This is a genomic window from Bifidobacterium asteroides (assembly GCF_030758775.1).
Lineage (GTDB): Bacteria > Actinomycetota > Actinomycetes > Actinomycetales > Bifidobacteriaceae > Bombiscardovia > Bombiscardovia kimbladii.
In genome coordinates, this window is record NZ_CP132384.1 from 1,495,308 (window position 1) to 1,552,978 (window position 57,671).

General features: G+C 59.9%; 49 protein-coding genes and 1 pseudogene (2 of these 50 cut by a window edge). 7 read left to right on the top strand and 43 right to left on the bottom strand.

Annotation, left to right across the window (positions count from 1 at the left end; all coding sequences use genetic code 11):
* The 3 genes from RAM15_RS06005 to RAM15_RS06015 all read right to left on the bottom strand — a co-directional run.
* A protein-coding gene (locus RAM15_RS06005; protein ID WP_306221188.1) for a TRM11 family SAM-dependent methyltransferase crosses the window boundary here: on the bottom strand, positions 1-71 show its 5' portion. 673 nt of this gene lie to the left of the window's left edge; 71 of the gene's 744 nt are visible here — the first part of the coding sequence; it begins with the start codon at positions 69-71; its stop codon lies beyond the left edge, outside the window.
* A 90-nt stretch (positions 72-161) separates the two neighbouring features.
* Positions 162-908: an HAD family hydrolase gene (locus RAM15_RS06010; RefSeq protein WP_306221189.1), complete on the bottom strand. Its 747-nt coding sequence runs from the start codon at positions 906-908 to the stop codon at positions 162-164.
* A 50-nt stretch (positions 909-958) separates the two neighbouring features.
* Positions 959-1,237 carry a helix-turn-helix domain-containing protein gene (locus RAM15_RS06015; protein WP_081709198.1) on the bottom strand — a complete coding sequence of 93 codons (279 nt, stop codon included), beginning with the start codon at positions 1,235-1,237 and terminating at the stop codon, positions 959-961.
* A gap of 235 nt (positions 1,238-1,472) precedes the next feature.
* Here RAM15_RS06015 and RAM15_RS06020 point away from each other — a divergent pair, with 235 nt between their 5' ends.
* Positions 1,473-3,392 (top strand): alpha/beta hydrolase, encoded by a 1,920-nt coding sequence (locus tag RAM15_RS06020; protein ID WP_306221190.1) that lies wholly within the window; start codon positions 1,473-1,475, stop codon positions 3,390-3,392.
* Between the two features lie 94 nt (positions 3,393-3,486).
* Here the strand turns inward: RAM15_RS06020 and dnaG are convergent, their stop codons facing one another.
* From dnaG to RAM15_RS06065, 9 genes are all read right to left on the bottom strand, one after another.
* On the bottom strand, positions 3,487-5,577 hold the full coding sequence (gene dnaG, locus RAM15_RS06025) for a DNA primase (RefSeq protein WP_306221192.1): 2,091 nt from the start codon (positions 5,575-5,577) through the stop codon (positions 3,487-3,489).
* A gap of 57 nt (positions 5,578-5,634) precedes the next feature.
* On the bottom strand, positions 5,635-6,918 hold the full coding sequence (locus RAM15_RS06030; RefSeq protein ID WP_306221194.1) for a deoxyguanosinetriphosphate triphosphohydrolase: 1,284 nt from the start codon (positions 6,916-6,918) through the stop codon (positions 5,635-5,637).
* A gap of 18 nt (positions 6,919-6,936) precedes the next feature.
* Entirely contained in the window at positions 6,937-7,395 is a 459-nt protein-coding gene (locus RAM15_RS06035) for an Ohr family peroxiredoxin (RefSeq protein ID WP_024626651.1), read from the bottom strand.
* A 70-nt stretch (positions 7,396-7,465) separates the two neighbouring features.
* On the bottom strand, positions 7,466-8,824 hold the full coding sequence (alr, locus tag RAM15_RS06040) for an alanine racemase (protein WP_306221195.1): 1,359 nt from the start codon (positions 8,822-8,824) through the stop codon (positions 7,466-7,468).
* A 42-nt stretch (positions 8,825-8,866) separates the two neighbouring features.
* Entirely contained in the window at positions 8,867-9,517 is a 651-nt protein-coding gene (locus RAM15_RS06045) for an N-acetyltransferase (protein ID WP_372338649.1), read from the bottom strand.
* A 171-nt stretch (positions 9,518-9,688) separates the two neighbouring features.
* Positions 9,689-11,692, bottom strand: a complete 2,004-nt coding sequence (locus RAM15_RS06050) for a glycoside hydrolase family 127 protein (protein WP_306221196.1) — start codon at positions 11,690-11,692, stop codon at positions 9,689-9,691.
* 37 nt (positions 11,693-11,729) lie between these two features.
* The gene (locus tag RAM15_RS06055; protein ID WP_198182744.1) at positions 11,730-12,548 is read right to left on the bottom strand and encodes a carbohydrate ABC transporter permease; all 819 of its coding nucleotides are present in this window, start codon (positions 12,546-12,548) and stop codon (positions 11,730-11,732) included.
* 8 nt (positions 12,549-12,556) lie between these two features.
* A complete protein-coding gene (locus tag RAM15_RS06060) occupies positions 12,557-13,477 on the bottom strand; it encodes a carbohydrate ABC transporter permease (RefSeq protein ID WP_372338650.1) in 921 nt (306 codons plus the stop codon).
* A 99-nt stretch (positions 13,478-13,576) separates the two neighbouring features.
* The gene (locus RAM15_RS06065) at positions 13,577-14,899 is read right to left on the bottom strand and encodes an ABC transporter substrate-binding protein (RefSeq protein ID WP_306221197.1); all 1,323 of its coding nucleotides are present in this window, start codon (positions 14,897-14,899) and stop codon (positions 13,577-13,579) included.
* A 340-nt stretch (positions 14,900-15,239) separates the two neighbouring features.
* Between RAM15_RS06065 and RAM15_RS06070 the strand changes: the two genes are divergently transcribed.
* Positions 15,240-16,250, top strand: coding sequence for a LacI family DNA-binding transcriptional regulator (locus RAM15_RS06070; RefSeq protein ID WP_306221198.1), 1,011 nt, complete (start codon positions 15,240-15,242; stop codon positions 16,248-16,250).
* 58 nt (positions 16,251-16,308) lie between these two features.
* Here the strand turns inward: RAM15_RS06070 and RAM15_RS06075 are convergent, their stop codons facing one another.
* The 10 genes from RAM15_RS06075 to RAM15_RS06120 all read right to left on the bottom strand — a co-directional run bounded on the left by RAM15_RS06075 (position 16,309) and on the right by RAM15_RS06120 (position 26,664).
* Positions 16,309-16,791: an S-ribosylhomocysteine lyase gene (locus RAM15_RS06075; RefSeq protein WP_029678668.1), complete on the bottom strand. Its 483-nt coding sequence runs from the start codon at positions 16,789-16,791 to the stop codon at positions 16,309-16,311.
* Positions 16,792-16,854: 63 nt separating this feature from the next.
* Positions 16,855-18,873 carry a RecQ family ATP-dependent DNA helicase gene (locus RAM15_RS06080; RefSeq protein ID WP_306221199.1) on the bottom strand — a complete coding sequence of 673 codons (2,019 nt, stop codon included), beginning with the start codon at positions 18,871-18,873 and terminating at the stop codon, positions 16,855-16,857.
* Between the two features lie 90 nt (positions 18,874-18,963).
* Entirely contained in the window at positions 18,964-19,926 is a 963-nt protein-coding gene (locus RAM15_RS06085; protein WP_306221200.1) for a hypothetical protein, read from the bottom strand.
* A complete protein-coding gene (locus tag RAM15_RS06090; protein ID WP_306221201.1) occupies positions 19,923-20,783 on the bottom strand; it encodes an ATP-binding cassette domain-containing protein in 861 nt (286 codons plus the stop codon). Before RAM15_RS06090 ends, RAM15_RS06085 begins: the two co-directional genes overlap by 4 nt.
* Entirely contained in the window at positions 20,780-21,145 is a 366-nt protein-coding gene (locus RAM15_RS06095; RefSeq protein WP_306221202.1) for a GntR family transcriptional regulator, read from the bottom strand. Before RAM15_RS06095 ends, RAM15_RS06090 begins: the two co-directional genes overlap by 4 nt.
* Before the next feature lie 244 nt (positions 21,146-21,389).
* Complete coding sequence (locus RAM15_RS06100) at positions 21,390-22,238, bottom strand: ABC transporter ATP-binding protein (protein WP_306221203.1); 849 nt, start codon at positions 22,236-22,238, stop codon at positions 21,390-21,392.
* A complete protein-coding gene (locus RAM15_RS06105) occupies positions 22,225-23,019 on the bottom strand; it encodes an ABC transporter ATP-binding protein (RefSeq protein ID WP_306221204.1) in 795 nt (264 codons plus the stop codon). The genes RAM15_RS06100 and RAM15_RS06105 overlap by 14 nt, the downstream gene beginning before the upstream one ends.
* The gene (locus tag RAM15_RS06110) at positions 23,010-23,960 is read right to left on the bottom strand and encodes an ABC transporter permease (RefSeq protein ID WP_306222259.1); all 951 of its coding nucleotides are present in this window, start codon (positions 23,958-23,960) and stop codon (positions 23,010-23,012) included. Before RAM15_RS06110 ends, RAM15_RS06105 begins: the two co-directional genes overlap by 10 nt.
* A gap of 77 nt (positions 23,961-24,037) precedes the next feature.
* Positions 24,038-25,015, bottom strand: a complete 978-nt coding sequence (locus tag RAM15_RS06115; RefSeq protein WP_306221205.1) for an ABC transporter permease — start codon at positions 25,013-25,015, stop codon at positions 24,038-24,040.
* A gap of 2 nt (positions 25,016-25,017) precedes the next feature.
* The gene (locus RAM15_RS06120; protein WP_306221206.1) at positions 25,018-26,664 is read right to left on the bottom strand and encodes an ABC transporter substrate-binding protein; all 1,647 of its coding nucleotides are present in this window, start codon (positions 26,662-26,664) and stop codon (positions 25,018-25,020) included.
* 145 nt (positions 26,665-26,809) lie between these two features.
* On the opposite strand from RAM15_RS06120, the gene RAM15_RS06125 reads away from it, so the two are divergent.
* A complete protein-coding gene (locus RAM15_RS06125) occupies positions 26,810-27,607 on the top strand; it encodes a type III pantothenate kinase (RefSeq protein ID WP_045924713.1) in 798 nt (265 codons plus the stop codon).
* Here RAM15_RS06125 and RAM15_RS06130 read toward each other — a convergent pair.
* From RAM15_RS06130 to RAM15_RS06185, 12 genes and pseudogenes are all read right to left on the bottom strand, one after another.
* Complete coding sequence (locus RAM15_RS06130) at positions 27,564-29,666, bottom strand: beta-galactosidase (protein WP_306221207.1); 2,103 nt, start codon at positions 29,664-29,666, stop codon at positions 27,564-27,566. The genes RAM15_RS06125 and RAM15_RS06130 overlap by 44 nt on opposite strands.
* A gap of 155 nt (positions 29,667-29,821) precedes the next feature.
* Positions 29,822-30,529, bottom strand: a complete 708-nt coding sequence (locus RAM15_RS06135) for a pseudouridine synthase (RefSeq protein WP_306221208.1) — start codon at positions 30,527-30,529, stop codon at positions 29,822-29,824.
* A gap of 6 nt (positions 30,530-30,535) precedes the next feature.
* Positions 30,536-32,428: a glutamine--fructose-6-phosphate transaminase (isomerizing) gene (gene glmS, locus RAM15_RS06140; RefSeq protein ID WP_306222260.1), complete on the bottom strand. Its 1,893-nt coding sequence runs from the start codon at positions 32,426-32,428 to the stop codon at positions 30,536-30,538.
* A gap of 96 nt (positions 32,429-32,524) precedes the next feature.
* Positions 32,525-33,337 carry an amino acid ABC transporter ATP-binding protein gene (locus tag RAM15_RS06145; protein ID WP_306221209.1) on the bottom strand — a complete coding sequence of 271 codons (813 nt, stop codon included), beginning with the start codon at positions 33,335-33,337 and terminating at the stop codon, positions 32,525-32,527.
* A gap of 16 nt (positions 33,338-33,353) precedes the next feature.
* Positions 33,354-34,328 carry an amino acid ABC transporter permease gene (locus RAM15_RS06150; RefSeq protein WP_045924718.1) on the bottom strand — a complete coding sequence of 325 codons (975 nt, stop codon included), beginning with the start codon at positions 34,326-34,328 and terminating at the stop codon, positions 33,354-33,356.
* 109 nt (positions 34,329-34,437) lie between these two features.
* Positions 34,438-35,376: an ABC transporter substrate-binding protein gene (locus RAM15_RS06155; RefSeq protein WP_306221210.1), complete on the bottom strand. Its 939-nt coding sequence runs from the start codon at positions 35,374-35,376 to the stop codon at positions 34,438-34,440.
* A 278-nt stretch (positions 35,377-35,654) separates the two neighbouring features.
* Positions 35,655-36,131, bottom strand: coding sequence for an SsrA-binding protein SmpB (gene smpB, locus RAM15_RS06160; protein ID WP_045924720.1), 477 nt, complete (start codon positions 36,129-36,131; stop codon positions 35,655-35,657).
* 93 nt (positions 36,132-36,224) lie between these two features.
* Positions 36,225-37,613 (bottom strand): CHAP domain-containing protein, encoded by a 1,389-nt coding sequence (locus tag RAM15_RS06165; RefSeq protein WP_306221211.1) that lies wholly within the window; start codon positions 37,611-37,613, stop codon positions 36,225-36,227.
* A gap of 87 nt (positions 37,614-37,700) precedes the next feature.
* Complete coding sequence (gene ftsX, locus RAM15_RS06170; protein WP_024626676.1) at positions 37,701-38,624, bottom strand: permease-like cell division protein FtsX; 924 nt, start codon at positions 38,622-38,624, stop codon at positions 37,701-37,703.
* Positions 38,625-39,412: 788 nt separating this feature from the next.
* Positions 39,413-40,444 (bottom strand): annotated as a pseudogene (gene ftsE, locus RAM15_RS06175) (cell division ATP-binding protein FtsE); the annotation flags it as partial.
* A gap of 97 nt (positions 40,445-40,541) precedes the next feature.
* On the bottom strand, positions 40,542-41,675 hold the full coding sequence (prfB, locus tag RAM15_RS06180; protein WP_306221212.1) for a peptide chain release factor 2: 1,134 nt from the start codon (positions 41,673-41,675) through the stop codon (positions 40,542-40,544).
* A gap of 107 nt (positions 41,676-41,782) precedes the next feature.
* On the bottom strand, positions 41,783-41,914 hold the full coding sequence (locus tag RAM15_RS06185) for a hypothetical protein (protein ID WP_255297770.1): 132 nt from the start codon (positions 41,912-41,914) through the stop codon (positions 41,783-41,785).
* A 146-nt stretch (positions 41,915-42,060) separates the two neighbouring features.
* Here RAM15_RS06185 and dapD point away from each other — a divergent pair, with 146 nt between their 5' ends.
* Positions 42,061-43,020 (top strand): 2,3,4,5-tetrahydropyridine-2,6-dicarboxylate N-succinyltransferase, encoded by a 960-nt coding sequence (dapD, locus tag RAM15_RS06190; protein ID WP_306221213.1) that lies wholly within the window; start codon positions 42,061-42,063, stop codon positions 43,018-43,020.
* Between the two features lie 19 nt (positions 43,021-43,039).
* Here the strand turns inward: dapD and RAM15_RS06195 are convergent, their stop codons facing one another.
* The 3 genes from RAM15_RS06195 to RAM15_RS06205 form a co-directional block, all read right to left on the bottom strand.
* Positions 43,040-44,329 (bottom strand): citrate synthase, encoded by a 1,290-nt coding sequence (locus RAM15_RS06195; RefSeq protein ID WP_306222261.1) that lies wholly within the window; start codon positions 44,327-44,329, stop codon positions 43,040-43,042.
* A 350-nt stretch (positions 44,330-44,679) separates the two neighbouring features.
* Positions 44,680-45,456 (bottom strand): type I methionyl aminopeptidase, encoded by a 777-nt coding sequence (gene map, locus RAM15_RS06200; RefSeq protein WP_029678693.1) that lies wholly within the window; start codon positions 45,454-45,456, stop codon positions 44,680-44,682.
* Between the two features lie 103 nt (positions 45,457-45,559).
* Entirely contained in the window at positions 45,560-46,258 is a 699-nt protein-coding gene (locus tag RAM15_RS06205) for an HdeD family acid-resistance protein (RefSeq protein ID WP_306221214.1), read from the bottom strand.
* A 176-nt stretch (positions 46,259-46,434) separates the two neighbouring features.
* On the opposite strand from RAM15_RS06205, the gene RAM15_RS06210 reads away from it, so the two are divergent.
* Positions 46,435-48,528: a M13 family metallopeptidase gene (locus RAM15_RS06210; RefSeq protein ID WP_306221215.1), complete on the top strand. Its 2,094-nt coding sequence runs from the start codon at positions 46,435-46,437 to the stop codon at positions 48,526-48,528.
* 122 nt (positions 48,529-48,650) lie between these two features.
* Here the strand turns inward: RAM15_RS06210 and RAM15_RS06215 are convergent, their stop codons facing one another.
* Entirely contained in the window at positions 48,651-49,160 is a 510-nt protein-coding gene (locus RAM15_RS06215; protein WP_306221216.1) for a single-stranded DNA-binding protein, read from the bottom strand.
* 370 nt (positions 49,161-49,530) lie between these two features.
* On the opposite strand from RAM15_RS06215, the gene RAM15_RS06220 reads away from it, so the two are divergent.
* Positions 49,531-50,385, top strand: a complete 855-nt coding sequence (locus RAM15_RS06220) for an exodeoxyribonuclease III (protein ID WP_306221217.1) — start codon at positions 49,531-49,533, stop codon at positions 50,383-50,385.
* A 130-nt stretch (positions 50,386-50,515) separates the two neighbouring features.
* Here RAM15_RS06220 and RAM15_RS06225 read toward each other — a convergent pair whose 3' ends face one another.
* Complete coding sequence (locus tag RAM15_RS06225) at positions 50,516-52,330, bottom strand: proline--tRNA ligase (protein ID WP_306221218.1); 1,815 nt, start codon at positions 52,328-52,330, stop codon at positions 50,516-50,518.
* Positions 52,331-52,549: 219 nt separating this feature from the next.
* On the opposite strand from RAM15_RS06225, the gene RAM15_RS06230 reads away from it, so the two are divergent.
* The gene (locus RAM15_RS06230; RefSeq protein WP_306221219.1) at positions 52,550-53,020 is read left to right on the top strand and encodes a GNAT family N-acetyltransferase; all 471 of its coding nucleotides are present in this window, start codon (positions 52,550-52,552) and stop codon (positions 53,018-53,020) included.
* 45 nt (positions 53,021-53,065) lie between these two features.
* On the opposite strand, the gene RAM15_RS06235 is transcribed toward RAM15_RS06230, so the two are convergent.
* From RAM15_RS06235 to RAM15_RS06250, 4 genes are all read right to left on the bottom strand, one after another.
* Positions 53,066-54,472 carry a PIF1 family DEAD/DEAH box helicase gene (locus tag RAM15_RS06235; protein ID WP_306221220.1) on the bottom strand — a complete coding sequence of 469 codons (1,407 nt, stop codon included), beginning with the start codon at positions 54,470-54,472 and terminating at the stop codon, positions 53,066-53,068.
* A gap of 40 nt (positions 54,473-54,512) precedes the next feature.
* Positions 54,513-55,214, bottom strand: coding sequence for an oligoribonuclease (orn, locus tag RAM15_RS06240; RefSeq protein WP_306221221.1), 702 nt, complete (start codon positions 55,212-55,214; stop codon positions 54,513-54,515).
* A 194-nt stretch (positions 55,215-55,408) separates the two neighbouring features.
* On the bottom strand, positions 55,409-56,956 hold the full coding sequence (gene guaB / locus RAM15_RS06245; protein WP_198182789.1) for an IMP dehydrogenase: 1,548 nt from the start codon (positions 56,954-56,956) through the stop codon (positions 55,409-55,411).
* A 66-nt stretch (positions 56,957-57,022) separates the two neighbouring features.
* Positions 57,023-57,671: the 3' portion of an MraY family glycosyltransferase gene (locus RAM15_RS06250; protein ID WP_306221222.1), read on the bottom strand. The gene runs 542 nt beyond the window's last position; the window shows 649 of its 1,191 coding nt (coding positions 543-1,191); its start codon lies off the right edge, out of view; the stop codon is at positions 57,023-57,025.

Genomic DNA, 57,671 nt, shown 5'->3' on the forward strand with positions numbered 1-57,671 from the left:
TTAGGAAAGTCCCATACACTGGTGCGTTCAAGTTCGAAATGCTCAGGCTGCCATTTTATCTCTGCTTTCATGACCTCAGCCTAAGATCCCCTTTAATGCAGACAGAACTACGAATGCTCCCTGTGGTCAATTGCAGCCTTATCCACAACCTCAAGCACGATTTAGTCTTTAAGCCTGCGAGTTACCAAAGAGGAAAGATCATCCAAGGTGACTCCAGCATAGCTATTCATGGAAGCGAACTGGGGACCCGAAGAGGTGTCGACCGGGTTGGTGCCGGTATAGGCTACAGTGGTGGCTCCCGATGCCACAGCAGAAGTGATGCCAGTCAGGGTGTCTTCGAAAGCCAAGCAAGAGACCATTTGATCAGGACTTGTGATGCCCAGCAGACCCGCCGCATGCAGATAAGGAGCGGGATCAGGCTTTTGCGCCAGTCCGTCATCCCCACACACATAGTCGGCAAAAGCCCCGTCAGGAGCCTTGGCGACCACAGCCTGAGCCATTCGGCGTGGCGAAGTAGTGACCAGAATGGAGGGGATGCCAGCCTCAACTAGGTCTGCCAAGACGTCACGGACTCCTTCAATCCATGGCATGTGACGCTCCTCCATGGCAATCACCCCGTCAATCAGCAGATCCGGAATCTGATTCTCTGGAAGGTCAAGACCCCGCTCGCGCATCACCCTTGCTACTTTGGGCAGGGGTTTGCCCGAAACCTGCCAACCCATGTCAGTATTCCAGTCTCCCCCATGCTTGCGCGCTAGATCTACCTCCGCCTGATGCCAGTAAGGCTCTGAGTCGATCAGGGTTCCGTCCATATCCCAGAAGACAGCAAGCGGTCGACGACCTTCAACAGAACGGGCTTTGTCAGCCGAACCGGCACGACTTGCTCTCTTTTGATGCTCCTTGTTCATGCATTCACCCTATCGGCAGGGCTTGTCTTGAGAATGGCTCCACCCCCGCACTACTTAGCATGAAGATCTGGCCATGGAGCAGGCAGTAACTCATCCAGGCTCACATTAAGTACTTGAGCAACTGCCATTATGTTGATCAAACTGGGATTGGCTGGACTCCCAGGCCGTGACTGGCCATGCTCCAACTGTTGATATGCAAACCGAGAAAGGTTGGCATTATAGGCGACGAACTCTTGGCTGTAATGTAAAGCCGTTCTTCGGCGTTGTATGTTCAAGCCTAATACCACGGCGTATTCCGCCCATCCGCTCGGTACTTGAGAATGTGCCACAAGGCCAAGGTATTCATAAAAAACATGTTGTCGTGCCTTACCGGTAATACTATATCAGTAAGGCATCACCGGTTATCTAAACGGGGAACGATTACTGTGCTCTGTCTTGCACCAAAACTGGGTCTGTCGTAGTCGTTGCTGGTTTCGGCACCCATATATCCGATGAACAAAGAGGATCATCAATGAAAGAAACAATCCTGGACGACTACGCGAACATCGCAAAAAGGATGAATCCATGAGAAAAACCAACATTATTCATAATCCGGCCATCGGTCTGGTCATTTCCCTAATTCTCTGTCTGGCGTGTGGACTTATGTCCAATCTGGCTCAAACCGATGGGGGACACGTTACCAAGGAGACGCTACAGATTGAATCGCCCTCAGGCCACCGATTGAGCATGGATATGCTCCAGCCAAAATCGGCTTCTCCTAAGCACCCGGCACCTGCCATTGTCTTTGCTCACGGAGGCAACACCAACAAGGAGAAAAGCGACGATTTCCAGATTGAGTGGGCTCGCAGAGGTTTCGTCGTGGTATCTTTCGACCTTTATGGCCATGGCGAGTCCGAAATTCTCAATGACCAGGAATGGCTTGTGAACGGACGCGGATTGTATGACACGGTGGAATACCTCACCTCTCTCCCCTTTGTCGATGCTGATCGGATAGGGGTTTCAGGGCATTCAAGAGGCGGGAACACCATCCATGAATCCATCCTGATCGACAACAAGCGCCAGCATCCACTGATCAAGACCGTGCTCTATGTCAGCCGAGACCCTGTCTATAAGGACAATGAGACGGCCGCCTTCGGGTATGTTCCCGGCAAGACGAACGTCGTCGAAGCAGCCAAGAAGAACACCAACGGTAAGTATTTCAACTACTATCGCGAGCGCACGGTAGGAGTACTCGCCGGCAAATACGACGACTACTCTTTCAAGGAAAAAGATACGTCGACTGGCAAAATTAAGCCCAACCCGCAGTACCTCAAATCAAATAACGCACGGTCCTTCCTCAACTTCGGCATCACGCCCACTGACCATACACCTGCAGGGATCAGCGGCCGGTGGTACCGCAAGCAGATCAATGGCCATCAAGCCTCACACGTCATTTATATGGAGAACGGGACGCACGGAACAGTGCTCTTCCTATCCCAGCCATGCACCGATGCTGTTCAATTCATGGTTAGGGCTTTCAACATGAAAACCGACCTCGCCGACAGCAATCATATCTATCCTGTCAAAATGGTCGGAGGGCTTCTTGGACTGATCGGCCTCATGCTCTTCATGGTCTATGGAACACTCTGTCTAGTCAGAACCAGCCTCTTCAAAAAGGCCGGCTCAGAGGAACCGGCACGCATGCGTCAAGCTGATGCCTATAAGGGAGGTTCAGTATGGCTTTGGGTCTGCCTACTGTCGGCCACCGCCTTCTCAGTTGCCAGCGCCTTGACGTTGTTCGGACTGAAAGTCGACAAGCATATCGGCAACTACTTTCGGCAAGGTATGCCCTTGTTCTACGGTGTGTGGGGCTGCCTGAATGCCATATTCATGATCGCGTTGACAATTCTGTGGTACCGCTTGTATGCGCGAAAGAGGGGGACTAAAGTCTCGGATCTTGATCTGCCCATCGGTGGAGGAAGACTTTGGCAGACAATAACGCTTGCACTGACAGTCAGTCTTCTGGCTATATTGCTGATCTTCACATGCAAGTTCCTCTTCAACTCCGATTTCCGGTTCTGGTACTGGGCCGCCAGACCATTTACCGCCGACAAGATTCCTGAGATGCTCAAGCTACTGCCCTTCTTCCTTGTAGCCTATGGAACCACATCGGTCTTCATCAATAGCCTGAATTACTCCACCTCGTTCGGGAGGAACTCAACAGCCAACATAGGTCTGCTGGCATTCTTCAACATGCTGCCGGCTCTGCTTATAGCAGTGGTTGGATACGGGTATTTCTTCGTCACTGGAGTCAACGGCCTGTTCGGTAACAACACACAGATACCAGACTGGATGCTGACACCCTTGGTCCCGCTGGCTGTCATGCCTCTGGTGACCCGGGCGATCTACCGTCACACCAGAAATCCCTACCTGGGTGGCATCATTACCGCGATCATTGTTACTGTGATGACCTGCATCAACTCACAGATATCCTTCCCCGCCTAACGGGGAGACCACACCAACCCCAGGTCCTCTCCGTCCCTGTCTACAAGGAAAACTTCGACAAGGACAGGGAGGATCAACTTTTCTAACCAGCAGTTCACTCGGCGTTGCCGAAGACCTGGTTGCGCAATTCGTTGCGCTGGGTCTCGTATTGAGTGAGCTGGCCGAGAAGGTCGAACTTCTCCTGGCCGTCAGGCAACTGATTCATCTGGTGCTTGACCGAGGCAATCAGCCGCATGTAGGTGGCATCCAGCAGCCTTGCCAGCAGCTCTGAGGCATACTGACGCTCCTCTGGGCTAGGCTGCTTCAGCTGAACATCCGCGCCCTCGGAGCCTGTGCTCTGATCGTCCCCCTTGTCGCCTTTCTTGGAGCCGGGTCCTGAGCCCCTCTGCTTATCCTCCTGCTTATCCAAATTCAGCGGCAGGGGCATGACGGCCAGCTCGTTAATGGCCGACTCCAGCATGGGCCCGCCAGCCTTGGTCAGATTATGCATCCACAGTCCTTGGGGCGTCTTCCTGTCAGGCAGCCCTCCGGCGGCCTGCACCGCCCGATAGAGGGAGCGGAAAATCGGAACCTCGAAACTGTCCGGACTCAGCTGGGCGAAGGCATTCGATCCGACCGCTCTGGGAATTTGGATAAGCACGCCCATGAACTGCTGCTCGCAGATGAAGACGGCATCATCGATGTGGTGGTAGCCCTGTCGAAGGGCATCCTCACGCTGTATTCTTCGGCGTCGCATGGCATCGTCACTGCCCTGGCCCGCACGACCCTCTGATTCACCCGCACCGCGGTGAGGAGTTCGGACCGCATAGGCATCCTGGTCCTTCACATGCAGCTTGCGACGGGCCCTGTTGACCTCCTGGCGCAGCAGATCCAGATCCACGCCGATTTTTCTGGCAGTCTTGCGAGTGTAGGCCCCCACCAGGGAGCGATCTCTGATCTGGGCCAGGATTGGTGCTACGGCCTTGACCGCCCCCATCTGCCCGGTGGTGTACTGGGTATCGAACATGGCCACGGCGGTGTCGATGACGAAGTCGTATAGCGGCCGGGCATGCTCGACCAGGGAACGCACGGCCTCATCGCCATAGCGGATGCGCAGATCACATGGATCCAGATTCTCCCGAGCCACTGCCACGAAGGTCTGCGTCAGAAAGCTCCCGTCAAGGCCGAAGGCATGCAGGGCGGCCTTCTGCCCGGCGGCATCACCGTCGAAGGTGAAAACCACCCGGGAACCCTGGACCGGCCCGATCAGCTGGATGGCGCCGAGGGCGTCGTCGGAGATGAGCCGGCGGACGATCTTGGCATGATCCTCGCCGAATGCAGTGCCGCAGGTTGCTACAGCCGTATCGACACCGGCAAGGTGGCAGGCCATGACGTCGGTATAGCCCTCCACGATCACCACCTGTCGCTTTTTGACGATGGCGTCTTTGGCCAGGTCGATGCCGTAAAGCACCTGGTTCTTGCGGTAGAGCTGGGTGTCCGGCGTGTTGATGTACTTGGCGTTGATGCCGTCGTCCTCGTAGAGCTTGCGAGCGCCAAAGCCGAGGGTACGGCCCGTGGAATCCCTGATAGGCCAGGTGACCCTGCCCCGGAAGTAGTCATAGACCCCCCGTTGCCCCTGCCTGGCCAGACCGGCATCCAGCATCTCCTGCTGTGTGAAACCCTTGGTAGCCAGGTGGCGAACCAGATTGTCCCATCCGCGTGGGGCGTATCCGCAGCCGAAATGCGCACTGTCAGCCTGAGAGAAGGTTCTGCCCGCCAAGAGCTTGCGCGCTGCCAGCGCCTCCTTGCTCATGATCTGCGAGACGAAGAAACGCTGGGCCTCCTCGTTGGCCTCCAGCAACCGGGAACGTTTGGACCCCCGGCGCTTGTCCTGGCGGGAGTTTTCGTAATGCAGCTCAATCTGGTACTTGTCTGCCAGAATCTCGACGGCATCACCGAACTCGACGTTCTCCTCCTGCTCGACATAGGTGAAGACATCGCCGCCCAGGCCGCAGCCGAAGCAGTGCCAGACCCCCATGGACGGACGTACCGAAAAGGACGGGGACTTCTCATCGTGGAAGGGGCACAAGCCCATGTAAGTGCCGGAACCTGAAGGCTTCAGAGTCACGCTTTCAGAGACGATCTCATACAGATCGGCCTTGGCTCTGACCTTCTCGATGTCTTCCTTCTCGATCATTCCGGACATGACACCCAGCCTACCGGGCCAGGCCGATGTGTTGCGCCCGGCATAAATGCCGCAGGCCTAGGGGCAGACCAGGGAATGCAGGGCCAATGCCGAGCCGTCGGTCAGAGAGGCCACCTGGTCGATGGCCACCCTCAGGCGCTCCCCGTCTGAACCCGCCTGACGCCAATCCTCCAGGAAGACATCCTCCAGAGCATCCGAAGGTGCTGGCGAGTCGGCCATCATCACCTCAACCAGGTCGGTCACGATTTTCAGCTGCTCTGCATGGAAGGGCTCCTTCTCACGGGGAGCCATGACGAAGTAGACAGCAATCCCCTTCAAGGCCACAATCTCATAGGAGGTCCGGGGAGGAATGACCAGCCCCCCCGAGTACCTGGTCAACGGGCCTTGGCCATGGCGGCTTCGGGTGGCCGCTTCCACGGAGTCGGCAAAGCGCCCAATCAGATAGCTGGTGGTGTTCTTCAACGTAGCCAGGGCCCGACGTGAACCGTCGAAGCCCAACGGCAACATGCCACGGACGGTTTCCAAAGCTCGTACCAGCTGGTCAGCATCCCATCGGTCGCCATACCAGGATCGGGCAGCCCGGACCACGCCATCGATGATCCTGGGCTCAGCCAGTCGCTCAGGCACGAAGGAACCGACCACGATGGCATCCTCCACGTCATGGACGCTGTAGGCGATGTCATCAGCCAAATCCATGACCTGGCACTCCATAGGAGTGCTGGCCTGCGGCGCCCCCTGCTTAAGCCAATGAAAGACCTCTTGGTCGTCAGGGTAGACGCAGAACTTGGCCGTCCTCTCCCCCTTGGGATGAGCCGAGGCCTCGGCCAGGGTCCAGGGATATTTGACCGCAGCATCCAAGGCAGCCCTGGTCAGGTTGACCCCTGCCGAGCGTCCGTCCGGATGGAAGACCTTGGGCTCCAGCCTGGTCAGCAATCGAAGGGTCTGTGCATTACCCTCGAATCCCCCTATGTCGGAGGCCAGCGAAGACAGGGCGCGTTCGCCGTTGTGGCCGAAGGGCGGATGGCCCAGGTCATGGGCCAAGCAGGCACAATCCACCACGTCGGGGTCGCAGCCCAGCATGGTCCCGATCTGCCGACCAATCTGGGCCACCTCCAAGGTGTGGGTCAGCCGCGTACGTGCAAAGTCGTCGGTGCCGGCGACCAGGATCTGCGTCTTGGCCCCCAACCGACGCAAGGCTGAAGAATGGACAAGACGCGCCCTATCACGTTCAAAGGCGGTCCTGCTGCTGGTCTTTGGAGGCTCTGGCGCCCACCGTTCCTGATCCTGGGCGGAGTAGCCCTCGGCCAGCAGGCGGGATCCGCCCTCCTCGTCAGTGCCCATCAGGCGCGCCCGCTCCGTTCAGTCCAGATTGTCCACGACCACCACTTCAGTGGGCACATTGCCCGCCGTTGCCTTGGAATAGGGGCAGAGCTCCTGGGTGCGTTCCACCAGGCGGGTGGCCAGATCACGATCGACGCCGGGCAGGCAGACCTCAATTAGAGCCTTGATGCCGAAGGACTCGCCCTGGTCGCCAAGGGAGATATGAGTGCGCACCTTGCTCTGGGCCAACTTGGTGGCTGGCACACGCAACTCCTTGCCGGCCAGTCCCATGGCTCCCTGGAAGCAGGCTCCCCAACCGATGGCGAAGAGCTGCTCGGGGTTGGTGCCCTGGCCCTTGCCCCCCATGGCCTTGGGTGTATCCAGGTCCAGGGAGAGATCGGGCTCGTGGCTATCCGCATGGCCCTCGCGGCCTCCGGTGATGTCAGCTACGGCTGTGTATGAGATATTGCTGGGTTCATTTCCTGTATATGTAGTCATAACCTCATCTCACCACTTATATTGCCCCTTGACAAGGCCCCAAGCCCAGGTTCTACCTGTGATAGTGGTCTCAAAGAATGGATTCAGCGGCCATCAGATGCAGGTCGGCAGGGTCGATCACCTCATGCACGCCCAAGTAGAGCCGTGGAATCCGGCTGCGCAGGCAGGTGAAGATCTCATAGCTGATGGTGTCGGCGGCCCGGGCCCAGTCGTCAGCGGTTGGCTCGGCCTGATCCTCTCCGCTGCCTGGACCGAAGAGAATAACGGTATCGCCCTCGCTCACTCCCAGGTCGGAAGCCATACCCTTGAGATCAAGTACGCACTGGTCCATGCAGACCCTTCCAGCGACGCGAACCAACCTGGGTCCTTGACGAGTCATCAAACGGACGGGTCCGCCCCAGTGCTCCCGGCCCATGGCGCCCTGGCGGTCAAAGCCCGAGGCAGACCGATGGATCCCGTCGGCGTAGCCCAGGGGCATGATGGCCGTGCTGGTGGGCTTCTCCGTCAAATAGGTGCGCCCGTAGGAGATGCCATGACCGGCCGGCATATCCTTGACAGTGCCTAGCTGGGCCTGGAGGGTCATGGCCGGACGCAGACCATAATCGGCCGAAACCCCCATGGAGGGATCAGGCTCGTATCCGTACAGGCCGATGCCCGGACGGGTCAGATCGTAACGTATCCCAGGACGGGTCAGCGTGGCGGCGGTATTGGCCAAATGCCGGATTTCGGGTTTCATGCCTGCGGCCGTCATCTTGTCGGAGAACTCCTCGAAGAGCGCGATTTGCTCGTCAGTGGACGACACAAACTCGTCCACGCCAGGCATGTCGGCCACTGCCAGATGGCTGAAAAGCCCCACAGGCTCCAACAGCCCCTTGGCGGCCAGGCCGGAGAGCTCGTGCAGGGCATCCCCGAAGGCTTCAGGGGTGAAGCCGTTGCGTCCAAAGCCGGTGTCCACCTTGATATGGACGCGTGCAGGTCTGCCGGCCCGATCTGCCGCCTGGGCTGCCATGTCCATGGTCTTTAGGGAGCCGATGCCCAGATCGATGTCAGCCTGGATCAACTGATCAAAGGGGGCGCGGTCCCCATTGAACATCCAGGACAGAATCCGGCAACGGTCGGGGCCGATGCCTGCACGACGCAGACGCAGGGCCTCGCTGGACTGGGCCGTTCCCAGCCAAGTTGCCCCGCCCCCCAGTGCCGCTAGGGCGGCGGGGATGAGCCCGTGGCCGTAGGCATCGGCCTTGACCACACCCATGACTGCAGCACCGGGGTTCGTGGAATGAACCAGCTTCACCAGGGTGGCCATATTGGCCTTCAAGGTCCGCAAGTCCACGATGATCTGTCCAGGATAGGCCCGAAGAGCTTGCTCGTAATGCCGCTGGCCCTCGGGCCCGGAGAACCGCCATGCCGGTGCTGCGCTCAATGTCATGGCTCCATTGTGCGACGGCGCTGCGACGGTCGGCCTCCGCCCTCAGACGGCAACCAAGCGCCTGGCGGCCCTTTCGCGCTCAGCCAGGTCAAGGGGCCGATCGTGCCGCTGGTAAGCCACCCGCACGTTCTCGATCTCCTTGTTCTCAGGCATGATGATGTTGCCGCAGCGGGTGAAACCGTGGGTCTCCAGGATGTGCTGCATGGCATAATTCTTCAGTCCCGTATCGGCACGGATGTTCTCGTACCGGCGCATGCTCCAGTCAAGCAGGTCCCCGGCCGCATGACGCCCCAGTCCCGAGGCAGCCACCCGATGGATGGTGGTATAGGGCCGGTCGTCCAGCCAGCTGCCGTCAATGACCTTATAATCAGGTTCCGGGTCATGGAAGAGGGCAAAAACGCCGATGATGCGCTCGTGGCTGCCCTTGTGCTCGTCCAACTCAGGTTCAGGGTAGGCAGGATCGTCAGGAATCTGATCCATGCCAGCCGCATCGTCAACCAAGAGCATGGTGTGGCCCCCGGCGATGTCCTCGCGGATGCGTTCGGGCAGGGGGTACTTGTCCCCCCACTGACGGGGGTTGCCAGTCTCGGCCATCCGCTTTCTGGCGTAGGCGTAGACAGGCATGATCGCCTCAAAGTCGTCCATGGTGGCATGACGGATCCAACGTGCAGTCTCCATCGCGTACCTGCTCACTGTGGCTACCTCTTTCTCGACCGGTGCGGCAGGGACGAAACCCGCCCCCGCGATTGCCGAAGTACGAGTGTATCCATCAGGAAGCTGTCACGAAGTGAGTACGCATTGAGCGAATCGGGGAATAGTTTGGGCTATTCTGCGGCCATCACAAAAAGTCAGAACCTTTCTTTATCAGCTTCGTAGCCAGACTTTCATGCTTCCCGTCTCCCGATTGGCCCATGCGTAGTAAGGAATCAACTTCATGTTTACAGAGCGCTCATACTTATCTGACAGAGGCATGTAGAGAGGATCATCAGGGCCATCCTCGGAATCAAGCATGGCTGGTACTGTCAGCACATCAACGCCACCAAGCAGATCCTGATCGAATTCAGAAGTCACTTTCTGAGGATCGACAAGGACCCGGTACTGCCAAAGCTCCCCTGGATTATCAGTCGACTCGGCACAATAGACCAGAGGGCCTTGCATGAGCGCAACAGATCCGGCATCCGACGAAACTCGCGAGTTGGCTCTCATGAGCCTAACAGCCATATCCATTTCCAAGTGAACATGGCTCTTTTGGCCCGGAGCCAGAACCACATAAAAGAATCCGCGGTCAAGCTCCGTCGATTCTTCGAATCCGTCAAGGGTCAACTTGTAGGAATCCCCCGTCCAACTGGGCACTCTGATGCCGAAACGAACCGGTCCGGGTGCATCCGCTGACATTTCTAAGTTGTAGTCAACAAGACCACTCCATGGGAAATTCGTGGACTCCACAACTTCAAGACCATTGTCAAAGCTGGCCTGATTGGCGATGAACTGATGGCTGAGCACCGTGGAATCATCGGGCCTTGCATAAATATATTTATCCACGGAGGCGATCAGTCTAGCGATGTTGGCCGGACAGCAGGCGCAGCCAAACCAGTCCACTCTATGTGCCAGAACGTGATGACGATCCGGATTGTCTACGCCCTCGGGATCAACCTGGAGAGGATTGACATAGAAGTACTGACGCCCATCCAAACTGATGCCTGCCAAGGCGCCGTTGAAAAGCTCGCGCTCCAGTATGTCGCCATATTCACCATCTGCATCCAACGCAAGCATTCTCTCGGCCAGCATGGTAGCTCCGACCGATGCACAGGTTTCACCGTACATAGTGTCATTAGGCAGGTCGTAATCGTAGGTAAGAGACTCGCCGACATGAGTGGACCCGATATTCCCGGTGATGTACATACGCTTGTCAACCAAGTTGCGCCATAGTCGGCATACTGTGCGTTTTAAGTCTGCATCTTGGGTAATGGTGGCCAAGTGAGCCATACCCGTGCATAAATACATCAACCTCACTGCATGGCCATGGGCTGTTTGTTGCTGGCGAACTGGGCGGTCAGCCTGAAAGTACTCCAGAGGATAATCAGCCATATCGGGCGTAATTTGCTCACCTGGCGCGCTCTCTTGTTGCTTTGCGTAGAAACCTGGATCCTGCCCACGAACATCGATGAGGTAGGCAGCCAATTGCTTATACCGCTCTTCACCAGTGGCTTCAAAGAGCTTGCAGAGGGCAAGCTCGATTTCAGGATGACCGTCGGCTCCATGGATTTTCCCTTCTTCAGGTCCGATATGCGCATCAATGCAATCAGCCATCCGACGAGCTATATCCAGAGCCTGTCTGTTGCCGGTGACTTGGTAATAGGCCAGTCCTGCTTCTATGTAGTGACCCATGCTGTAGGTTTCATGGGATTGCTGCAGCTGCGTAAAAGGCCTGCGATCCGCCCAAGGACCCGTCCCAATCTGAAAAGCGGTGACCAGGTACCCGTCTGGAGCCTGAGCCCGGGAAATAATGTCCACAGTGTTATCGCAGACCTCTTGCAGATGAGGATCCGGATGGTACTTCAGCACATAGGCTGCTTCCTCCAGCCACTTGTAGACGTCAGAATCCTGAAAGACCATGCCTTTGAATTCTCCATCCTGCTCACCAGCGGCAATGCGCAGATTGCTGACGGCATGACTGAGTGGGTCGGAACCCTGATTGCCGGCTGGATCATCAGGCACATTTACATCGACTTGATCATTGAGAACCTGCCACTGATAGGGCAAAACCACACGTGCGATCTGTTCCCGCCGTCGTTTCCAAAAAGTTGATGTAATTCTGACTCGGGGTTCACTAGGCAGTGGCTTCCCGCGCAACTGTGATTTTCTCATTCGTTCTCCTTCTGTCGACGATCATCAACGCGGACCGTCAGCCCTTGACTGCGCCTGCCATGAATCCCTTGACGTAATACTTCTGAAGCGCCAGGAAGAGGATTGCTGCAGGCAGGAGCAACACAACCACACCGGCCTCTGTAGCTCCATAGTCAATGACGCCCATAGTCTGCTGACGCATGTTGACCAAGGCCAAAGGCAGGGGGGCGTGCGAGGATCCGACAAGGTAGAGGGGAATCATGAAATTATTCCATGCTTCAAGGAAGGCCAGCAGTCCCACGGTCACCATGGAAGGTTTGACCACAGGCATCAGGATCTTGACCAGCGCCTGCAGGCTGTTGCATCCGTCCACCATGGCGGCCTCCTCCATATCCTTAGGAATGGCATCAAATGCTATCCGCATAATGAAGGTGCTCATGGGAAGCTGGAAAAGAGTCAGGACAAGACCGACGCCAACAAGGGAATCGTTCAGACCGATGTCCTTGTACCAAACCATGAGCGGTATCAGCAGGGATGCATATGGCACCATGAGAATGGACAGCGTTACCATAAATCCCAGATCATGACCTGGATATTCGAATCTGGAGAAGGAGTATCCAGCCATAGTGCAGACAATTACAGAAAGCACTACCGTGACCAGGGTAATTACCACTGAATTGGCCAGGTAGGTAGGTAATCCGTCCTGGTAATGCAACAAGGTCAGATAATTGCCCGGTCCCCAACCGTCCGTCTGGGCCGATCCGGTCTGCGGACTGAAGGAGCAGATGACCACCCATATCAGAGGAGCAATGAAGACCAGAGCCAGCAGGGCCTGAAGAATCCTGCTTATACAGCGTTTCCACAAGGGCGTAGTCATGATTCCCCTTACTTGGTATTGTCGCGCAGACCGCGCATTTGAATGGAATTAATGACAACCAGGGCCAGCAGCACAATCAAAGAGAGCGCTGCAGCCATGCCCAGGTCTTTCTTGGAGTCGAAGGCAAAGTTGTAAATGAGCTCGACTACGGTCATGGTCGCGTTGTTGGGTCCACCCTTGGTCAGGATGAAGAACTGATCGAAAGCGAGAATGGACCCCGTCACGCAGTAGACCAAGCACATGATGATGGTCGGCCGCATCAAAGGAAGGGTGATTGACCTGAAAATCCGCCAAGTACCCGCCCCATCCATGCGTGCGGCTTCGTAAAGATCACCCGGGATGGATTGCAGACCTATCATCATGAGCAGCATGTAGTACCCCGAGAACCGCCAAACAATGACAATAATGGTGGCCCAAAGAGCACTCTGTCCGGTGGCCAGCACAGAACCATTGGCATCCATAAGCCCCAGATGAGCCAGGATTTTTGTGACCGGTCCCACCTGCGGCGAATACAGGGCATAGAAGAGCAATGATGCTGAAGCCAGTCCGGTGGCGCTAGGCAGCAGGAAGCAGGTCCTAAGCACGTTGTTCCATGCACTGGACTCCTGCACGAGCAAGGCCAATCCCAGTCCGAGAACCAGGAGAATAACAGTTACTATGACCGTGTACTCCAATGTGAACCCGATGGCATGGCCAAGCAGTTCATTGTGCAGAACCTTGATGAAATTCGTCGGGAAATTCCAACCCCGATTACCACCCATCAAGGTCCAGCGAGAACCCGCCATGACGATCAGCAGGACGATGGGAACGACGAAAAGAACGATAATGAACAGCCAATCCGGGAGAGCATAAATCATCCCTCGGCGCATTCTTCTTCCGCGTACCCTGCTTCGTCTTCGTGTTACTGCTTGCTCACTGCTGCCTGACATATTGCACCCCTTCGTTGGTCATACCAATCGTCGGCTATCGTCAGAAAGGTTCCTCCGCAACCCTTCTGGCGAAATCGATGGATCCGTATTTACGACCATTCACTCCTTGGACAGGACCTTGCTGACCGCCTGATTGTCGGCTTGCAAATTACCCTTGCCCCAGACGGCATTTTGAATCAGCAGCTGCCAGGGTGACCCGGCGGCATTGAATGCCTCGTTGAAGGCCGGAGACTTGGGGGTCTGACCATGACCATCGATAATGACGGAATTGATGGTCTGCACCCGCGGATCAGCATCGGTGTAAGCGGTTTTCAGGGTACGGATGTTCGAAGCGGTATCACCTTTGTCGGCAAACACCTGCTTCTGGCTATCTGCTTGCATCAGCCAGGAAAGGAAGTTCCAAGCCTGAGCGACATGCTTGCTGTCCTTGGAGATTCCCATAGCATCCCCGCCGAGGAAAGTTGCAGTCTTGCCCTCTTCAGTGCCTGGTATAGGAGCCACACCAACCTTGAAACCGCCCTTCTTCTCTGCCTCAATGACTGCGGTCACCGAGGTGTTGGGATAGGGCATCACACCGACCTTTCCATTGGCAAATGGGGCTGTCCAGGTAGCACCCGTCTCCTCCTTGGAGCCTGCTCCCAGGCCATTGGTGGTCTCAGCAAGCTGATGGTAGGCTTCCAGGGTGGCCTTCATAGAGGGGTTGTCCAGAGAGGCCTTGCTGCCGTCATCGTTCATCACTTCATGACCATCAGCCCATGAGGACGGGAAAAGATCGAACGCCAGCGCCCCGCCTGATTGGCCAGCCAGATATGATCCTGAGACCCCGTCCTTGTTCAAACCGGCGATCTTCTTGGCCTGGCTTGTAAATTCCTCTATGCTGGCTGGGCCCTTCTCCGGATCCAGACCGGCCTGCTGATAAAGGTCCTTGTTCCAGACCATGATCGATACATCGGTGATGAATGGCAGTGTGTATTTCTTGCCATCCACGGTTCCGGCCTTGATGTGTCCCTGTTGAAGATCGGCTTTATTTGACAGGGCATCAATCTGCTTGGTGATGTCCTTGAAGATGCCCTCAGAAGCCCAATAGGGAATGCGGACCACATCACCCGCCAGAATATCGGGCAGCGAACCAGTCTGGGAGGCTCCGCCAACCTTGCCTTCCATATCGTCGTTGGGGATGATCTCCAACTTCACCTTGTTCTTATGGGACTTGTTGTACACCCCAACCACATTTTTTGCCTGCCGCTCCAGTGGCGATCTGGTCCACAGGGTGATTTGCGCCCCGTCGTCCGTCCCCTTGGCCGGTATCTTGTCCGAAACCGCGCCGGACTGGGATCCTCCTCCACATGCGGCCAATGGCAGGAGCATGGCGGCAGCGGCTATGGCCGTCGTCGTACGTACGATGCTCTTCATCGAGATCATATCTGCTTCTTTCTCTACGTTCCCGCTCATCGTTGAGAGCTGGCAGCGGAAACTCCGCTTAGCATTCGACGAGTGTCATTTGAATCCAACCGAATGGTCCACGCCGAAAGCCCTTTCATCATATGCGATATAAGCGAAAATGCAAAATCGCTTTCTCATAATGTTACTAGCCTATTGATTATTTCTAAGTGGATTATTTTCTTCTACTTTTGACGTACTAATGCGAAAATATCGGTTCCGTGTTTTCGCGACTACCGAAATCCTCGTAAGGCCGCACTAGCATAAGGGTTAACACACAATACAATCAACTGCTCGGAAAAATCGCGAACTGGAGTCGGACATGGGGAAGACAACACGGACTGTCAGGCTGTCGGATGTGGCACAAATGGCTCAGGTGTCACTGTCGACGGCTTCTAAAGCGCTTCATGACCAGCCCAGGGTAAGTCCCGCGACCAGAAAAAAGGTTCGGGCAGCGGCAGAGCGTTTACACTACAGCCCAAACAAGATGGCTCAATCCCTGGCCAGCGGAAAGAGCGGCATCATCGGCCTGGTCACCTCCGACCTGACCGGCCGTTTTTCAACCCCTATCCTGATTGGGGCCGAAAACGAGTTGCGCGCTGGCTCCGTCTCCGTTTTGCTGGCGAACGCCCGAGGTGATGAAGCACTGGAGCGTAGCCATGTTGAAAAACTGCTCTCGTTGAATGTGGACGGTCTGCTCATCGTGCAAAGGGAAACGAATCCTCGTTCCAGTCTGGGAAACGTAGGCGTCCCTTTGGTCTATGCATATGGACCGTCAACCAATCCCAATGATGCTTCTGTCACCTGCGACAATGTCGATGCCGGACGAATCGCAGTCAATTCGCTCATCTCATGCGGACGCAACAAAATAGCGATCATTGGAGGCGACGAAACTTTTACGGCAGCCACAGATCGGACCAAGGGATCACTTGAGGCCCTAGCAGAATTCGGCCTTGAACCTGCTGGGCCAATCCGATACGGCCGTTGGAATGAGAATTGGGGACGCGCAGCCACCAGGCTATTGCTTGACCAAGGCGTCGATTTTGATGCAGTCGTCTGTCAAAGCGATCAACTGGCAAGGGGCTGCATCGATGCATTGAAGCAGCAGGGACTGTCGATTCCTGATGATGTGGCGGTAGTAGGCCACGACAACTGGGATGTGCTGGTCAACGCCTCCAGGCCTTCATTGACTAGCATCGACAACAACACCGAGCTGATTGGCCGCCTTGCCGCTCGGCAGCTCATGGATGCCATTAAAGGACAGCCGCACCATGGGATTGACTACGTACCCTGCCGTCTGATTCAACGCGAGTCCACCGTACCCATGGATTAACACAAAATAGAGGCCCAGGCCGAACTTTCATCTTCAGCCTGGGCCTCTCTGTCAGCGATCAGACCAGCTTGCGCTCGTAAGGATCAGAGCTGATGCCGGCAGCGACGATGTCGCGGCTCCACTGCTTGGCCGAGAAGAGCGAATGGTCGCGATAGTTGCCGCATGAGGTGATCTCGGTGCCGGGCACGTCGTCCCAGGTGGCCTTTTCGGCGATGAATTCCAGCGACTCCTTCAGGGCCTTGGCCACATCCTCGGTCGAATGACGGCCCCAAGCAAGCAGGTGGAAGCCCGTCCGGCAACCGAAGGGCGAGCAGTCGATATAGCCGGGGATGCGCTCGCGCAGGAGCACGGCGATGGTGTGCTCGATGGTATGAAGCCCGGCAGTTGGAATGGCGTTCTGATTGGGCTGGACCAGGCGCAGATCATAGTTGGAGATGATGTCTCCCTGAGGGCCCTTCTCCTCGTCGATCAGACGAACGTAGGGCGCCTTGACCTTGGTGTGATCCAGCTGGAAGCTCTCTACGATTGGTTTGTCAGCCATTGTTATTTCCTTTCCTGTCGGGCGCCGGGTATGAAAGGCAGCCGCGATGAAGTCATGTACATCCTATGGTAGGCCGACCCGCCTATCAGATCCGGAAGTGCCCTTGGCCACATCCACCCCTCTTCTGGCCGAGAACTCGGAGATGACCCCCATGAACTGTGGTCCATACTGCTCCAGCTTGTGCTGTCCCACCCCATTGACGGCCAGGAAGGTTGCATCATCAGCCGGACGAAGACGGCACATATCGCGTAGTGCCTTGTCAGAAAAGACAATGTAGGGAGGCTTGCCGATCTTGCGGGCTATGCTGGTCCGCACGTCGCGTAGCTTCTGGAAAAGTTCCTCATCTTCTGGGCTGGCATCGCTTGCACCGGCCTGGTCGAGACCATCATCGTCGACGGTTGAAGAGGATCTGCCGCCGAAGACCTTGCCCGAGGCACGTGGGCGTTCCGTCCGCTTGATTTCGTAGTGAAAGTCCGGACTGACCGTCTGCGCGGCCTTGGGCCCGAAATGGACCATGGGCAACCGCCCTTCGGTGATATACAGATACCCGTCCGAGGCCATCTGGTTGAGCACGTCACGGATTCGCGCCTCTGGAACCTGATCCAGAGCGCCATAGCTAGGGCACCGATCCAACCCTCGCCGAAGAAGATCCTGCGAGCGCGAACCTCGGAGAATTTGCGCGATCTTGCCGGAGCCGAATCCCTGGTTCACATCATGCACGCACCTGCTGATGGCACGGGCCACATCGCTGACGTCGATGGTCGTGAAGGTGCTCAGACAGTTGGAACAGTTCTGGCAGCCGCCGCTGCCCGTGTCAGGATGCCCGACTGGGACGGATTTGCCCTTATCGGCCTCGGCAGGCGAAAGACCTGCGGCCGCCTGGTCCACCTCCTCGCCGAAATACCGCAGCATGTACTGGTGAAGGCAGCCGGTGGTTCGACAGTAACCGATCATGACGTTAAGCAGACGCCGGTGTTCGGCCCTGACTGCTTCAGCCTGCTCACCGGTCATTCTGTCGTTGCCGTTGTCCATGTCCAAGAGGCGCCTGCGGGTGACGATGTCGCTCTCGTTCCACAGCAGGGAGCAACGGGCTGGCTCGCCGTCACGTCCCGCTCTGCCGGCCTCCTGGTAGTAAGCTTCGATGCTCTCAGGCATGTTGTGATGGATGACATAGCGCACGTTGGACTTGTCAATGCCCATGCCGAAGGCGTTGGTGGCCACGACCACCTGCACCTTGTCGTTGACGAAGTCCCGTTGCGCCTGCTCCCTGTCCTGGGCATCCATGCCAGCGTGGTAGCTGACAGCGCTGACACCGGCCTTGGCCAGATCATCGGCCAGGGCTTCGGTCTCCTTGCGGGTGGCGCAGTAGACGATGCCTGAGTCGTTTCCATGCTTCAGGGCGTACTGGACCACCCAGCGATTCTTGTATTTGCTCTCCAGCTTGATCACGTCGAAGAAGAGGTTGGGCCTGTCGAATCCCGTCACCGCCACGTAGGGGTCGTCCAAGCCCAGCATGTATACGATGTCGCGCCGAACCTTCTCGGTCGCCGTAGCAGTGAAGGCTGCCACCGTGGGCCGGTGAGGCAGGGATCTGATGAAGTCGCCAATGCCCAAGTAGGCAGGGCGGAAGTCCTGACCCCACTGGGATACACAGTGGGCCTCATCCACCGCCAGCAGGGAGATCCTCGTATGCTGGGCGAATTCCCTGAATCTAGGGGCATCCAGCCGCTCTGGGGCCACATAGAGGATCTTGCTGTGCCCTTGTGCAGCCTGAGCCAGGGCCAGGGACTGTTCATCCATATCCTGGGTGGAATTAACGAATGAAGCTTGAATGCCGGCATCCTCCAGCCCATCCACCTGGTCCTTCATCAGGGAGACCAAGGGAGAGATGACGATGGTCAGACCGTTCAGAAGGGTGGCAGGAATCTGATAGCAGATGGACTTGCCGGCCCCGGTCGGCATAACACCCAGGCAGTCCTGCCCGTTCAGGATGGCCTTGACCAGATCCTCCTGACCCGGGCGAAAGGACTCATACCCGAAATACCGCTTCAGCGCCTGCCCTGCATCCTGGATGTCCACCATGATTCCCCAGTCTATTGCCCCGACAGGAGTCAAGCAGTGGGCGAACGACCATGTGGTCAATCGTCGCTGGAATTCTTAGCTATCCTGCCACTAACCCAGAATGCTGAGCCCCTGGATAGCTGGTAGCTGCCGACGGCTGGTGAGCCAGTAGCTGAACAGGATGCATATGGCGGAGAAGACTAATGTGAAGACCACTTGGGGCCAGAGTAAATACACGGTGACGTATCCCCATAAATCAACATTCATGAAGGGGCTTAAGGTCTTGTACATCCAATGGCCGCGCATAAGGTTGATCATCTGAACCGCCGTTTGCTGCCACCCCCAGAAATTCCAGCCGGAAATCGAATGCCAGAAACCAACACAGATCAACAGCCCTACCAGCAGCAGACATCCGCCTTTTCGATCAAGACGGGCGGCGAGGTCACCCAGCACCTGGCCAAGCAGAACGAAGGCTACCTGCATCATAAAGACATGCAGCGCCAGAGCCAGCCAACGGGACGGCTGCTGAGCATACGACTGGTTAAAACATGACACACTCCAGGGATCAAGAGTTAGCCTCCAAGGCGAACAGCCCTGCACGAGAAACCTTTGGTAGCTTTCCGTAAAGGGCATCCATCCGATTTGGCCTAGGCTGCTGATAATCGCGACCACGATCATGAAAGTGCTTGTCGCCAGGGCCATGGCCACATTGGAGATGATCTGGGTCCATGCGATTGTAGAACGAGTCACAGCGTTGGAGATCAGGGGCCGGAAAGTCGTCAGTGAGCAGACGAAGGCGGTGGCCATGAGCACCATCTCGGTGAACAGACCGGTGAATCCGGAGCTCAAGGGGATGAACCCCATAACTCCCAGAGTGAGGACGAGAGCCCAAATCACAAAGACGGTCAGCCTCGGCATCGCTTGTACGCGCAGGGTCATCCGGGTCTGCACCGAAGGCGACAGGAAACTCCTGATTCTGGCCCACCTTTCAGCCGGTCCAGCACCCAGGTCGGGGCTTTCTGGCCCCAGCTTGGTCTTCGTCCGCACTGCCCCCGCAACTTGCGTGTTATTCATTGTGCCGCTCCTTCCGTTATCTGGACGAAGTAGGTCTGCAGATCCATTGGGGCGACAATAAGCCCCTTGGGCTGCTCGTCGGGCACTGGCCCCTCGAAGCTGACGCGCAGCAGGTCGCCGATGCGCTGCCTGCTCAGCAGCTGTGGGACGCCCTGGGCAAGGTAGCCCTCCACGTCACGCGGACGGCCAGTGACAGTGGTCCCCAGGGCTGACAGATCATCCACGCTGAAAGATCGCAGGACCCGCCCCTGGTCGATGATCGTGGCGCGGGAGATGAGCTGGCTGACCTCGTTGATGATATGGGTGGCGATGATCATGGTCGGTCCGCGGTGCTGATAGGCCTCCAGAACGAAGGAGTAGATCCTCTCCCTGGCCGCCGCATCCATTCCTGTCGTCGGTTCATCCAGAATGAGGTATTCCACAGGCAGGCAGAGTCCGATGACGTCCTTGACCACCTGACGCTGCCCCATGGAGAGGGAAGCAAAAGTGTCAGTCAGCCTCAATGCGAAGCTCTTAAGAATACGCTCAGCCAAGTGCCAGTCGAAATCACCGTAAAACCCCTCGGCCATGGCGAATGCCTGTCTAATGTGTCGTCGGGATGGATAGGGCCAGGTTTCGTTGACCAAGGCCACGCGGCGAGCGATTCTTGAGTCGCTGACCAGATCGCTTCCATCCAAGTGGACCAGCCCCTGGTCAGGAAGTGTCCTGCCCGTCATCAGATTGCACAGGGTGGACTTGCCGGCCCCGTTCCGCCCGAAGAGTCCGTATATATTACCGGGCTCAAAGCAGAGTGAGATCTCATCCAGGGCCTTCAGCTTTCCGTACGATTTGTCCACCTTGGAAACTGTCAGACTCATTGGTAGACCCTTTCTATGATGGCGTCCAGGTCCTCACGGGATACGTCCAGAGCCTTGGCTTCTTCGACCAGATTCTGGAACCTTCCGTTCAGGAGTTCCCTCCTGCGACGCTCACGAACGCTCCGGCCCGCACCGACAGTGACAAACATGCCCAGCCCCCGCCGTTTCTCCAGAAGGCCCTGGTCGACCAGCAGGTTCATCCCCTTGAGGACTGTGGCCGGGTTGATCTGGTAGGCAGTCGAGATTTCCGTGGTGCTGGGAATCCTTTCACCATCGGCGACCAGACCCTCGGCTATGGCTTCGGTCAACCGGTCTGCCACCTTCACGAAAACGGGCCGACCATCCGGTATTTCGATCGCCATCGTTTGACCGCCTTGTCTGCCTTGATTCGGGGCGTCGAATTAGGATCTGCATTACTGTTTATTACTTAGTTACTTGAGTAATTAACCAACAGTCTACGATTTGCTCTACCAACCGTCAAATCAGATGCAGTCGTAATCCGACCGTTTGCTCGCGCATATGCTCCCGCCGCCCTCCTTCATCCCGGCTAGGACGGGCATGTCCTTATGTAATTCCGCTTGCCTGAATGCCGGAAGAATCCGGTACCTACAGGGTCGCAGCTGCCAGTAACTGCCGGGTATAGGACTGCTTGGGATGATTGAGAATGGCTTTCACCGACCCCTCTTCCACCACCTTGCCTCGGACGAGCACCATGACCCTGTCCGCGATGTGCTGGACCACGCCCAGATCATGGGAGATGATGATCATGGACATGCCATTTGACGGATCGGCCTGCTGCCTGGACTGGGCCATGATGGATTGAAGGGTATGGAGAATCCCGACGCGCGCCGAGACGTCGATGGCGCTCATGGGCTCATCGGCCAAGAGTATCCGGGGCTTGACGATCAGGGCCCGGGCTATGGCCGCCCGCTGGGCCTGGCCTCCAGACAGATCGGAGGGATAAGCCGTCATGATCGCGCCGGGGTCAAGCTCAACCTCTGACAAGACCTTGGCCACCCGATCAGCAAGGTCTGTCCCATCTTGACGACGATGCCATAGGTGCCCACTCCCCCTGCGCCTGGCAGCCAGAAGAGGTTCGGCGACTGACCGGCCGATGGTCCACCGCGGGTCGAGGGAGGTGAAGGGGTTTTGAAAGACCAGAGCAGAGTCTTGGGCAAGCGCCTTGGCGGCCGGGGAACCGTGGAGAACCGGTCTGCCCTCATATGCCACCTGCCCGGCATCAGGCCTCAACTGACCAAGGAGCATACGGGAAAGCGTGGTCTTCCCTGAACCGGACTCCCCTATGATCGCCAAGCACTCCCCCGGCAGGAGGGAAACATCGATGCCGTCGACTGCAGCTTCTCGAGCCGTTCCACTGCCGGTGGAGGCATAGACCTTGGTCAGGCCCTCCCCGATCAGGATCGGATTGGCATGTGCACCGTCAGTCAGCCTCATGCTTGCCTCCATCTGTGCTCAGCGTCAACTCTCTGGCCGCTCGCACCAGGGTCCTGCCCTGCGGACTGGATGGACTACGCAGAATGCTCTGCGTCTGTCCGCTTTCCACCACTCGCCCTGCATCGAGGATGTAGCAGTAATCGGCAACCCGGGCCAGGACTGAGAAATCATGGGTGATGAACAGCAGGGAGGCCCCGCTCTGGTCGACCAAGGAGACCAACAGGTCCACAATCTGCCGCTGGGTGATGGCATCCAGGGCCGTGGTCGGCTCGTCTGCCAGAATCAGTCTGGGCTTGGTGACCAGGGCCGTGGCTATGGCCGCCCGCTGCTGTTGGCCCCCGGACAGCTCATGCGGATATGAGCCAGCCAGATCCGCATCCAACCCGACCTGGGCCAATATCTCCATGACCCGTCTGCGCCGTTCCTGAGCGCTCAAGCGGTAGTGGCGGCGAAGAGGAAGCTCAACCTGGCTGTAGACCTTCTTTACTGGGTTCAGGGCTGTGGAAGGATTCTGAAAGATCATGCCCATCCGGGAACCGCGCAGATCCGCCAGGGACCGGTCGTCCGAACCGAGAATCTGGAGCCCGTCCACCAGAATGGATCCCGACAGGGAGGCCGTCAGCGGTGCTGTGCCCAAAACGCTGCGGGCGATCATCGACTTTCCGGAGCCTGAGGAGCCGATCAGGCCGACCCGTTGGCCGTCTGCCACCTTGAGGTCTACTTGATCAAGAATGGTGCGGCCATTGATGGACAGACTCAGGCCGTCAATATTCAGCGACATGATTGGTCTCCCTCACCTGTATGGATCGCATTCTCGACATGATGACCAGAGTCATCTGATTGCCCGGATTGAAGAGTGGACCGTCCGGCGGCAGCCACGGCGGCCCTGAGCCTGGGGTTGGTAACCGGATCGATGGCATCACGCAGGGCGTCGCCGAACAGGTTCAGCGCCACCACCACCATGGTGACCGCCAGGCCAGGCCAGAGCACAGTAAGTGGAAAGACATTGATGAACTTGACCGAGGTGGTCAGCGAATGACCCCAGGAGGGCAGGCCGGAGGGAACGCCCACCCCCAGGTAGGTCAACCCTGCCTCAGCCAGAACCGAGGTCCCCGCCGACATGGAAAGCTGTACGCACAGGACCGGAATGACATTAGGCACCAGATGGGTCAAGAAGATTCTGAAGGATCCGACTCCGCTGTGTCGGGCGGATTGCACATAGTCCGACTCTGCTGCCAGAAGCGCCTGGGGCCGTACGATCCGGGCCAGGTTGAGTCCGTAGCCGAACCCGCAGGCCACGACGACCACGGCGATGCTGGGTCCCAGGGGAACAGCCAGGATCAGAGCCAGCAAAACTGTGGGCAAAGAAATCAGGGCATCGACTAGGACCACGACCGTCTGTGATACTCCTGAACGGCGCGAGACCATGGCCATAACCAGAAGAAGCCCCAGAACGCCTGATAGGAGGACAGCCAGAAGGCTGATGGCCAGGTTGGTGGCCGATCCCGCCATCAGCCAGGAGAGAATGTCTGCTCCGGTACCGTCCGTTCCCAGAAGATGGGCGCGGCTGGGGGCCTGCCAGATCCGGTACCCGTCGGTAGTCCAAATAGGAACCGGGGTCCAGAACCTGGAGATCAGGGAGACCAGGATCCATATGGCCAGAACAGTCATCGAGTATCGCCCCGAGGCCGTGCGCCACATGCTGGACAACACCACCCGCATCCGTCCGAAGAATCCCAGTTGGCCTGGGAATGTGGCCCTCAATCCCAGATGGGGCCTGTCTGCGTGTCCCCAACTCATCAGGCAGCCACCTCCTGTCTGGCCGCACCTCGAAAACGCGGATCGATCAGCCTATGAATAACGTCCACCAGCAGTCCCAGGAAGAGGAAGAAGGCCGCCAGCAGAAGCAGCTCGGACTGAACGGCCGGAAGATCCCGGTTGCCCACATCGGTGATCAGCATGGAGCCCAGCCCCGGCAGGGCGAACAGGTTCTCGCTGACCATGACCCCGGTGATCATCTCGGCCATGGTCAACCCGATCACCGAAACCAGCTGGGGGGAAGCCAGCCGCAGACCGATGCGCAGGGCGGCCTGGGTTCTGGTCATCCCGCAGGCCATGCCCATGTCCACATACCCCGAAGAGAGCATGTCGCCCAGCAGGGAGCGGGTGTACCGCATGATGCCGGCGCCCACGATGATGCCGGTGGACAGAGCAGGCAGAATCAAAGCCGACAAGGCTTGACCCGGCTGAGCCCAGCCGAAAGCAGGAAAGCCCTGAGAGGGCAGCAGGCCAATCAGGCCGCTGCCTTTGGCGAAGAGCATGATCAGCAGCAGTCCTGACCAGAGGGCGGGTACGGATCCGCCCACGATGGCGGCCATGTGGCTGAAGGACTGCATCCGTGGCGAGCGCGCCAGAGCGGCCGCGCAGCCCAGAGGAATGCCCAGCAGCAGGGCCACACCCAGCCCCAGAAGAATCAGCGGGAAGGTGATCTGGGCCCGGACACCAACCTGGGAGGCGATGGGACGGTTGGTCAGAATGGACCTGCCCAGGTCCCCTTGCAGAAAGCCGCTGATCCAGTCCAGATACTGCCTTGGGTAGGAGCGGTCCAGGCCCATCTGCCGACGCAGCCGGTCAACACGGGCAGGCGGAGCATCCAGCCCGGCCATGACGGCGGCCACGTCACCGGGCAGGATGCGCAGAGCCAGGAAGATCAGCAGGGAGATGCCCATCAGCGCCAAGATGAAGAGCACTAGGCGCCGCACTAGGAATTTGGCCATGGTTATCCCCGCCTGTAGGTCACGTCGGACAAGGGCATGAGGGACTGATTCAGATCGACCGGGAAGCCCTCCAACCCCGTCCGCCAGGCCGTGGTCACCCGGTAGTTGAAGAGCCAATCCGCCGCCGCATCGTTGCTGACAATCCGGGCGGCCTGGGCCAGGAGCCTGTCGGAGTCATCGGCGGAGGTCGTGGCCATGGCCTGCCTATAGAGCTCCTGGACCTGACGATTGTCATAGTTGTAGTAGTAGCCGGGGTTGGCCCACTGATGGAAGTCGTGGCTCTCGCCATGATCCACCAGAGACAGGTCATAGTCCTTGTTGGCATGGACGTCCTGGAGCCAAACCGAGAACTCCACCACCCGCACATCCAGGTCGATGCCCACCTGACGCAGCTGCGAGCGCAGCTGATCGCCCAACTCGCTGCCATAGGTGTTGGCGTAGGTCAGCCGCAGCTTGAGCCGGTGACCGGGACCGTACCCGGCCTGGGCCAGAAGCCGCCGCGCCTGCTCAGGATCGTGGGGGTAGAGCCCGGTCAGATCCTGATAGCCGGGATCCAGGGAGGGTATGGGGCCGCCCAGGGCCCTGTCCGATCCGCCCCGGGAGGCGATCAGCTGCCGATGGTCGATGGCATGGCGGATGGCCTGCCGCACCAGCGGGTCGGATGTGGCGGCACCCTTGCCGTTCATGGCCAGAACGTACTTGTCGGTGTCGTCGCCCGCCTTGACCTGGAAGTCGCGGCTGTTGCGGAAGGGGCTGGCCAGGTTCTCGGTGACCGGAGCCAGCACCTGCACATCCCCGCTGCGCAGGGCGTTGACGGCAGCGTTGTCGTCGTTGAGGTAACGGATGACGATGGTTGGCGTCTTAGGCTTGTCGCTGCCCCAGTAGTGCGGATCGGCCTTGAGGGTGACCGAGTCGTTTGGCCGGAAGCTTTCCAGCAGGTACGGGCCGGATCCCACGGCCTGGGTCTTCATGTCGTAATGAGCACGACGGTCAAAGACCAGGCCAGCCCGGCCGCTCAACTGCCAGAGCAGGTCCTGGTAGGGTCTGGACAGCGTCAGGCGCACCGTCAGAGGATCTGTGGCCTCAACGCCCTGGAAGCCCTCCAGCATCTCGCTGCCCTGGTAGTGGCCTGCCATGAGCCCGCGAATGGAGTCGACCACGTCCTGGGCCCGAAGAGCATGACCGTTGGAGAAGCGGATGCCCTCATGCAGGTGGAAGGTGTAGACCAGGCCGTCCTCGGAGACATTCCAGCTCCTGGCCAGCCCTGGGCGCACCTGGTTCCGGGAATCACGCGACACCAGGCCCTGATAGACATTGCCGATCAGGAGCTGATCCAGCGCCGTACCCGACTGGTTGCGGATGTCCAGATTGGTGGGAGCCAGCTTGAGCCCCACCGTGACCGTGTCCGCAACGGTTCCTCCCTCGGCCTGGCCAATAGGTCCACGATGCCCGGTCCACAGGGAGAGTGCCAAGGCCAGGGCCAGCAGGAGACTGAGCAGCTTCCAGGGCAGGGTGTTGCCACCCGACCTCATGGGTCTGATCCTGGCGTTGAGTTCAGGGTCAGTGCTGGGGCCTGGCTCCTGGGCCGCCTCTGTATCTGCTGCGGTCACGCTGCCATGGGCATGCGTGCCGTGTCGATCTGCGTTCATTGACGAATCCTTATGCTGTGGTTGACCGCCATTTTGGTCGATCACCGCCCACCAGCATACTCCCCGAAGCCATCACCCAGGCTTATGCGCTTAGGATGGATTCGGAAAGCGCCACGCGCCCGGACGACGGCAGGGAGGAAGAGACATGCTGCTGGCCATCGACATCGGCAACACCAACATCGAGGTCGGATTCATGGAGGGCGACCAGGTCGCCGCCTCCTACAGGCTGACCACAAGGATCGACCACACGGCCGATGAGTTCGGACTTCTGCTGGGGCAGCTCATGGCCCTGGCCGGCTACAAGACTGCGGATGTGCAGGATGCCATCATCTCGTCGGTGGCTCCCGCGGTCATGCACGCCGTCAGGTCCTGCCTGATCCGCTTCTTTTCCATCGACCCCATGGTGGTGGGCCCCGGCGTGAAGACAGGCATGAACATCCGTCTGGATGATCCGCGCTCCCTGGGCGCTGACTGCCTGGCCGACTGCGTGGGCGCCTTCCACCGCTACGGAGGGCCAGTCTTGGTCATCGACTTCGGCACGGCCACCACCTTCAACTATGTGGATGACAGGGGCGCCATCCGCTCCGGCCTGATCGTGCCGGGCATCCGCTCTGGGGCCCAGGCCCTTGCCGGTCAGACCGCCCAGCTCCCCCAGGTGGAGATCACCCGCCCTCAGACCATCATGGCCACGGGTACCAGGACGGCCATGCAGGCCGGACTCTATTACAACTTCCTTGGCGGCCTGGAGCGGATCATCCGCCAGTACCGCAGCGAGATAGGCCGTGACTTCCACGTGGTGGCCACGGGAGGCATGGGCCGTACCTTCTCAGAAGACACCGATCTGATCGAGGTCTACGATCCCGAGTTGATCTTCGCCGGCATGTACAGGATTCACCAGCTCAATGCCGATGGCCGACCACACGCTGCACCAGCGCGCCATTGACCTGCAGACTGGCCTGCTTGCCATCCCCGTCAATGCCGGCCAGTGAACCCACCAGGGCTTGGCCCTCCAGCTGAACCTGCACCGGATGCCTGGTCCTGTTGAACAGAAAGACGAATCGCGTCCGGTCATCCTTGCTGACTCGCTCAACTCTCAACAGATCGGGGTCTCCCTGGGCCGACCGCATATCAGCGACATCCAGGGCCTCCAGCAGGGCAGGAAGAACCTTGGCCAGATCCTGGGCATCCAGACGGCAACCCAGGTAGACGGCCTTGCCATGACCCCAATCATGGACGGTCATGGCCGGCATGCCATCCATCCCTGTCCAGGGATCCGCCCGGTAGTTAGCCAGGACCTTGGTGCCCTTGTCCAGGTGGCCGATGACATCAGCCCAGTCGTGCGCCGTGACCCCGTTGGCCAGGTCCAGGTGGTCCAGCAGGCCAGGTGTGCCGGGAGCCATGGGTGCGAACTCCTCGACCGACAGACCCAGCAGGTCCCGAAGCGGCCCTGGATAGCCACCGGTCCAGACGCGGTCCTGCTCGTCGGCGATGCCGCTGCCCCAGGTGACGATCAGCCGCCCTCCACTGTGTACATACTTGTGCAGCCGCTTGGAGAGGTCAGCGTCGATCAGGTAGAGGGCTGGCAGGACTACCAGCGGATACTCCTCCCATCCGGCCCTGACCGGCAGGACATCGGGCCGGATGGCGTTGTCCAGAAAGGCCCGGTACCAGACCGGCGGCTCCTGGCCATGCTCGACCCGGTCGCTGGGCGATGCTGCCTGGGAGCTGGCCCACTGGCTTGCGTAGTCGAAGACCAGGGCCACCGGGGCCTTGGCCAGCGTACTGCCGGCCAAACCAGCCTGCGAGAGTCCCTGCAGGTCCCCTCCAAGCTGGCAGACGTCACGGAAGACTGCCGTGTCCTCGCCGGCATGAGGCAACATGGCCGAGTGGAACTTTTCCGCGCCAGCCCGGGACTGCCTCCACTGGAAGTAGCAGATGGCATCAGCACCAAGCGCCAGATGAGCCAGGGAGTCGCGCTCCAGCTGTCCGGGCTCCTTGCGGGGGTTGACCGGCCGCCAGTTGACCGCTGAGGTGGACTGCTCCATAAGCCACCAGGGACGCCGGCGGGCGATGGCATCCACCAGGCTGGAGGAATAGGCCAGCTCCTCCAGATGATCCCTGCCAGGCGTCACATAGTGGTCGTTGGCCACAAAGTCCACCTGGTCGCCCCAGTCGTCATAGTCCAGGGCGAATCCGCCGGCGCTGACCATGAAGTTGGTGGTCAGGGGGATGTCCGGGGTGATCTCAGCCAGGGTGTCCCGCTCGGCCATGTAGAAATCCTTGAGGGCGTCAGAGCTGAACCGCTCAAAGTCCAGCATGCGGCCCGGATTCTGGAAATTCCCTTGGCCGATGAAACGCGGTGGCAGAATCTGCGAGAAGTCGCTCAGCCTCTGTGACCAGAAATCCGTGCCCCAGGCGCGGTTGACGGCCTCGATGTCCTTGTAGCGGCGGCGGCACCAACGTTGGAAGGCCCGCATGGCATCGTCGGAATAGTCGAAGCGATTGTGGCAGCCATACTCATTGCCCACATGCCAGGCCACCAGATAGGGGTTGTCCCGGTAGTGCTCGGCCATGGCCCGGCAGAGTTTCAAAGCGTAGGAGCGGAAGACCGGCGAGGTGGGCCGCCAGTGCTGCCGGGCCCCGGGCCAGACCGTGTCGCCTCGCTCGTCCCTGAGCAGAACCTCAGGATGGGCCTGGGTGAGCCAGAGCGGCGGCGAGGCCGTGGCCGAGGCCAGGTTGACCCCGATGCCCGCCCGGCCCAGCTTGTCGATGATCCGGTCCAGCCAGTCGAAATCGAATACACCCTGGCTGGGCTCTATGCGCGACCAGGAGAAGACCGCCAAGGCCACCACGTTGACCCCTGCCTTGGTCATCAGCCTGATGTCCTCATCCCATGTATCCTCGGGCCATTGGTCGGGGTTGTAGTCGCATCCGTACCAGAGGGACTGCTGACCCTTGAGATGCTTGGGCCATCGATAGGCCCGCCGTGTCGGTTTGCTCATGGGTAGAACCTCCTGGTCCGTCTCAAACCTCGGACGGGGATACCTGCCGCGTCCACGTCGTCCCGCGGCTCCGGAACCCCCTGACCATTATGTCCCACCAGGCTGACTGTTTAGGCCTCGCCTTGAGGCTCCAAGGGAACGGAAGAGGTGAAAGTTCAATCAACCCCGGTGAAGGGGTCCGTGAATTCCAAGCGACGGGCCACCAATTGCAGTGGTCTGGAGAAGTCGTCATAGGCCCGGGACTGGATTCGGGGGTAGAGATCATCACCCACTATGGGCAGCCCCAGAGCGTTCATGTGCACACGAAGCTGGTGGGTCTTGCCGGTCTTCGGGTAAAGGGTGTAGGTGGCCAGGCATCCCTGGCCCGCCGTCAAATCGATCCGAGTAACCGCATTGACAGGCCCTCGCTCCTCCCAGGCCTGGAGAACCCCACGGCGCTTGATCATCCTGGAACGGCGCTCCAGCGGGAAGACCCGGGGCGGATCCAGATGTCGCACAGTGCCGGTCCGCGGACGCACTATGGGTCGCACCGGCGCCAGGCACTGGTAGACCTTGCGCACGCGATGCTCCTGGAAGAGCATCTGATAGGCCCGCCTGGCAGCCGGATCCCGAACCAGGACCAGCACGCCCGCAGTAGCCCTATCAAGCCGGTGAGCAGGGATGATGTCGGGCTCCCCGTAGAGTCGGCGCATTCGGATCAGCACAGTACTGGCGTACCACATCCCTCGAGGCATAGTGGCCAGAAAATGGGGCTTATCGACCACGATGATGCGTTGATCCTCGTAGAGGATTCTGGGTTCGAAGGGGATCCGCGGCTCCTCCAGGACCATCCGGTGCCCCCGCTGCCCGGACCCGACAGCCATGGGATCCTATTCCACCGTGACCGACTTGGCCAGATTGCGGGGCTTGTCCACATCCAGACCCTTGAGCCGGGCCATGTCCAAGGCGAACAGCTGCAGGGGGACCACGTCCACCAGAGGGCTTAGCAGGGTTGGGCAGGGCGGCCTCCAAAAGACCACGTCAGCATAGCGGTCGGCGTCCGGGTCGCCCTCCTCGGCCACGACAATGGTGAAGGCGCCACGGGCCTTGACCTCCTCGATGGCCGAGATGACCTTATCGTGCAGCACATTGCGGCCCCGTGCGCTGGGTACGATGACCACCACAGGCTCCCCCGGCTCCACCAGGGCGATAGGCCCGTGCTTGAGCTCGCCAGCGGCAAACCCCTCGGTGAAGATGTAAGCGATCTCCTTGAGCTTGAGCGCCCCCTCCAGGGCCACCGGATAGCCCACATGCCGACCCAGGAAGAGGAAAGAGCGGGCCTTGGACATGCGCTGAGCCGTCTGGCTGATGACCTCGGCCTGTCCGTCCAGCACCTGCTGGATCTTGGCCGGCATGGCCTTGAGGCTGTCGATGGTCTGGTGGATCTCGTCTCGATACATGGTCCCCTTGACCTGGGCCAGGTACAGCCCCAGCAGGTAGGCCGCCACGATCTGGGCCAGGAAGGCCTTGGTGGAGGCCACAGCCACTTCGGGGCCGGCGTGGGTGTAGAGCACGGCGTCGGACTCCCTGGGGATGGTGGACCCCTGGGTGTTGCAGATGGCCAGAACCCGTGAACCCTGCTCGCGTGCGTGGCGAAGCGCCATCAGCGTATCCATGGTCTCTCCTGACTGGGATATGGCCACGACCAGGGTGCGCGGGGTCAGAATGGGATCACGGTAGCGGAACTCATGGGCCAGCTCGACCTCCACCGGGATGCGGACCCAGTGCTCGATGGCGTACTTGGCCACCAGCCCTGCGTAGGAGGCCGTTCCGCAGGCCACAACGATGATCTTGTCGATCTGGCGGAAGACCTCCTCATCGATATGAACCTCGTCCAGATCCAGGTCGCCCGACTCGTCGTATCGGCCCAACAGGGTGTTGGAGACGGCAGCCGGGTCCTCGTGGATCTCCTTGTCCATGAAGGAGTCCCATCCGCCCTTTTCGGCGGCCGAGGCATCCCAGTCGACGGTATAACGGCGGGGATGCTCTACCGGGTGCCCTTGGAAGTCCGTAACCTTGACCTGGTCCGCGCTGATGCAGACGGCCTGGTCCTGCCCCAGTTCCATGGCCTGGCGGGTATAGGCTACGAAGGCAGCCACATCGGAGCCCAGGTAGTTCTCCCCGTCTCCCAGACCGACCACCAGCGGCGAATCGTGTCGGACGCCCACCACCAGATCAGGCTGACGTGAGTCCACAGCCAGGATGGTGAAAGCTCCTTTGAGCATGCGGGCCAACCGCCTGATGGCCTCGAAGATGTCGGGCTGGCCGGTGGCATCGACGATCTCCTGGGCAATCTTGCCCAGAAGCTTGGCCGCCACTTCGGTGTCCGTGGAGGACACGAAGGTGTATCCCTCGGTCTCCAGGTCCAGCCGCAGCCTTGAGGCGTTCTCGATGATCCCGTTGTGGATCAGCGCGACCTTGCCGTCGCGGCTGGTGTGGGGATGAGCGTTGACATCAGTGGGTTCGCCATTGGTGGCCCAGCGGGTGTGCCCGATGCCCACGGTGGCTTCGGGCATGGGCTTGGTCTTCAGATCGGCAACCAGATTGCCCAGGCGTCCCGCCTTCTTGCGTACGGCCACCTGCGTCATTCCCGGGGCAGCCAGGGCCACTCCGGCCGAGTCATACCCTCGGTACTCCAAACGCTCCAGACCCTTGAGGCAGACCTCCAAAGGCCTGCCGCAGGCCGTCCGTACTGATCCCGCATAACCGACGATTCCGCACATGGACCCCAGTCTAGCCATGGGAGTTCCGCCGTCGCCTGTCCGGAAGGCTTCTTGCCGGAATTTCTACAACCTGGACAGGGCCTGAGCCTGCTGAGGCTAGAGTACGGTATGCAAGAATTCAGCGAACCTCTCGGAGTGCGGATGGTCGATGATGTCAGGGCATCCCTGCTCAACCACGACTCCCTGATCCATGAAGACGATCTGCTCGGCCACCTCGCGGGCGAAGCCCATCTCATGGGTGACCACCACCATGGTCATGCCCTGTTGGGCAACCTGCCTCATGACCCCCAAAACCTCTCCCACCAGCTCAGGATCCAGGGCTGAGGTGGGCTCGTCGAAGAGCATGATGTCGGGGTGCATGGCCAGGGCTCGCGCGATAGCCACACGTTGCTGCTGACCGCCGGAGAGCTGGGCAGGATAATAGTCCATCCTGTCCTCCAGCCCTACACGTTCCAGCTGGGCCTGAGCCTCCTGGCGGGCATCGGCCTTGGGAACCCGGCCCACATGGACCGGCGCTTCCATGACGTTCTCCAAGGCAGTCATGTGGGGAAAGAGGTTGAAACGCTGGAAGACCATGCCGATCTTGGATCGCTGCCTGGCAATAGCCTTGTCATCCAGGGTCTGCAGCACAGAACCTTTGCCGGTATTGATTTTCCTGTATCCGGTCAGCTCGCCGTCCACATAGATTTCGCCGGCTGTGCGGGTCTCCAGCTGGTTGATCAGCCGCAGCAGGGTCGACTTGCCTGAGCCGGAAGGCCCCAGGACGGCCGTTACCGTACCGGGCATGACTTCCAGGTTGATCCCCCGCAGTACATGCTGGTCGCCGAATACCTTGTGCACATTCCTGATGACGATAGCCGGATTCTTATTGACTTGCCCTTTTTTCCTGGTCTGCCTGTCCTCGTCCATGATTTTCCTCCTGCGCTCAGGCGTTCAGCCCGGCCATCATGACCTTGTTGACCTTGTCAGTTTCCTGACGGGTCTGCGGGTCCTCGCCATCCTTGCCGTCCTTGGCCCCTGATCCGGCCAGGGGCCGCGAGTCGAAGCCCTTGCCGTAGTGCTTCTCCAGCTGGGCCTGGATGACCATCAGAACGGAGGTGATGACCAGGTACCAGATGCAGGCCACGATCAGCAGCGGGATGGTCTTGTAGATGCGGTTGGCGATGGCGTTGGTGGCGAACTGGAGCTCCAGGGTGAAGGGCACGGCAAGGGCCAGGGATGTGGTCTTCAACATGCCGATGGTTTCATTGCCGGTAGGCGGCACGATGATGCGCATGGCCTGAGGCAGGACGATCCGTCGCATGATCATGGAGGGCGGCATGCCCAGAGCCTTGGCGGCCTCCTCCTGGCCGGGGTCCACAGCCTCGATGCCGGCGCGGACGATTTCGGAAAGGTAGGCAGCCTCGTTCAGTCCAAGCCCCAGAACCGTCGCCACGGTGGCGTTGAGCACGGTCTTGGTGTCGATGCTCCAGAACTCCGGCCCGAAGGGGATGCCTATGGCCAGCTTGGGAATCAGCACGGAGAGCAGGCCCCAGAAAACCAGCTGGGTATATACAGGAGTGCCGCGGAAGAACCAGATGAAGAACCAGCTGACCCAACGCAGGACCGGATTGGACGACTTGCGCATGACCGCCAGGATGATGGCCAGGATTGTGGCCAGAACCATGGCGTAGACGGTCAGCAGAAGGGTCCACTTGATGCCGTCCAGGACATGCTCGTTGAAGAGATACTTCCAGACCGTGGGCCAATCAAAGTTGGGATTGGTCACCATGCCATGGATCAGCATGGCCACGAAAACGGCCACGATGACGGCGGCCACGATCGGCCCCGGCTTGCGCACCGGCCTGGCCTCTATTCTGCCGGGGATCTGAATCTGGTCCGTCCCCTTCTTGGTATGCATCTCCTGCTTCCTTCCGCACCGCTGAACGTATTCAGGCCCAGCCTATCCAGCCGGGCCAACCGCTAGGCGCAGTCCGGTTGTTGAGCCGGCCCGCGCCTAGAGGCCTGTCTCAGTCAGAGACCGCAGGGTTGATCTCCGCCTTTTCGACTGCCCCGCTCTGGACACCCCAGTTCTTGAGGATCTTGGCATAGGTGCCGTCGTCGATCAGCTTCTGGAGCGCCGCCTGGGTGGCCTCAGCCATGCCGCTGCCCTTCTTCAGAGCGGCGCCTTGCAGGACGATGTCGGTATCCTTGCCCAGCTTCTCCAGCTGGCCGTCGGTCTGCTTGATGGCATATCCGGTCACCTGGGAGTCGGCGTAGAAGACGTCGATCTTGCCGTTGACCACCGCTGTGGCGGCATCGGTCTGCTGCTTGTAGGACTGCACATCCACCGGCTTCTTGCCCTTGGCCTTGCACTCGGCCGAAATCTTGTCGGTCGCCTGCTGCTCTTCGATGGTGCCCGTCTGCACGCCGACCTTGACGCCGCAGATGTCGTCAGGATTGATCTTGTTGGGGTTGCCTTTTTTGACTGCAAAGGCCGTGCCTGCCTTGAAGGTGGTGACGAAGTCAACCGACTGCATCCGCTCCTTGGTGATGGTGAAGCTGGAGATGCCCGCGTCGTATTTGCTGCCGATGGCCGGGATGATGGTATCGAAGGAAGCGCTGACCATCTCCCCCTTGAGCCCCATCACCCTGGCAATGGCGTTGGACAGGTCGACGTCATAGCCGATCGGTGTCTTTCCGTCCTCATTCATGAATTCACCCGGAGCATACGAGGTCTCCATGCCCACAGTCAGCTTGCCGTCCTTGGAAACCGACTCGGGCACCTTGGCCGCTATGGCCGGATCCTTTTTGATGCCACTGACGTCAAAAGCCGCCGGATGGGAACTTGTTGTGGCCTTACCCGACGCACTGTTGTTGTCCGCCTCGTCGGTGGTTCCGCAGGCCCCGATGGAGGCCAGCAGGGTGACACTCAGAGCCGCCGCCAGCACCGCCTTGATCTTGCCCATGTCTCTTCTCCTCTTCCGGACCGCCCGAGGCGACCCTCCGTATCCCTTGATCGACATGCACTATTATGCACACATTTGTATTTTTATGCATCCAGCTGATTGTTGATCTTCGATTGCAGTTTGTTCTGCAGGGCAGATTTTGGCTCCAGCTCAAGCTTCAGAAGCTTATAGAACACTGCCAATCGTCTTAGCTCCGGGCGTGTCGATCTGCATAGTGCAAGGAAATATCAGGAGGCAGCCGGCCTATCCGAGAATCAGAAAGTGCATCAGCAGGTGTCTCAGCCCCGACGGTTCCGGTAGCGCATGGCCCTTTGGGCCTCGCGGCGGTCCTGCTCCTCCCGCAGGGACTGACGCTTGTCATACTCGCGCTTGCCTCTTGCCACGGCGATCTCCACCTTGACTCTGCCATCCTTGAAATACAGGCTCAGGGGGACAATGGTGTAGCCCTTGGCCTGAATCTGCCGCTCCAGGCGAATGATCTGCCTGGCATGCAGAAGCAGCTTGCGCTTGCGCTTGGGGGCATGGTTGTTCCAGGTGCCGTTGAGATATTCAGGGATATTCGCGTTCTCCAGCCAGACCTCGTGGCGACGGTCGATGCTGACAAACGACTCGGCCAGGGAGGCCCGCCCTTCGCGCAAGGACTTGACCTCAGTCCCGGTCAGGGCGATGCCTGCCTCATACCGATCCTCGATCTGGTAGTCATGCCGGGCCCTGCGATTCTGGGCAATCATCGACGTGCCGGTCTCCTTAGCCATGATGTCCTCCTCCGGACCATGCCGATCATGTCGCCTGGTAGGCCGGACGGCTAGGAGTGGCGTCCCAGGTGGCGGACCTGGTCCGCTTCGATGTCAGTAATGAATGTACTGGTAGTTGCCGGCCCCGTAAACCGTCTCATAGGCGGGGAATGAGGCAAATCCAGTGCCTCCCTCGGAGATGAGCACAGACCCGTCCCCATTGACCCGCTCGACCACAGCCACATGGCCGTAGGTCCAGTCGGCGTTCCAATAACCGACCCGCTGACCACGGGCGAAGACCATGGCGGCTCCGACGTGCGGGGTGTTGTTGACCAAGTAGCCCAGACTGCGTGCAGTATTGGCCCAGTCAGCCCCATTGCCCATATAGGATCCCACAGGCAGGGAGAGCTGCGAGCGGCGGATGTAGGCCCAGAGCGTGCACTGACGGGCAGGATAAGCGCTGCCGCCCACCGAGTTGCCGGTAGGATGGCCGTAGCAGAAACCAGAACCTTCAGGGCAGCTGCCAGGCACCCCGTAATTCATGCCGGAGGCACCTCCACCGCCCCCGTTGCTCGGCGGAGCCGGCTGCGGAGCCGGCGATGGTGCGGAGCCCCCACCGCCGATCTGCTGGGCGCCGCCGGCATGAGGATCGGCCCCACCGCCGGCATTGCCTGTGTTGAGGGAATCGATCATAGACTCGGTGGCCACGATATCAGCGGCCTCACGGGCCGATTGCGTGGTCAGGGCGGCCTTCTGCCCCTCCAGCTGCTTGCGTGCTGCAGTTCCCTGGTCGCGCAAGGCCTGCAGACTGTCCTGCTTGGCTTGCGCCGCGGCTGCTGCCTGCTGGGCCGCTGCCTGCTGCTGGTCGGCCTTGGCCTTCAAGGTGCTGATCTGCTCCTCGATGGCCTCGAGGCGCTGCTTGCGATTCATGGACGAATTGAGGGTGTTGGCGGCATCATTGGCCGTGTTGGCCTCGGATCGGGTCACGGCTGCATCGGACTGCATCTTGTCCACAAAGTCCTTGGTGCTGGAGGACTTGGTCACCACGTCCATGACCTGTGAGGCCTCAGAGCCGTGGAAGCTCTTTCTCGCCATCTGCGCCACACCGGCCTTGGCATCGTCATAGTCGATGCCGGTCTGACGGATCTTGGCCTCCAGGTCGGCACGATCCTTGCGGGCCGCCTGCAGTCGGTCATTGGTGGCCTGAACCAAACTGTCGGCCTGCTCGGCCTGCTGCTGAGCTTCGACAGCGCTCTGCTGGGCCGCCGGGATCTGGTTGGCAGTCAGATCGCTGAGACTGAGAATCTGGTTGGCCAGCTCGCTGTTGACACCCGCCAGCTTGCTCTTCAGAGCCTCATGGCTCTGTACCTTCTGCTGATAGCTACTCCAATCAGCCCGGGCCGGTGCGGGGGCCACTGTCAACCCCAGGATCCCACCGCCCAGCATCATGGCCAACGACCCCACCAGGCCGCAGATGGCTTCCAAGTGCTTCGTACGATTCATGGTCAAGTCCTCACTATCACTTATCCATGCTAGTCATCATTATGGCAGAGTTCGGGCCCATAAGGACAATCGGCCCGTCGCTGCGGATCAGGTCCTCAAATACCGCCGCAGGGAGATGGAAGAAGCCAATGCGGACAGAAGCATGGCCCCCAGGATCAGCGCCGGGGCCATGAGCAGGACCGTGGACTGATCCACGTAGGGCATCCACTGGACCGTACGGGCCAGCCAGTCCGTGATGAAAAGCTTGACAATGGCGCTCAGAGCGCCGACAGCCAGAAGAGATCCCAGCAAGGATGCCACCACGCCCTCCAGGATGAAGGGCAGTCGTATGGTCCAGTTGGAGGCTCCCACCAGTCTCATGATCTCGGTCTCGTTGCGACGCGAGGCGGCACTCATCCTGATGGTGGTGCCAGTCAGCAGGATGGCCACGATCACCATGACGACGGCCAGGACCAGGGTGACTGCCGTAGCCCTGTTGAGGATCTTGAAGACCGGGTCGAATATCTGACGCTGGTCGGACACCTCCTCTACGCCGTCGCGTCCGGACAGCACCTCGGAGACCACCTGGTACTTGGTTGGATCCTTGAGCTTGAGACGCAGGGAGGCCTGCATGTCCGCTGCGGTCATGGTCCTTCCCTCGTATGTGCCGTTGGGGTACTGCTTGAGGAAGGTGTTCTTGAAAAAGTCCTCCCGGCTCTGGTAGGTGATTTTTGCCACAGAGTCGCGCAGCTCAGTATTGATGGTGTTCTCCAGCTTGACGATCTCGTCGTTGGTGGGCGCCTTGCCGGTCGCGCAGGATGCCGCCTGGCTGGCGCCGTCCGGGCACAGCCAGACCACCACCTCTACTTGGTCATACCAGTCCCCCTTGGCCTTGCTGATCTGGGCCTGCATGAGTCCCGATGCGCCGATGAAGAGGAAGGAGATGAACGTGACCAGCATGACCGAGAGGATCATGGAACCGTTGCGCCGCAGGTTGTCCCAGGTGCTGGAAAGGATGAACCGCAGTCTCATCGTGCCGCCTTCTTCTTGTCATGACGCTCGTCCCGAGCCTGTGCGCCGCTCTTTTGCTGGGGCTTCCTGGCCGCCTTGGGGGCTTCAGGGGGAGCGGGCGGGGCCGGCGGGGCCCCCATGGACTCGGCATCGTGAGACTCGACATCATGATCTATTTCATTCGTCGAGTCCTTTTTGCTGGTCCTGCTCTTGCTGGGGGCTTGCTCCGAGGATTGCGCGTCGTCCTGCTTCATTTGGGCCGTAGCCTGACTGGATCTGCCGGTCGGTTCCGCCGGGCTGGAAACATCGGGCCGCGGAGGCTGATCGGGCCTCTTGAACTGTTGTTCACGATCAGAAGCCTCAGCAGAGGATTCCTTCAACGGTTGGCGGTTTTTGACTTTGTCATCTTTCTTGGGCCCGCCTTGACCCTGGTCATGATTGTGATCGTCATTCGCGAGACCCTTGCGGTCACGACCTGGGTTCCTATCCTGCTCTCGACTGCCCGCATCTTCGGGCCGCGGAGCAGCTTCCGAACCACGAGCGGACTTCCGAGATTTCCCAGAGGTTGTAAGTTCCGCTGGTTCTGCCTGGGGACGATTCCCGGATTCGGCGCGATCAGTTCCTGCCTTGCCCTGGTCTATGTCACTGGAACCTTCATGCGACTGACCGGGTGAATCCTGGCTGCCCTGGGACACCGGCACAGGTCTGCGGAATCGTTCGTCAGGGTCAGAGTCGGCCTTCCGATCGGGCTGCCCCGCAGAGGCTCCTTCATGCTGACTGGAATCTTCCTGCGCAGACTCAAGACTGCCCAGGCCCTTCCCCCAGGTCAGGGTGTCCTCCACCGAGGTGAAGACCTGCCCATAACGTCCTGTCCTCCCCGAATGCATGGACTTGGCCAGCCGTGCGATTCCCTCATCGCCATACTGACCCTGGTCGACGGCCTGTGCCGCCGCCTGGACCACCTGCTTGGCCCCCTTGGTTCCGTCCGCGATGGGTTCGGTAGCCGAGCTATTCCCATCCTGCACGACAACCTGCACCGGACGGCGCCCTCCAACACCAACCTCACGAGCACGGTCCAGGGCATCGCCGTCGGCGGGATCCCCGATGGCATGATGGGAGCGCGCCGCAACCTCGGCATCGGGGAAGAAACGCGAAGAATCGTAGGAGCCGTGGGCCTCGTCGCGCATAATCCGACCCGTATGCAGCTCCACCACCCGCTTGCGCATGGAGTTGACGATCTCCTCGTTGTGGGTGGCCATGACCACGGTGGTGCCGGTCCGGTTGATGGCATCCAGAACCTCCATAATGCCCAGGGAGGTTGTGGGATCAAGATTGCCTGTGGGCTCGTCAGCCAGCAGGATTTCCGGATTATTGACGTAGGCGCGGGCCAAAGCCACCCTTTGCGCCTCGCCGCCGGAAAGCTCATGGGGGTAGTTTTGCTCCTTGCCCGTCAGCCCCACGGTCTTGAGCACCTGAGGAACCAGAGTCTTGATGGTGGATCGACGAGCGCCGATGACTTCCAGCGTGAAGGCCACGTTCTGCCATACAGTCTTGTTGTTGAGCAGCTTGTAATCCTGGAACACAAAGCCGATGGAGCGCCGATACCCGGGAATCTCACGGTTGCGCAGGCGTCGCAGGTCGTTGCCGGCCACGCGGATCTCCCCCTCGGTGGCCTCCTCCTCGCGCAGAAGCAGGCGGAGCAGGGTGGTCTTGCCCGACCCGCTGGCGCCCACAAGGAAGACAAAATCCCCACGATCGACATCCAGGCTGATGTCATCCAAGGCGGGACGGGACCCCTTGGGGTAGATCTTGGTCACGTCCTTGAGCGAAATCAACGCCATTGACTCTCCGTTCCTCGGTATTCCCCTACAGAGGCTATCAAGAAGACCGACACTACACACTCATGAAACACCGACCCGGATGAGGCCGAGCACAGGTTTATTTGCTGGCTTCCTCCTCACGGGCCTGAACCCGCTGCTGATGCCGCCAGCGGATGCCGGCCTCTATGAAGGCATCGATGTTGCCGTCAAAAACGCCCTGGGTATCAGAGGTCTCGTATCCGGTGCGCAGATCCTTGACCATCTGGTAGGGATGCAGGACGTATGAGCGCATCTGATCACCCCAGCTGGCCTTGATGTCGCCGGCCAGCTCCTTCTTCTTCTTGGCCTCCTCTTCGTGCCGCAGAACCAGCAGCCGGGACTGCAGAACGGCCATAGCAGCCGCACGGTTCTGAATCTGGCTGCGCTCATCCTGCATGGTGACCACGATGTTGGTCGGCAAATGGGTAATGCGCACGGCCGAATAGGTCGTGTTGACACCCTGACCGCCGGGACCGGAAGAGCAGTAGGTGTCCACTCGGATATCCGAGTCGGGGATGTCGATGTGGTCGGTTGGCTCCACCCGGGGGATGACCTCGACGGCGGCGAAAGAAGTCTGCCGCCTGCCCTGGTTGTCGAAGGGCGAAATCCTCACCAGACGATGGGTGCCGCCCTCCACAGACAGCCGACCGTAAGCATAGGGGGCATCCACCTGGAAGGTGGCTGACTTGATGCCGGCCTCCTCTGCATAGGAGGTATCCATGACCTTGGTGGAGAAGCCGTGCCGCTCAGCCCACCTCATATACATGCGCAGGAGCATCTGGGCCCAGTCGGCCGCGTCCACCCCGCCGGCGCCAGAACGAATGGTGACCACGGCAGCACGCTCGTCATACTCCCCGTCCAGCAGGGTCTGAATCTCCATATCGGCCAGGTCGGACCTCAACGAGTCGATCTCCTTGCGGGCCTCCACCAAGGTGTCCTGATCATGCTCCTCCTGACCCAGCTCCTCCAGAGCCTGGACATCCTCCAGCCGGGAGGATGCGGACTCCAGATGCTTGAGCTGGGATTGCAGGGCCGAGAGCCTGCTGGTCACCTTCTGGGCGTTCTCCTGGTCGTCCCAGAGTCCGGGCGCGCTGGCCTGACGCTCCAGATCAGCAATCCGCGAGCGCAAACCCTCCGGGTCCAGCGCCTTGGAAATCATCTCGTACTTGGCCTTGGCCTGATCCAATGCTTGGGCAAAATCCATCTCTGCCATACCGTCTCACCGCTTTCCAGACCGGCTCCACGCGAGTCGGTCGCCGTCTTCATTCCCATTTGCCTTTGCCTGTGACGGCCGGATTCCCGCCGACCGGACGGACCGGGTCAAAGGCCGCTGAAGATGGCGGGAATGACAAGACTGGCCAGCAAAGCCACGGCAATGACCAGGCAGACCGCCCTGGCTGTGTTGCGGCGCCGACGTTCCCGGCGCTCGCGCTCATGACTGTAGGCACTCATAATTGATAATTTTACCTATCGGCTGCGACCTGGCTGGCGACCATCCAGACCCGACTGTCGGACGGACCGTCTCTGTTTGAGCGTCGACCGGTTTATCCTGTAAGACAGCTTATGCCAATACGAGAGCACCGCCTGAAGGAGGAACGATGAGCACAGCACGCACCGCATGGGGTTGGGGCCTGGCCAGCCAGGACGAGCAGGGCCGGACCCTGGACGTCTGGTACCCCAAGGCCGAGATCTCGACGCCGCCGACCCCGGCAAGCCGTCCCAACCACGGCTTTGGCGACCAAGTCAACAGCCAGCCGGACGCCCGCGGCATCCGAAAGATTCCGGTCTTCACTGTGGCCGATCTGGATGGCCCGATAGCCAATGCAGCCGATGCCTATCTGCGGCTTCATCTGCTCAGCATGCGCCTGGCTCCTCCCAACAGCATGAACCTGGATGGGATCTTCGAACAGCTCAACACGGTGGTCTGGACCAACTACGGACCCTTTGCCGTTGAGGACTTCGCCCTGCGCAGGTCAGCGGTCATGGCTGCAGCCAGCCGGTCCATGCCGGGCATCCCGGTGACGCAGGTAACTGTGCTGAGCGTTGACAAGTTCCCCCGCATGGTAGATTACGTGGTTCCCGAGGGAGTCCGCATCGGCAACGCCGACCGGATTCGGCTCGGCGCTCATCTGGCGCCAGGAACGACGGTCATGCATGAGGGCTTCGTCAACTTCAACGCTGGAACTCTGGGCCACTCCATGGTCGAAGGACGGATCTCCCAAGGAGTCGTTGTCGGCGACGGTTCGGACATCGGCGGCGGAGCCTCCATCATGGGCACCCTGTCCGGCGGAGGCCGCCATCGGGTCTCCATCGGTCAGCACTCCTTGCTGGGAGCCAACGCCGGCATCGGCATCTCCCTGGGCGACGACTGCGTGGTTGAAGCCGGGCTCTACGTCACCGCTGGCACCAAGATCGGCCTGGGCGACCAGGAGGTCAAGGGGGCGGAACTCAGCGGACGGGATCATCTGCTCTTCATCCGCGACTCCCGCACGGGCCAGGTCAGAGCCCTGCCTCGCAAGAAGGGGATCGAGCTGAACGAGCGGCTGCACGCCAACTGAACCCAGGCAGCCATAGGATTCAGCGCTGCTCTATGGGCAGGTAGTCGCGTGGCCCCTGACCGGTATAGACCTGCCGGGGTCTACCGATTTTCGTGTCAGGATCGTCCAGCATTTCCCGGTACTGGGCGATCCATCCGGGGATGCGACCCAAGGCGAAGAGCGTGGTGAACATCTCCGGGTCGAAGCCGATGGCGCGGTAGATGAGCCCGGTGTAAAAATCCACGTTGGGATAGAGGTGCCGCTCGACGAAGTAGTCGTCATGCAGGGCCAGGTCCTCCAGCTCCAGGGCCACGTCGAAGAGCTCTGCGTCCTCGGCGTTCCTATCCTGGTCGGGCTCGTCCATGAGTTTGTAGAGCCACTGCTTGGCTATTGCCGCGCGCGGGTCATAGGACTTATAGACCCGGTGGCCCAGACCCGCGATTTTCCGCCCCTCGCTCTTGGCCTGGTCCACATAGCCTCGCACGCCCAGACCGGAATCCCGTATGTTCTTCAGCTGGCGCAGCACGGCCTCGTTGGCACCGCCGTGCAGGGGGCCTGACAGGGTATTGATGCCGGCGGCCACCGCAGAATACAGATTGGCCCGGGCCGATCCGGCAATCCTAACCACTGAGGTGGAGCAGTTCTGCTCATGGTCGGCATGGATGATCAGGAGCTTGTCCAGGGCTTGCACCTTGAGAGGATCGGCCTGATAAGGCTGGTAGGGCATGGCGAAGCTCATCCGCAGGAAGTCCTCCACATAGCCCCAGGTCCTGTCCGGGTAAAGCAGGGGCTGGTCGCGGCGACGACGGTGGATCAGGGAGACGATGGTGCGCACCTTGGCCATGATGATGGCGCTGGCCTCCTCCAGCTGATCAGGATCATCAACATTGCAGGTGTCGGGGTGAAAGCCTGCAAGGGCGTTGACCGCCGCGGCCAGCACACTCATGGGATGAGCCTGGCGGGGGAAGGATGAGAGCAGATGGCGGAAGTCCTCCCCTACGACCGTGTAACCCAGAACATGGCTGCGGAACTGCTGGTACTGCTCGGCATCAGGCAGCTCGCCATGGGACAGCAGCCAGGCCACTTCGAGAAAATTGGACTGGGCGCACAAGTCCTCTATGGCATAGCCCCTATAGCGCAGTATGGATCGCTTGCCGTCAATGAAGGTAATTCCCGAAACACACTGAGCTGTGGTCTGGAAGCCGGGATCGAGCGTGACCCAGCCATCGTTGCGCAGGGAGGAGACCAGAATGCCGTCGGGCCCCTCGGTGGCGCGGACCAATGGCAGATCAACCTGGTCGGAACCGATGGACAACCGTGCTGTAGACACCACGCACCTCCTGTCAATCAACCAGTGAGGTGCCAGTGAAAGTCGACGGCCATGCCGGATCAGGCTACCGGCACCTGTACCGGCGTGGAATTGCCGACATGCTAACAGAAACAATCACGACTTCGATTACCGGCTTGTAACCGCAAGCAGGAATCCGCCGCCTCCACCCACGATGCGCAGGTCGAAGCCAGTGCCGTCTTCGCTTCCTCACCAGCTTGCGGGCACAAGGCCAATGAAGCAAGTGCAGGCATCAAACAGGGTCGGCATCAAAAAGGGATCCAAGAGCATCCACATTGTGGACATTCCTAGATCCCTTATAGTCCTGATTCGGCCTCGGACAGCCTTCTGGCTCAGTCCCTGGTCGTCAGGATGACAGGTCCCTGCTCGGTGATGGCGATGGTGTGCTCGCTGTGGGCGCCGCGCGATCCATCTGCAGAACGCAGGGTCCACCCATCCTTGGGATCCTGGTAAATCTGATCGGTGGTCGCTAGGAACCAAGGCTCAATGGCGATGACCAGACCCGGGCGCAGCTTGTAGCCGTGATGGGGAGTGCCGTCGTTGGGCACATGGGGATCACCATGCATGATCCGCCCTACCCCGTGTCCGCCGAACTCCAGGTTGACGCTGTATCCGTTTTCATGGGCAACCTCACCGACTGCAGCAGAGATGTCGCCTAGGCGGTTACCTGGCTGAGCCTGGGCGATGCCGGCCTTCAGGGCCTCTTCGGTGGTCCGAATCAGCCGCAGATCCTCCGGATCGGCATGCTCGCCTACAACGAAGCTGATGGCCGAGTCGCCTACCCAGCCGTCCACGTTGATGGCCAGATCGAGGGAGAGCAGGTCGCCGTCCTTGAGGTTGTAGTCATAAGGCACCCCGTGCAGGACGGCATCGTTGACGGATAGGCAGATGTAGTGGGCGAAGGGTCCGGTGCCGAAATCAGGCGCATAATCCACATAACAGGAAGTGGCTCCCTTGCGGGAGTTGATCCTGTCCTTGACGTAGTCGTCCAGCTCCAGGAGGTTGACCCCAGGCTTGCTCATGGCCTTGAGCTCCTTGAGGATGCTGCCGACAAACCTGCCCGCCGGCTTCATCTGTTCGATCTCCTGCTTGGTTTTGAGCTCGATCATCCTCTGCGTCCTTTCATGATTGGTGCCCGCGGGTGCCGCCCCTCAGGATCCTGCCCAAGTACTACCTCTTAGTATTATCGGGTCACTCGGACGAGTCCGGCTCTCAGTTCCGGCCGAAGGTGAAGGCCCTGATAATGGAGACGACTCCCAGCACCAGAAGAGCGCACCCGCTGAAGATAACCAGGAAGATGACGGAGCTCAACGGGTAGATCATGACGATGACCCCGGCGATGATGGAGACGATGCCGGAAAAGATGGCCCAGCCTGAATGCGGGAGCCCCCAGGAGGCGGCCAGGCTCATCACGCCCTCCATGATCCAGCTGATGCCCACAATGATGGTGACCAGCAGGGTCAGCGCTGAAGCGGACAGGGCCGTGTTCCTGACGATAACGATGCCGCCGACGGCGATCAGAGCGCCAAAGAGGACACCCAGCACCCGCCAACCGCCGGGAAGTCCCTTGGACACAATGGAGGTGGCCAGACGGACCACGCCGGAGATGATGAAGTAGATGCCCAGCACCACAGTCACAGCGATCAGGGTCTTGTCCGGCCTGAGCAGCAAGGCCAGACCCAGGATGACTCCAATCACGCCCATGACGCCCATGATGACACGGATGGCCCTCAGGGTTCTGAATCCCAGATCCTCGGCGATCATGGAGAAAGGATCCATCCGTGGCGGGCGCCCCTGATAGCCGGGGTACTGCCCATACTGACCATAATTATTCTGGTATTGGCCGCCATTCTGCCCAGAATCCTGACCACCGTACTGGTTGGGCTGACCGCCCTGCATGGGATTCGTCATACCGTCCTCTTTCGCTCGCTCAGGGCGGCTGATGGGCCGCCCTGTTACCGTCTTCCAAGTGTAAATCACCAACAGAGGCAATCGCGGCTTTTCCCTTCGGCGGATGATTCGTCGATCCGCCGATTTCCGGTGACCACAGGGCATGGCATGTCACCAAAGATGGCTAGGCTTGTGGCATGGCACAATCTACAGAATCCACGACCTCCTCCGGACTTGATCCGGCCTCCTTCTCTTCGGTCATTCGCCCTCAGGACGATCTTTTCCGCTTCGTCAACGGCCCCTGGATCGACACCTACAGTCTGCCCGAGGACCGCTCCCGGTTCGGCTCCTTCGACAAGCTTGCCGAGGATGCCGAAGCACAGATCCATGAAATCCTTGAGGATCCGGAATCCCCGGCCGTCAAATCGGCCCTGCTCTATCGCAGCTTCCTGGACACCGATGCCATCGAGGCTGCGGGAATGGAACCCATCCGCCCCGACCTGCAGGCCATTGATGCTGTGCCGGACAAGAAAGCGCTGACCAGCCTACTCGGCCAGCTCAATCCGACTGGCGGCCCCGATCTGTTCGGCATCGCCATCTATGGCGATCCAGGCAACGCCGGCGTCAACGTGGCTCATATGGAGCAGGCCGGGCTGGGGCTCCCCGACGAGGCCTACTACCGGGAGAAGAGCTATGCTCCAGTCCGCCAGGCCTACACCGACATGGTCGCCTCACTGCTCAGGCTCTCCGGCTACGCCGACGACCAGGAGGATGCCCACAGGCAGGCAGAGTCCTTCCTTGAGGTCGAGACGCGCATAGCGGCACGCCACTGGGACAACGTATCCACACGAGATGAGGATCGCACCTACAATCCCACCGCCCTGGCTGACCTGGAGTCAACGCTCGCCGATTTCGATCTGCACACCTGGATCGAGTCCTGGCAGAGGGCATATGCAGCCAGCCCTGTCGCCAATATGCAGCCGGTCGATCTGAACGTGGCCCTGTCCAGGACCATCGTGCATGAACCCTCCTTCCTGCAGGGGTTAAACGATCTATGGAAGACCAGCGACCTGGATGACCTTAAGCTCTGGGCCCGCGTACACACTCTGATCGAGTGGGCAGGTCTGCTCAGCAGCGACTTCGATCAGGCCAGGTTCGACTTTTACGGCAAGGTCCTTTCAGGCACAACCAAGATGCGTGACCGCTGGAAGCGAGCCGTCTCCCTGGTCAACGGCATTTGCGGCGAGGAGGTCGGACGCGAGTATGTGCGCCGGCACTTCCCTGCTTCCAGCAAGGCTCGTATGGAGGCTTTGGTCAAAGACCTGATCGACGCCTACCGGGTCTCCATCACCTCCAGCGACTGGCTAGGCGAACAGACCAAGGTCAAGGCACTGGCCAAGCTGGACAAATTCTCGCCCAAGATCGGCTACACCGAGCACTGGCGCGACTATACGGCCCTGGCTGTGGACGAAAAGCTGGGTCTGGTCGACAACGTGCGGCGGGCCAACCTCTACGAGTCCGGCTACCAGTTCGGCAAGGCCGGTCAGCCCGTGGACAAGGAAGAGTGGCTGATGAACCCTCAGACAGTCAACGCCTACTACGAGCCCACCCTGAACGTCATCGTCTTCCCCGCAGCAATCCTGCAGCCGCCCTTCTTCAACCCAGAAGCCGACGATGCGGTCAACTACGGAGGCATCGGGTCGGTCATCGGCCACGAGATCGGTCACGGATTCGACGACCAGGGCTCCAAGTACGACGGCGACGGACGTCTGCAGGACTGGTGGACCCCGCAGGACCGTGAGAACTTCGAGCAGCGGACCAAGGCGCTCATCGAACAGTACAACGGGTTCGTGCCCCAACAACTTGCCGAGAAGTACGCCGACAAGCCCGGGCAGGCACCTCATGTCAATGGGGCGCTGACCATCGGCGAGAACATCGGAGACCTGGGAGGCGTCAACATCGCCATCAAGGCCTACGCCCTCTCCTTGCAGAAGCGGCGGGGCGGCACAGCCGGGACAGACGATGCGGCCATGGACCAGGCGCTGGCCTCGGCTCCGGTCATGGACGGCTACACCGGCCTGCAACGGTTCTTCCTGTCCTATGCCTCCATCTGGAGGACCAAGAACAGGGATCAGCTAGCCGAACAGTATCTGCAGATCGATCCCCACTCCCCTGCTGAATTCCGCACCAACGGCATCGTCAGGAATGTGGATCGCTTCTATCAGGCCTTCGGGGTCACCGCCAAGGACGGCATGTGGCTGGAACCCACCGCGCGGGTCAGGATCTGGTAAGCCAGCTCGATTGAGATCGTTGGCTGTTTGACGGTTTCAATCAGCCTGCTGATCAAGGTGGGAGGCCGACGGGAGTCAGTCGGCCTCCCACCTTCGTCTTGCTCGGCCAAAACAACCTTTGCTCATCCGACATTGGACGCCTCCACTGATGTCCGCTCGGCTGCAGATGATGCAGATGATGCTGAGGCAGTTTCGGGCGGCGATGATGTCAGCGGAGTGGTCCAAGGATCCGGACCGGCAGCCCCCTCATCAATGGGCCCAGCACCTGATTGGATCTTGGTGAAGGTGCCCTGTCCCCTGGCCAGGTCGTGACCGATGCCATCGGCCACCAAGACCAGGCTGTTGTGCGATTGACCATCATTAGTCCATTCCTCCGTCACCAAGGATCCGGATACGATGACCGGATCGCCCTTGTGCAGACAGGCCAGGGCATTAACCGCCAGAGTCCTGAAAGCCTTGACCGTCAGCCAGGTGGTGGATTTTCGTTTCCACACCCCAGCTGAGGCATCGTAATAGGCCGGGGTAGAGCCCAGCCTGAAGGAGCAGACCGGTGTGGCGCCCGGCTGTCCCAGACGGGCTGGCTGGGTCCCCATAAAGCCGAAGACGGTCGTTTTTATTTCGTTGATTGACATATCGGAACCTCTCTGTCGATGGTATGAATCCGACGCTGTAAACCTGTCGGCCTATCACTAATTGCGCGGCGGTGAAGCCGTCCGACGGAGAACACCTAGCCAGAGCGCGGATAATCGGAGCGGGGGAAGGGACTGGCCCCAGCCAGGAACCCTCCGTCGAACGGTGAATCCATCCTGCCTCCGCACACGTCCCCGCACCCGACCTGCTGGCCATTGTGGTCGAACGGGCTCGGCCTTGTTCCCGTGGTGGACAAGCCACCCCATGGCTGGGTTCCGAATGCCCCCGTCACCGCCCCGGACCATTGAGCATCGGTCCTGGGCTAAACTGTGAGAGCAGATACATCGGCACGGTTTGGAAGGACCCGCAGTCATGGTTCACACGCTGGTCAGTTGGAACATCGATTCGCTCAACGCCGCCCTGCTTGGCAAGAGCAGCCGCAGCGCCCTCTCCCTGAAGGTGGTGGAGACCATACGGGATCTGGACCCTGATGTCGTAGCCATCCAGGAAACCAAACTCAACGGTGACCAGAAGAAATCCGCAGGCATCCTTAAGGCGCTCATGCGTTACTTCCCTGATTATCAGGAGGTGGACCGCCGCTCCGAGCCCCCGGCCCGCACAGGCTATGCAGGCACGCTCATGCTCTACCGCAAGAGCCTGCCGGAGCCTACCGTAACCCGCCCCCGCATCGGCGCTCCGGACACCATGGACGACGAGGGCCGCATGCTCACTCTGGAGTTCCCGGACTGCTTCGTCACCACGGTCTACACCCCCAATTCCGGATCGGGACTGGTCAGGCTCAAACCACGTGGCGTCTGGGACGATTGCTACCGCCGCTACCTGCAGGGGCTGGATGCCCGCAAGCCGGTCCTGGCCTGTGGCGACTTCAACGTGGCCCACGAGGAGATTGACATCGCCAACCCGGGTTCCAACCATCACTCAGCCGGCTTCACCGACCAGGAGCGCGAGAAGTTCGGCCTTCTGCTGGATGCGGGCTTCACCGACACCTTCCGAAAGATCCATGGCGATGCCGCCGGCTTCTACGACGATCACCGCAGCGTCTACACCTGGTTCGCCCAGCGGGCCCCAAAGAGCAAGATCAACAACTCTGGCTGGCGCATCGACTACTGGCTGACCTCCAACCGGATCGCTGGCCAAGTCAGCACCAGCGAACCGGTGGACACCGGCGAGCGCCAGGATCATCTGCCCATTCTGCTGCGCATCTGACCTGATAGATTCCTGAACCCAAACCGATACAACCAGAAGGGTGGGGTCTTGGTCGCATACATCATGACGTGACCAAGACCCCACCCTTCTCTATCAGTTGCGATAAGCAACTATATGAGTGCGGCATAACCTACTGCAGGGCGGCTATTCGATCCACGATCACCTGAGCGGACTGATCAGCAGGAACCGCTTGCACATCCGAACCGTCGCGGTTGCGGATCTCGATGGTGCCGTTGGCAATGGTGTCGCGACCAGCGATGGCGACCAGGGGCACCCCAATCAGCTCGGCATCCTTGAACTTGACCCCGGGAGACACCTTGGGCCGGTCATCGTAGATGACCTCCACACCACGGTCTTCCAGATCGGCGACCAGTTTCTCGGCGGCATCGAAGGCCTCCTGCTTCTTGCCGGTGGCCACCACATGCACCGCGGCAGGAGCGACAGCCTTGGGCCAGGCCAGACCCTTGTCATCGTGATGCATCTCGGCGATGCAGGCCAGCACACGGGAGATGCCGATGCCGTAGCAACCCATCCAGACCGGCACAGCCTTGCCGTTATGATCCAGGACCTTCAAACCCAATGCGTCAGAGTATTTCAGCCCAAGCTGGAAGACCTGGCCAATCTCCACACCACGCTCGAAGCTGAGCGGCCCGGAACCGTCAGGGCTCATGTCACCGTGACGCACTTCGGCGGCTTCCACCACTCCGTCGGCTTGGAAGTCACGCCCGTAGACCGCATTGGCCAGGTGCACGTCTTCGGCATCAGCCCCGGTCACCCAAGCTGAACCGGGCGCCACATGGGCATCGAGGAAGTAGCGGATATGGGCGGCCGACTCGGTATCCGAACGCTGAGGGCCCAGAACACGGGGTCCAATGTATCCCTTTACCAGCTCGGGGTGGGTGGCAAGGTCAGCCTCGCTGGCCTCCTCAATCTCGGCAGGAGAGAACTGGGCTTCCAAGCGCTTCATGTCCACCTGACGGTCTCCCGGCAGGCCAACGGCCACCAGTTCCCTCCAGCCCTCGGGGTGGTCATCGTCCGCAGGGTGCTTGACGGCCACAACCAGGTTCTTCAGAGTATCGGCAGCGGTCCAGTCACGGCCATCCTCACGAGGATGCAACTGGTTGAATCGCTCTACCAAGGTGTCGATAGTGGTTGAGTCTGGCGTGTCCAGCTCCTTCATAGCCGGAGTTTCAGCATAGTCGAGGGGATCAGGACGCGGGGTGGTCAGCGCCTCCACGTTCCATGCCTTCCCCGAGGGAGCCAGCGCAAAGGTGTCCTCGCCTATAGGCAGCGGAGCCAGAAACTCCTCGGACTCGGATCCCCCCATGGGTCCGGAAACCGCATGGACGATTACGTAATTGACACCCAGACGCTTGAAGATTCGCTCATAGGCGCCTCGCTCATCCTGGTAGGCCTTCTTCAGCCCTTCCTCGTCCACGGTGAAGGAGTAAGCGTCCTTCATGATGAACTCGCGACCCCTGATCAGCCCGGCGCGGGGACGGAACTCGTCGCGGTACTTGGTCTGGATCTGGTACAGAACCACCGGCAGATCCTTGTATGAGGAGTACATGTCCTTGACCAAAAGGGTGAACATCTCCTCGTGGGTGGGAGCCAGCAGGTAGTCAGCACCGTGCCTGTCCTGGAGGCGGAAGAGATTCTCACCGTACTCCTCCCAGCGGTGGGTGGCCTCGTAGGGCTCGCGAGGCAACAGAGCCGGGAAGTGGACCTCTTGGGCGCCAATGCCGTCGATCTCCTCTCGGACCACGGCCTGGACCTTGTCAAGGACCTTCAGGCCCAGCGGCAGCCAGGTGAAGATGCCGGGGGCCACCTTGCGGACATAGCCGGCCCGCTGCAGGAGTTTGGCCGAGTCCACATCGGCGTCGGCCGGATCCTCCCTGAGGGTCCGCAGAAAGAGGGTTGACATGCGCATGGCTTTGGTTCTCATACCTCCCAAAGATATGCGCGCAAAGGGACAAGCAGCTGCAGGGGAATCTATATGACGATTCGCGCAACCAAGCCCGAAACCAAACAGCATATGCAGGTGAAAGTCGGTAAATTCGTAACCGGGCATCTATCCAGCTCTAAGTCCCTCCATTGGGACAGCCAAGATATAGTGGTTGTATACGAACAGGTTTTCTGATTTACAAGGACGAGGCGGGCACCTATGTCTTCAGAGCCGGGTGTGACCATCCAGACCTTTACCACCCTCGATGCAGAGCACATGACGCTCCTCCTGGAGGCTGATCCCTCAGAACGGATAATCCATGACGTTTTCGCCCATTCCTGCGCCTACGAAATCCGAGTGGAACAAACTCTGGCCGGTGTCATGCTGCTTGCCAGACCAAACACGGACACCTTGGAAATTGCCAATATCAGTGTGGACCGCGCTTTACGCAGACTGGGAGTCGGAAGCAGATTAATAGACCGAGCCAAGATGGAGACCGTCAGACTGGGTCTGAGAAGGCTGGAAGTCGGGACCGGATCCACCAGTTTTGGAGCCCTTTGCTTCTACCAGACATGCGGGTTTCGCATGGACCGCATTGAACGGGATTATTTTGTCAATCGCTACGCGCATCCCATTGTCGAGAACGGAATCACCCTGAGAGACATGGTCCGCCTGTCATGGCATCTCTAGCGACCCGAATAACCACACCAGGCCAAGACCAATAAGGGCCACCCTTCAGAAAAGCTGGTCCTGACTGAATTCGTCTTCTGGCTCCTGACCGACTGCGCGCTTGGTGAAGGACTCTGGACCCTCATCTTTCAGACGGGCACAGGCCGCCTTGGACTCGGCCCTCAAACCTGCATCCAGAACGACGGCATCGGGAGAGACCAGGAAGGCATGCTCATTGATTCCCATCAGGTAGAGCCCATCCAGACTTTCCACACGGGAGAGAGCCACGTAGCCCATCCCTGGCGCGAAGGTCCGTCTCAGGTCCATGACTGCCCTGTCCAGGGTCATCCCCTGGGACTTGTGGATGGTGATTCCCCAGGCGCAGCGAAGGGGAACCTGATTGACGGAGGCCAAGACCGTGTCTCCATCCATGGTCTCCCAGGCGGCCGGCTTCATGGTGACCACGTTGCCGTTCTGGAAGGAGACGATCGGCCATCCCCCCTTGGCCGAGCTGGTGAATCCGGTGACGGTGCCGATAGAGCCGTTGACATATTGATGGTCCTGGTCGTTGCGCAGGGCCATGACTGCGGCCCCGGTCTTCAGGGCCAGATCCTCGGGGGCCAGCATGTTCTTCTTCAGCCGTTCCACTAGCCTGGCCTCACCTCGGGATGTGGCCTGGTAATGGTGGGCCTCTTCGTCGATGGAGGCCAGGCGCTGGTCGTTGAGCGTGTCGGCCTGCTTGTTGACCGGAAAGAGGTGAACCGCCACCTGGCCGGGGGCGGGCACTGCGCCGACACGGGCGGCCAGGACCTCATGGTCCTCCTGGGTTACGCCACCCTCTCTGATGTCAGTCAGGACGGTCAACAGCTGGCCATCGTCCTGGCGGTGCTGCTCGGTCAGGTAACATATGACCGGGTCCAGGTCCTGCCAGACCAATGATTCTGTTACGAACCCATCCGGGTCCTTGCCGGCCTGGGCATAGCGTTCCCGGGCAGCCTGCAATTCAGGGCTGGGCAGTATTCCTGCAGCTCGGTTGGATCGCGTCACCGGCGGCAGCTGGAAGAAGTCCCCGGAAAGGACCACCTGGATCCCTCCGAAGGGTTCAGGGCTGTGGCGAACGGCCCGGCAGGCCTGATCCACCATGTCGAAGAGCCAGGCGTGCATCATGGAAACCTCGTCGATGACCAGGATGTCGGTGCCCTCGATCTGTCTGCGACGGCGGGTCTTGATCCGTTTCAGGAGCGATTCGGTCATGCAGGTGGCGATGCCTACTCCGCTCCAGGAGTGGATGGTCTGGCCGTTGATGTGCGTGGCGGCGATGCCGGTCGAGGCGGTCACCGCCACGACGGCCCCGGCCTGACGGGCCTGGTCGACGAACTCGTTGAGCACAAAGGTCTTGCCTGACCCGGGGGCGCCCGTGATGAAGGCATTGGCCCCCGCACTCAATATGGTCAAGGCTTCGGATTGCTGCATGCCTCCATGGTGCCACGTCAGAGGTACATGGCCATGCCTGTCAGTAGTCGGCCTTCTCAGGCTTGTTGGCGTCCTCGACCGGATTGCCGGACTCTTCGTAATGACGCAGCAGGCTGGTCTGCTCGATCTGTTCCGCCCCGGCCTTGGACTGGGCCTGATCAGGTCCGGGGGCAGGAACAAAGAACATGGAGCGGTAGTAGCGCAGTTCGTCCATGGATTCGATGATGTCAGCCAAGGCCCTGTGGCCGCCATGCTTGGCCGGCTTGTTCTTGTAGACGTCCGGGTACCAGCGGCGGGACAGCTCCTTGAGGGTGCTCACGTCGATGACCCGGTAGTGCAGAAGATCCATCAGTTCAGGCATGTACCTGTCGAGGAACTTCTTGTCGGAGCCCACGGAGTTGCCTGCCAGATGGGCCTTGCCGTTCTTGGGCAGGAAGGGCTTGACATACTCGATCACCTGACGCTGGGCCTCCTCAAGATCCAGGCCGGTCTTCATCTCCTCGATCAGGCCCGAGGAGGTGTGCATCTTCCTGACGAAGTCCCCCATATGGTCCAGGGCCGCCTGGGAGGGCTTGATGACCAGGTCAATGCCCTTGTCCAGGACCTTCATGTTGAAGTCGGTAGGCACCACGGAGACCTCGCACAGCTCGTCATGGAAGATATCCAGACCGGTCATCTCGCAGTCAATCCAGATCATGCGGGATTCCTCCGCAGAGAAAGTCAGATCATTGTTATCGCTCATCTGTACGCCTTTCAGATCCGGGTCGCGCACCGGATCGCTTCTTCCGCCGTCTTGAACGGAACATTACAAGATACCGCCAGCACGTGACCGGCGGAGGGTCCGCCAGCACAGCCGGCCGGACCATGACTGACTTGTGATATGCAATCGGCGCAGGTCCTGATGAGATCCTGCGCCGATCACCTGCCTATCTAGGCTCAGTTGTGGAAGCCTGAGTAGTTGGGGGCCTCCTTGGTCATGACGATGTCATGGGGATGCGATTCACGCAGACCGGCATCGGTAATGCGAATGAACCGGCCCTTGCGCTGCAGCTCCGGGATGGTGCGGGCACCGGTATAGAACATGGTCTGATGCAGGCCGCCGACCAGCTCGTAGAGCACATAGTTGAGCGGACCGCGGTAGGGCACCTCGCCCTCGACACCCTCTGGCACCACCTTGTCGGAGCTGGTGACATCGGCCTGGAAGTAGCGGTCCTTGGAGTAGCTCTTCTTGCCACGCGGAGCCATGGCGCCCAGCGAGCCCATGCCCCGATAGACCTTGTACTGCTTGCCATGCAGGAGGACCTTCTCGCCAGGAGCCTCCTCAGTGCCTGCCAGCAGACCGCCCAGCATGACCGAATCGGCCCCGGCCACGATGGCCTTGGCGATGTCGCCCGAGTAATGGATTCCGCCATCGGCGACCAGCGGGATCCCGGCTGGGCGGCAGGCCAGTGCAGCATCATAGACGGCGGTCAGCTGGGGCACGCCCACACCGGCAACCACGCGGGTTGTACAGATGGAGCCGGGGCCCACGCCGACCTTGACCGCGTCAACGCCGGCATCGATCAGCGCCTGGGCACCCTCGCGGGTGGCCACGTTGCCGCCGATCACATCCACATGGTCGAAGGCATGATCAGCCTTGATCCTGCGAATCATATCCAGCATGAGCTTGGCATGGCCATGGGCGGTGTCCACGACCAGAATGTCGACCCCGGCATCGGCCAGGGCGGTGATGCGCTGCCAGGCATCGCCGAAGAAACCAACGGCTGCAGCCACACGCAGCCGTCCGCGCTCATCCTTGGTGGCCTCGGGGTACTGCTCGGTCTTGACGAAGTCCTTGACGGTGATCAGCCCGGTCAGCTTGCCCTCGCTATCGACCAGGGGAAGCTTCTCCACCTTGTATTTGGCCAACAGCTCATGGGCATCTTCCTTGGTGATGTTGGACGGGCCGGTGATCAGATGGTCCTTGGTCATGATGTCGCTGACCTTGAGTCTGTCGAAGTCGGCAGGATTGACGAAGCGCATGTCACGGTTGGTGATGATGCCCACCAGCCGCTGCCGACGATCCACCACGGGCAGACCGGAGACCTTGTAGGTGGAGCAGAGCTTGTCCAGGTCGGTCAGCGTGGCATCCGGGGTGACGGTCAGGGGGTCGGAGATCATGCCGGACTCGGACCGCTTGACGATGTCGACCTGATTGGCCTGATCCTCAATGCTGAGATTGCGGTGGAGGACGCCGATGCCGCCGTTGCGGGCCATGGCCACAGCCATGGTGGCCTCCGTGACGGTGTCCATGGCAGCCGAAAGGACAGGGGACTTCATGGTGATGTTCCGGGTCAGCCGGGTGGTGGTGTCTACCTCGGAGGGGATGACATCGGATTCGTTGGGCAGCAGGAGGACGTCGTCATAGGCCAGACCGATTTTCTGGAAGGCGTCGGGAAGTTGAGTGTAGGAGGAGGGTTCGCTTTGTGGGTTTTCCATAGCCATAGCACCATGCTACAAGTGCTTCTTGACCGTTCACTGCACCGTGTCCGCACTATTTCATTGGGCGAATCAATTGTCCTCATCTTTGTCGTGGCGGATCTTGCGATGCCTGTGCGGTCTGGCCGCATGCTGCGAACCTTGGGTGGCGAGAAGAGCGTTCTCACGCCTGATTTCGGGAAGGCGGCGACGATAGTAGGGGTAGAGGGTAGCGAAGGTCAGCAGCATGGCGGCCAGGGCCAGACCGATCAAGACATATCTCAGTGGGAAGAAAAGAATAAAGAGCGAGCCGAAGGCAATCAGGGCGGCCCAGCCCCAGAGGATCAGGACCGCGGACCGAACCGTGTGACCGATGCGCAGCATACGATGGTGCAGGTGCATGCGGTCAGGGTGCATGGGTGATTGCCCGTGGCTGAGCCGCCGGACGATGGCCAAGCACATGTCCAGAACGGGCAGGAAAAGCACCAGGATAGGCAAAAGAATGGGCATAAAGGCCGGCAGATAGATGCTGGCGTGAATGGTGGCCGGATCCAGCCGACCAGTGACCACAATCGAAGCGCAGGTGATCAAGTATCCCAGCAGCATGGATCCTGAATCGCCCATGAAGAGCTTGGCCGGATGCCAGTTGTGCAGGAGGAATCCCACGCAAATGCCCACCATGGCCACGTCGATCAGGGTCGCCAGGGAGGCATAGTCGGGCGAGATGCGGGCGATGATATAG

Coding starts and splice junctions, on each gene's coding strand:
- RAM15_RS06010 (WP_306221189.1), bottom strand. CDS start 908: ATGAACAAGGAGCATCAAAAGAGAGCAAGTCGTGCCGGTTCGGCTGAC.
- RAM15_RS06020 (WP_306221190.1), top strand. CDS start 1,473: ATGAGAAAAACCAACATTATTCATAATCCGGCCATCGGTCTGGTCATT.
- dnaG (WP_306221192.1), bottom strand. CDS start 5,577: ATGTCCGGAATGATCGAGAAGGAAGACATCGAGAAGGTCAGAGCCAAG.
- RAM15_RS06030 (WP_306221194.1), bottom strand. CDS start 6,918: ATGGGCACTGACGAGGAGGGCGGATCCCGCCTGCTGGCCGAGGGCTAC.
- RAM15_RS06035 (WP_024626651.1), bottom strand. CDS start 7,395: ATGACTACATATACAGGAAATGAACCCAGCAATATCTCATACACAGCC.
- alr (WP_306221195.1), bottom strand. CDS start 8,824: ATGACATTGAGCGCAGCACCGGCATGGCGGTTCTCCGGGCCCGAGGGC.
- RAM15_RS06050 (WP_306221196.1), bottom strand. CDS start 11,692: ATGAGAAAATCACAGTTGCGCGGGAAGCCACTGCCTAGTGAACCCCGA.
- RAM15_RS06055 (WP_198182744.1), bottom strand. CDS start 12,548: ATGACTACGCCCTTGTGGAAACGCTGTATAAGCAGGATTCTTCAGGCC.
- RAM15_RS06060 (WP_372338650.1), bottom strand. CDS start 13,477: ATGTCAGGCAGCAGTGAGCAAGCAGTAACACGAAGACGAAGCAGGGTA.
- RAM15_RS06065 (WP_306221197.1), bottom strand. CDS start 14,899: ATGATCTCGATGAAGAGCATCGTACGTACGACGACGGCCATAGCCGCT.
- RAM15_RS06070 (WP_306221198.1), top strand. CDS start 15,240: ATGGGGAAGACAACACGGACTGTCAGGCTGTCGGATGTGGCACAAATG.
- RAM15_RS06075 (WP_029678668.1), bottom strand. CDS start 16,791: ATGGCTGACAAACCAATCGTAGAGAGCTTCCAGCTGGATCACACCAAG.
- RAM15_RS06080 (WP_306221199.1), bottom strand. CDS start 18,873: ATGGTGGACATCCAGGATGCAGGGCAGGCGCTGAAGCGGTATTTCGGG.
- RAM15_RS06085 (WP_306221200.1), bottom strand. CDS start 19,926: ATGAATAACACGCAAGTTGCGGGGGCAGTGCGGACGAAGACCAAGCTG.
- RAM15_RS06090 (WP_306221201.1), bottom strand. CDS start 20,783: ATGAGTCTGACAGTTTCCAAGGTGGACAAATCGTACGGAAAGCTGAAG.
- RAM15_RS06095 (WP_306221202.1), bottom strand. CDS start 21,145: ATGGCGATCGAAATACCGGATGGTCGGCCCGTTTTCGTGAAGGTGGCA.
- RAM15_RS06100 (WP_306221203.1), bottom strand. CDS start 22,238: ATGAGGCTGACTGACGGTGCACATGCCAATCCGATCCTGATCGGGGAG.
- RAM15_RS06105 (WP_306221204.1), bottom strand. CDS start 23,019: ATGTCGCTGAATATTGACGGCCTGAGTCTGTCCATCAATGGCCGCACC.
- RAM15_RS06110 (WP_306222259.1), bottom strand. CDS start 23,960: ATGCGGGTGGTGTTGTCCAGCATGTGGCGCACGGCCTCGGGGCGATAC.
- RAM15_RS06115 (WP_306221205.1), bottom strand. CDS start 25,015: ATGGCCAAATTCCTAGTGCGGCGCCTAGTGCTCTTCATCTTGGCGCTG.
- RAM15_RS06120 (WP_306221206.1), bottom strand. CDS start 26,664: ATGAACGCAGATCGACACGGCACGCATGCCCATGGCAGCGTGACCGCA.
- RAM15_RS06125 (WP_045924713.1), top strand. CDS start 26,810: ATGCTGCTGGCCATCGACATCGGCAACACCAACATCGAGGTCGGATTC.
- RAM15_RS06130 (WP_306221207.1), bottom strand. CDS start 29,666: ATGAGCAAACCGACACGGCGGGCCTATCGATGGCCCAAGCATCTCAAG.
- RAM15_RS06135 (WP_306221208.1), bottom strand. CDS start 30,529: ATGGCTGTCGGGTCCGGGCAGCGGGGGCACCGGATGGTCCTGGAGGAG.
- glmS (WP_306222260.1), bottom strand. CDS start 32,428: ATGTGCGGAATCGTCGGTTATGCGGGATCAGTACGGACGGCCTGCGGC.
- RAM15_RS06145 (WP_306221209.1), bottom strand. CDS start 33,337: ATGGACGAGGACAGGCAGACCAGGAAAAAAGGGCAAGTCAATAAGAAT.
- RAM15_RS06150 (WP_045924718.1), bottom strand. CDS start 34,328: ATGCATACCAAGAAGGGGACGGACCAGATTCAGATCCCCGGCAGAATA.
- RAM15_RS06155 (WP_306221210.1), bottom strand. CDS start 35,376: ATGGGCAAGATCAAGGCGGTGCTGGCGGCGGCTCTGAGTGTCACCCTG.
- smpB (WP_045924720.1), bottom strand. CDS start 36,131: ATGGCTAAGGAGACCGGCACGTCGATGATTGCCCAGAATCGCAGGGCC.
- RAM15_RS06165 (WP_306221211.1), bottom strand. CDS start 37,613: ATGAATCGTACGAAGCACTTGGAAGCCATCTGCGGCCTGGTGGGGTCG.
- ftsX (WP_024626676.1), bottom strand. CDS start 38,624: ATGAGACTGCGGTTCATCCTTTCCAGCACCTGGGACAACCTGCGGCGC.
- prfB (WP_306221212.1), bottom strand. CDS start 41,675: ATGGCAGAGATGGATTTTGCCCAAGCATTGGATCAGGCCAAGGCCAAG.
- RAM15_RS06185 (WP_255297770.1), bottom strand. CDS start 41,914: ATGAGTGCCTACAGTCATGAGCGCGAGCGCCGGGAACGTCGGCGCCGC.
- dapD (WP_306221213.1), top strand. CDS start 42,061: ATGAGCACAGCACGCACCGCATGGGGTTGGGGCCTGGCCAGCCAGGAC.
- map (WP_029678693.1), bottom strand. CDS start 45,456: ATGATCGAGCTCAAAACCAAGCAGGAGATCGAACAGATGAAGCCGGCG.
- RAM15_RS06205 (WP_306221214.1), bottom strand. CDS start 46,258: ATGACGAATCCCATGCAGGGCGGTCAGCCCAACCAGTACGGTGGTCAG.
- RAM15_RS06210 (WP_306221215.1), top strand. CDS start 46,435: ATGGCACAATCTACAGAATCCACGACCTCCTCCGGACTTGATCCGGCC.
- RAM15_RS06215 (WP_306221216.1), bottom strand. CDS start 49,160: ATGTCAATCAACGAAATAAAAACGACCGTCTTCGGCTTTATGGGGACC.
- RAM15_RS06220 (WP_306221217.1), top strand. CDS start 49,531: ATGGTTCACACGCTGGTCAGTTGGAACATCGATTCGCTCAACGCCGCC.
- RAM15_RS06225 (WP_306221218.1), bottom strand. CDS start 52,330: ATGAGAACCAAAGCCATGCGCATGTCAACCCTCTTTCTGCGGACCCTC.
- RAM15_RS06230 (WP_306221219.1), top strand. CDS start 52,550: ATGTCTTCAGAGCCGGGTGTGACCATCCAGACCTTTACCACCCTCGAT.
- RAM15_RS06235 (WP_306221220.1), bottom strand. CDS start 54,472: ATGCAGCAATCCGAAGCCTTGACCATATTGAGTGCGGGGGCCAATGCC.
- orn (WP_306221221.1), bottom strand. CDS start 55,214: ATGAGCGATAACAATGATCTGACTTTCTCTGCGGAGGAATCCCGCATG.
- guaB (WP_198182789.1), bottom strand. CDS start 56,956: ATGGCTATGGAAAACCCACAAAGCGAACCCTCCTCCTACACTCAACTT.